This is a genomic window from Acetobacterium bakii, from assembly GCF_001263355.1.
GTDB lineage: Bacteria > Bacillota > Clostridia > Eubacteriales > Eubacteriaceae > Acetobacterium > Acetobacterium bakii.
On the sequence record NZ_LGYO01000008.1, the window covers coordinates 55620 to 113290 of the forward strand.

The following is a 57671-nucleotide window of genomic DNA, read 5'->3' on the forward strand; positions in this document are numbered from 1 at the left end:
TTATATCTGACGACGGGATTGCACACCGAGCCTGGATTATTGATGACGAAGCGGTGATCACAGGATTAATTGAAAATTTTGAAGATGTGAAAAATCTTTATATTGCCGATGGTCATCACCGTTCTGCTTCTGCTGTAAAGGTTGGTCTTATGCGTCGGGAAGCAAACCCGAATTACACCGGGAAGGAAGAATTTAATTATTTTCTTTCTGTTTTATTCCCAGATGAGCAGCTTTATATTATGGACTATAACCGAGTGGTTAAAGATTTAAATGGTATGAGTGCCCAGGAGTTTATCAAAACTTTGTCTGAAAAATTTGAAGTTGAAGAACGTGGTACAGAACCTGTAAAACCACCCCAAAAGGGAAGCTTTGGTCTTTATGTCGAAGGCAAATGGTATTTGCTCACAGTAAAAGACGGGGTTTATGACTGTTCTGACCCTGTGAAGTCACTGGATGTGGCCATCCTCCAGGACAATGTTCTGATTCCCATTTTAGGTATCGGCGACATTCGTACGGATAGCCGTATTGATTTCGTCGGAGGGATTCGTGGGTTAAAAGAGTTGGAACGTCGTGCGAACGATGATATGGCTCTGGCTTTCTCCATGTATCCAACCTCTATTGAAGAGCTGATGAATATTGCGGATGCTGATTTACTTATGCCGCCAAAATCAACCTGGTTTGAACCTAAGTTGAGAAGTGGATTATTTATCCATAAGCTTAAATAGAAAAAAATACACTTAATATAAGAAACGTTAGTTGACTTAATCGTCCTGGGGACAATGGTAAATCGTTGTCGGCTGCATGATCGTACAGGCTGTCGCCTGTTCGTCATGATGCCGACAACTGATGTTACGATTGTCCCCAGGACTTACTTTATTATTTTGGACATAACCTGAAGAGTTTTTGCTTAACTCTGAATTTGTTTAAAAACTCGTCCTATGGACAATGATAAATCGTTGTCTGCCGCATGCTCGTAAAGGCTGTCGCCTGTTCGCCATGATGCCGACAACTGATGTTACGATTGTCCCCAGGACTTACTTTTTGCCATGGTGCAGACACCTGATGTTGCAATTGGCCACAGCCTGAAATGCATCTGATAGATAGAATTTCTTTTTTTTATTTATGCCTGACTATTCAAAGTGTTGAAGTTTTAAACAAAAGTGCTTGCAACAGAAATTACTTTGTGATATCCTTTACACGATCGGTGCGTTAGAAGAGGAGGATTAATCCAAATCTCACAGCAAACCACAAAAATCATTAAAATACAAAGTGTTCGTACTGATATCATGAGGGTTTGTCCCCAGTGGAAAGGCGAGAGAATTATGTGCCATAGACCAAACAAATTATCTTCTGATGATGATTTTGGGTTAAGCGTGTTTTCCCTGTGCCATATCGGTACAGGGATTTTTATTTATTTGAAAAAGATGCTGTGATAATACAAAAGGAGAATGTGGATGGAAAAAAGAATAGGACTCATTGGAATTGTGATTGAGAAGGAGGAGGCTGTTGAAAAGCTGAACAGTATCCTACATGATTATGGAAAATATATTGTGGGACGGATGGGAATTCCTTATCGTGAACGGAATATATCAGTGATTAGCGTGGTCATAGATGCGCCGTCCGACGTGATCAGTTCGCTCTCAGGAAAACTGGGAATGATCAAGGGAATCAGTATTAAAACTGTATATTCCAAGCTTTCAAAATCCTCGGAAAATCAAGAACACAATGAATAAGCTGATCTTAAAGCTTGTTAGGGAGCAAACACTGGAGAATGAAGAGTTGCGATGGTTGTTGGAGAATAATACCGTCGAAATACGCCGGGAGCTATCAGAAAAAGCTAGTGAAGTTGCAAAAAAAACTTTTGGGAATGGTGTCTATACCCGTGGACTTATCGAATTCACTAATTATTGTAAAAACGATTGTTACTATTGCGGAATTCGAAAAAGCAATGAAAAAGTCCATCGGTATCGTCTTGACGAAGAGCAAATTTTAAAGTGCTGTGAAAATGGTTATGAATTAGGATTTAAGACATTTGTATTACAAGGCGGTGAAGATAAGCATTTTAATGATGAACGAATGGTATTTCTGGTTCAGGAGATTAAGCAAAAATATCCTAACTGTGCGATTACGTTATCATTGGGAGAAAAATCAAGAGAAAGCTATCAAAAACTCTTTGACGCCGGCGCAGATCGATATCTTCTTCGACATGAAACGGCCGATAAATGTCACTATAGAAAACTTCATCCCCAAAATTTGATGCTGGCAAATCGGATGACCTGTTTGCAAAACCTCAAGGACATTGGATTTCAGGTAGGCACAGGCTTCATGGTGGGTTCACCACATCAAACTGTGGAAAACATTTTGGCGGATCTGGTATTTATAAAAGCTCTGAACCCCCAAATGGTTGGAATTGGACCCTTTATTCCACACCAGAATACGCCTTTCAAGAATGCCACACCAGGATCAATGGAACAAACCCTTCAACTTATTTCAATCCTCCGTTTAATGTTGCCAAAAGCTTTAATTCCATCTACCACAGCCCTTGGCACCATTGATACTCAGGGTCGGGAGCTTGGAATCCTGGCCGGAGCCAACGTGGTGATGCCTAACCTGTCACCGATTGAGGTTCGTAAGGATTACAGTTTATATGACAATAAAATCTGTACCGGCGAGGAGGCTGCGGAATGTCGGGTTTGTCTTGATAACCGAATAGCGTCAATCGGTTATCAGATTTTAAATCATCGTGGTGATTATCCTGAAACAAAATAATAAAATAGATCGTTAATGAATGACAGTGAGGATTCTATTCGTTTACAAAAGTTGATTTGAAACCGGTATAAGAGAGATGTGCTTAAGTGTGAGTTGCACCATTAAAAAAATAATAACTTTGAAGGAGAAAAAAATGTATAATGTTAAATCGAAAATTGCGGAAGAATTTATTAATGATCAGGAAATTCTAGAAACCATTGCCTATGCTGAAGAAAATAAAATAAATAAACCCTTGATTAAGGATATTATCGCACGCGCCAGGGAATTCAAAGGCATCACACATCGGGAGGCGGCGGTGCTGTTAGCCTGTGAACTCGAAGATCAAAACAAGGCGATGACTTCCCTTGCCCAGGAGATTAAACATAAATTTTATGGTAACCGGATTGTTATGTTTGCACCCTTGTATTTATCGAATTATTGTGTAAATGGCTGTGTCTACTGCCCGTACCATCATAAGAATACCACCATTAAACGAAAGAAGTTGTCTCAGGAGGAAATTGTGAAGGAAGTCATTGCCCTTCAGGATATGGGCCATAAACGTTTGGCACTGGAAACCGGAGAAGACCCAGTCAACTGTCCTTTAGAATATGTACTGGAGAGCATTAAAACCATTTACAGCATCAAACACAAAAATGGCGATATTCGCCGGGTGAACGTGAATATTGCTGCAACTACCATTGAAGACTATCAACGATTAAAAGATGCCGGGATAGGGACATATATTCTTTTTCAGGAAACCTATCATAAAGAAAATTATGAAATGCTGCATCCCACCGGACCTAAACATAATTATGCATGGCATACTGAGGCAATGGATCGCGCCATGGCAGGCGGGATTGATGATGTGGGTATCGGCGTTCTGTTTGGGTTAAATATGTACCGTTATGATTTTGTGGGTATGCTCATGCATGCGGAGCATTTAGAAGCAGCCATGGGTGTTGGGCCACATACCATCAGTGTCCCACGAATTTGTCCTGCTGATGACATTGATACTAATGATTTTTCCAATGCTATTTCCAACGATATCTTTGAAAAAATAATCACAGTGTTAAGAATTGCAGTACCTTATACCGGAATGATCATATCCACAAGGGAATCAAAGGCATCCAGAGAACGTGTTTTGAAACTGGGTATTTCGCAGATCAGTGGCGGCTCCTGTACCAGTGTGGGTGGTTATGATACGCAGGAGCCAGAAGATGAAAATTCAGCCCAATTTGAGCTGAATGATACCCGGAAACTGGATGAAATTGTGAACTGGCTTTTAGGAATGGGTCATATTCCAAGCTTTTGCACCGCCTGTTATCGTGAGGGTCGAACCGGAGATCGTTTTATGAAATTGGTTAAATCCGGACAGATTGTCAATTGCTGTCAACCAAATGCCATTATGACTTTGAAGGAATATTTAGAGGACTACGCATCCCCGGATACAAAAGAAAAGGGCGAGGTAGTGATTCAGCGCGAGTTAAAAGCTATTCCCAGCGATAAGGTCCGTGGCATTGCGACGGCCCATTTAACCGAACTAAATGAAGGAAAACGGGATTTCCGTTTTTAGAGAGATAAAATAATTCAAAGATTGCTGGTTTAATAATTTATTCAAATAAAATGCCCAAGGGATATCTTAAAACAAGATATCCCTTGGGCATTTATTTGAGTTTTATTGACGAATCGATTTGAAACATTATATTCTAATTAAAGCAAAGGGGAGAATAGTCTTGAAATGGATTCCTTAATTTTGATCAGATACCCACGTTGTAAATAAATTTCCTTACTATAATAGGTACAAAGTTTCATATCTTTAACAAAAACATTTTTTAATTCTGTTGAAATGGAACCATCATATATAAAAGCGTTCGTTTCAAAATTCAATCTGAAACTGCGAATGTCGAAATTACAGGAACCCACCGAGCAAACAGCATCGTCGACTACAATGGTCTTTGAATGGAGAAAGCCATTTTCATAGACATATACCTTGGCATCGTATTCGATGAGTTCACCGACATAGGCAAGCGTGGCCCAATGAATAAAGATATGATCAGGTTTATTGGGGATCATAATGCGAACGTCAATACCTGACAACAAAGCGATTTTAAGCGCTTCAAGAATACTCTCATCAGGTACAAAATATGGGGATTGGATGAGGATATAGCTTTCAGCATTATTGATCATCCGCAAAAATCCCTGTTTGATTTGCTGATTGGCTTTATCCGGTCCGCTGGAAACAATTTGAATGCCGGCTCCGGACTTTTGCGGAAGCATCGGGAAATATTTGTTTTGACAGTCCTCGTCAATGATCAGCGTTTCACTGGAGCTGGCCCGCCAGTCCAAAAGAAAACGCAATTGAAGCTCATGAGCTGAAGACCCCTGAATTTTCAAATGGGTATCACGCCAGTAACCCATTTTAGGATCAAGGCCCAGGTATTCATTGCCAACATTAAACCCTCCAACAAAGCCGATTGTTCCGTCAATAACCACAATTTTTCGATGATTACGGTAATTGACTCGGAGATTGATCATTTTTATTTTAGAAGGAAAGAACACACCTATTTTTCCACCGGCGGACTCAAAGCGTTCAAGAATTGATTTTGGAAGGTAGCGTCCGCCCATGGCATCGAAGAGGAGACGGCATTCAATGCCATCCAGAGCTTTTCGGGTAAGAATATCCATCATTCTAAGAGAAAGCGAATCGTATTTGATGATATAGTACTCCACATGGATTGAGGTCGTTGCAGATTCCATAGCATCAAAAAGTGCCTCGAATTTACTTTTACCATCGGTGTAGACGTCAATTATATTGTTATTGGTATAGAGTGCCTGGCTGACATTCAAATGGAATTCAATGGAATGGCGATATTTTTCGAGTGGACTGTGGGGGTCAATGGCTATGATCTGAGATAACGATCGCCGTTGCTGTTTAAGCAGTAAATTATACCGGATATTTTCAGGGGTATTATATTTGAAAATTTTTCTTTTGGTAAGGTTTTGGGAAAAAAACAGATAAAACAAAAATCCCCAGATTGGAAAAATCCACAAAAAAAGCAGCCAGGCATAAGTGCTCTGGGGACTTTTTCGTTCCAGAAAAATAATCGTAATGCTCAGTGAAATATTTAAAATAAAGATAAATGCGGATAAAGTTGCTAAAAGACTCAAAAGCATTGTTGAACCTCCATAAATTCAGTACTCATAGTATAGCATATTATTTAAACAGAAGACCACTGTTTCCTGAGACTATTCAATTTATCTTGACATTATAAGAGGACTAAACCTATAATAGAGGGTGCCTCAGGTTTGTGGTTGAAAGTCGATGCCAGATGCAGGCGAAGCGATCCACGTAAGACAATTTAAAAGCAAATTGTTGATCATGGTGCGTCTTAGAAGTAAGTCCAGCCGGCGAAAGCCGAGAGAAGGAGTTGTGATGCTAACACTGAGCTAAACTTCCTGTTGGCGAGTGTGGGGGAAAAGACCAGGTCAACTGAGGCAAAATCCACATATTACAAGTATTTTAGGAGTAAAATTTTTAGTTGCTTTTTTGTGACAAGAAATTGACAAAAAAATTTTGACTAATTAGGGCATAATTGGTTATAATGGTATCATAACTCGTAGACTCTATATATTATAACGAGTAAGCTTTACCTTTTGAAAGGAGTTGTCGTTATGAAATTCACAATTTACGGAAAAAACATGCATGTATCAGAAGGTTTAAAAGAAGCACTCAAAAAGAAGTTTGCTAAATTTGATCGCTACTTTGGTCAGGAAACCGAAATCTATGCTACATTCAGTAAGGAAAAAAATTATCAAATGTTAGAGGTTACAATTCCTGTTGGGAAAACCATTCTTAGAGCCGAAGAAAAGTCTGAAGACATGGTAACATCCATAGAGGATGTGGTCAACAAACTAGAAGGTCAACTCAGAAAACACAAAACAAAACTTCAAAAGAGAAATCTTGAAGAAGCTAACAAATTCAATTTGGAAGAAATTGAAGCGGGCGATGAATCCGATGAATTTCAGCCAAAGGTTGTGCGGACGAAAAAGTTTGCAGTAAAACCGATGAATGTTGACGAAGCGACGCTTCAGATGGAATTGCTGGGACATGACTTTTTTGTATTCCTTAACGGAGATACAGACGATGTTAATGTTGTCTACATGCGAAAGGATGGAAACTACGGTCTTATCGAACCAACTTTCTAAAGCTTTCTTAAGAAAGACTAAAAATTAATTATGAACACCCCTTAAAAAACAGTTTTGAGGGGTGTTTTTGATGATATTATTTAGAATGAAAAATTTATTTAAAAATTTAGGTATAAAGTTTTGACAGAACTTTTCTTTTGCTTTAAAATGAATATATGCATGCAACAAAATTTGCTTGAATTATTTTATTGAGCAGACGATGCGTCTAATAAAATAAATCGAAAAAAGAATAAGTAGTGGGGTTGAAACAAATATGTTAATACTAGTTGCAATTATTTTAGGCTTTTTAATTGGGAAAATTCGTAGAGGAAGCCTTCATGGTTTCAAGGTGCGAAAAATTTCTTTGCTGCCTCTTGGGATTTTAGGGCTGTTACTACAGCTTGCATTACATTTTTACAATTACACAGGTGGGATTCCTTTGATTGAACCATACCTTGAAATTGTAAATTTTGCCAGTTACATTCTTGTCCTTGTAATGCTTGTGTTTAACCTGGATGATTTTTGGGTTATTCTTATGGCCATCGGTTTTACCTCGAATTTTGTGGTGATCTTTATCAATGGCGGACGCATGCCAGTTGCCCAGGCAGTTATTGATATTCTCCCGACCGGATTTGCACAGCAGATTGTCGAGGGATTAAGTCCGATTTATACGCTGATACAACCGAATACACTTTTGTGGTTTTTAGGAATTAACTTACCCATACCAATTCCATTCCTTCCGACGCTCATGAGCTTCTATGGTACTGTAGCTGGTGTGAGTGTTGGAACGCTTGTGGCCCTGGTTGGTTTTGTTGGTTTCATACAGTATGTTATGAACAAGAAACCATCGATTATGAGTGATGAAAATCAGGATTATATTGAAGATGAAGGTATTTTCGGAGAAGGTGAAAATCAGAGCTTTGATAATGTTTCCATTCAAAGCAATGGTGACACTGGCCAGATCCCCGCTCCCAGAGTTGAAGATTTTTATCAGGACATCGCCAGCGGCGGTGCTATTCGAGGTGAACGTGACGAGAGTATGACTACTGTTATCTCCGAAGAACAACTTGAAACCATGGTTATTCCCGATGTCAGAGAAAAGGACCTTTCAGAAATTGGAACAGAAACAGAAGAAATCATCGTCCAAAAGCAGGCACCCGAAGAAACAATGATTATTGATGCTGCCGATGATGGCAGCACCAAGGTGATCGGCAATATTCAAGAGGTGGGGACCTTTGTTTCGGGGGACGAAAACAAGGGGTTGGAAGCCTCGGAGATGGAAGAAATTCTCAAAAGCGAGGATACCGGGTTCTTTACCAAGAAATATTACGAAGAAAAATTAGCCGTTGAAAAAGAACGCTTAAAGTTACAACTTCGTGAAATGGAATTAAATAAGGTCGCAGAATCAATGCGTGAGCCGGCTCCAAAACCGGAACCAGAATCAGATCTGAGAATTGTTGAAAGTTTTAAATTAACCGAGCTGGACAGACCGTTCGTACTACGCGGCGACAATCCTCATCAAGAGGTAGTTGTGAGTAAAACTGAAGATGATGAAGAAGAATTTTCCGAGGGCGAAATGATGAATGTTTGGCAGCGACTTAACCTTGAAGATGAAAAACGCAAGGCCCAGAGGCGAAAGCAAACCATCAAAGAAAGCAGTATCGAAGCTGACAATCTCTTAAGACCTTCATCAAGAAATGAAGAAATTGCCATTCCGTTAAAAGAAATTGAGGAAGTCACTGAAGATGTAGTCGAAGATTCCAACGGCAACAGGGAAAACATGAGTGATGATCAGCGAAAAACATTTAATGAGACTTTGGAAGAGCGAAAGAAAGCTGGATATGAGTTGGTAGAATTAAAACTTGATGGAAAAGATGTTGCTTTTTGGCGAAAGAAAAAATAACTAGTAATTTAATAGTAATTTTAGGGACTGTATGAAAAAATACAGTCCCTTTTAAATTATATGAAGTAACCTATAAAAGAATATGATATAATAAATGTTAAGATTATTTTTATAAAATGAACAATGAAGGAGTGAATGTTTTGGGATTTTTAGACCAGATGTTTGATAGTAGTAGAAAAGAAATAAAGCGCTTACAGAAAAAGGTGGATCAGATATTGGCACTTGACAGCCAGTATCAGGCCATGAGCGATGATGAGTTACGCGGCCAAACCGTTTTATTTAAAGAAAGACTCGCCCAGGGAGAGAACCTGGATGATTTATTAGTTGAGGCTTTTGCCACTGTACGGGAAGCCAGTGCCAGGGTCCTGGATATGAAGCATTTCCCAGTCCAGCTGCTGGGGGGGATGGTGCTTCATGAAGGCAATATTGCCGAAATGAAAACCGGAGAAGGTAAGACTCTTGTATCCACCCTACCAGCCTATCTCAATGCTCTTGGAGGACAAGGGGTTTATATTGTTACCGTTAATGATTATCTGGCAACGAGGGATAGTCAATGGATGGGACAGTTGCATGAATTTTTGGGTTTAAAAGTAGGTTTAGTTGTCCATGGCTTATCCTTTGACCAAAAAAAAGAAGCCTATGGCAGTGACATAACCTATGGAACGAACAATGAGTTTGGGTTTGATTATCTACGGGATAACATGGCCCCCACAAAAATACAACAGGTTCAACGCGTCCTTAATTATGCCATTATTGATGAAGTTGACAGTGTGCTCGTCGATGAAGCCAGAACCCCTTTAATCATTTCAGGCAGCGGCGACAAGAGTACAAAGCTCTATGAATTAGCCAATGGTTTTGCTAAAACCCTTAAAGAGGATGATTACATAAAGGATGAAAAGGCTAAATCGGTCATGCTTTCCGATGATGGGATTGTAAAAGCAGAAAGCTATTTTGGTTTAACCAATCTGGCTGACATGGAAAACATGGAAATATCACATCATATTAATCAAGCCCTTCATGCTAATACTCTTATGTTTAAAGATCGGGATTATGTCAACAAAGATGGCGAAATAGTCATTGTTGATGAATTCACCGGCCGCTTAATGCCGGGTCGCCGTTACTCGAATGGTCTTCACCAGGCCATTGAGGCCAAGGAAAATGTGAAGGTCAATCGCGAGTCCAAAACCTTGGCCACGGTGACATTCCAAAACTATTTTAGAATGTTTAACAAATTATCAGGGATGACCGGAACAGCAAAGACCGAAGAGGATGAATTTCAGACTATTTATAATCTAAATGTTATTACCATCCCCACCAATCGGCCGTTGATACGTAAGGATCTCAATGACCTGATCTATAAGAGTGAAAAGGGAAAATATACAGCGGTAACAGAGGAAGTAAAACGACGCCATGAAACAGGCCAACCAATCCTCATTGGGACCATTTCCATTGAAAAATCCGAACTTCTCAGTGGATATCTAAAACGCTCAGGCGTGAAACACAATGTTCTGAATGCGAAATTTCTTGAAAAGGAAGCGGAAATCGTTGCCAACGCCGGACAAAAGGACGCAGTAACCATTTCCACCAACATGGCTGGACGTGGGACCGATATCGTTTTAGGAGAAGGCGTTATTGAGGTTGGGGGATTGCATATCCTCGGAACTGAACGCCATGAAAGTCGCCGAATCGATAATCAGCTAAGAGGTCGTTCTGGTCGTCAGGGAGATCCGGGTTCATCGCAATTTTTTGTTTCGCTGGAGGATGATTTGATGCGTGTTTTTGGTTCTGAACGGATCCAGGGGCTTGTTGAAAGCATTGGACTGGATGAGGAAACACCCATCGAAAACAAAATTCTGACCAAAGGCATTGAGAATTCTCAGAAGCGTGTAGAAGGACGTAACTTCGATATCCGTAAAAATGTACTTCAGTATGACAATGTTATGAATCGTCAGCGTGAGCTAATTTATGAACAAAGACAGCAGGTCATTGATGGTAAGGATATGGAAAATGAAATTTGGACCATGACCGAAACGCTGGCTAATGCCTATGTGAATATGTATACTGGAGATGGTCAATACTACGATGACTGGGATTTAGAAGGACTGACAAAACATTTGGAAAGTAACGTGCTGCCAAAGGGAACTGTGGTTTTCCCGGAAAAACCCGAAAGTCGGGAAATTCTGGTAGATACTGTATTGGGTGAATGCCGAAAAATTCTGGAAGAGAAAAAAGAGCGTTTAGGATTAGAACAGCTTCAGAATATTGAAGGAATAATTCTTCTGAGAAGTGTTGACAGCGCATGGATGGACCACATCGATAACATGGATCAGTTAAAACAGGGAATCGGTCTACGGGCTTACGGACAAAATGACCCTGTAAAAGAATATACCAAAGAAGGATTTGATCTCTTCGATGATATGATTCTGAGAATCCAGGAAGATACTGTCAAATATCTCTTTAACCTAAATATCCAGGTGGCACCAAGTGAAGAAAGCAAAGACAAGATAGTGGATTTCAGCCTAATGAAAACCAATGAAAATGAAATTGAAGGAAAACCTGCCGGTCCAGCTACTGCGCAAAATAAGGTTGGCCGAAACGATCCCTGTCCTTGTGGTAGCGGGAAAAAATACAAAAAGTGCTGCGGCGCATAAGAAGCCCAATAGTCCCGGGTGTGAAATTGAAAGGATGTGAATATTTTATGATCGATTTGTATGAAGAAAAGCAAATTGTCAATGAAATGGAAATAAAGTTAAAAGAATTGGGGGATTCACTTTGACCTGCCTAAACTTATTAGCAGATTAGAGACTCTCGAAAAACAAACTGAAAATCCGGAATTCTGGAATGACCAGAAATCTGCCCAGATTGTCTTAAAAGAATTAAAACTGATCAAGCTTAAAGTCGATCATTACAAGGCTTTAACCGAGGAATTGGATGATGTTTTAGTTATGTTTGAGCTGGCCGAAGAAGGCGAAATACTGGAAGGTTTCTCAGAATCCATTAATATACTGAATCAGAAAATAGACTCCTTTCGGGTTGAAACGCTTTTGTCGGGAGAATATGACAGCAATAACGCCATTATTGCTATTCATCCCGGAGCGGGCGGAACAGAATCCCAGGATTGGGCGGAAATGTTGTTGCGCATGTATACCAGATGGGCTGAAAAAAAGGGCTATAAGGTTAAAACCTTAGACCTTCAGCCTGGCGAGGGTGCCGGAATAAAAAGTGCGACGCTGATGATTGAAGGTGTTAACGCCTACGGCTATTTAAAAACCGAGCGAGGGGTGCACCGGCTCGTACGGATATCACCCTTCGATTCAGCCGGCCGCAGGCATACCTCCTTTGCATCACTGGATGTCATGCCTGAGATCGATGATACCGTGGAAATTGAAATTCTTCCCGAAGATATTCGAGTTGATACTTATCGGGCCAGTGGCGCCGGCGGACAGCATGTTAATAAAACTGATTCAGCGGTACGGCTTACCCATCTTGCCACAGGGATTGTGGTGCAATGTCAGAATGAACGTTCTCAGCATCAAAACAAGGATGTGGCCATGGCAATGCTTAAGGGCAAGCTGGTAGAAATTATGGAACAGGAAAAAATGGACCATATTGAGGATATTAAAGGGGACTACAGCCAAATTGCATGGGGCAGCCAGATTCGCTCCTATGTGTTCCACCCCTATAATATGGTTAAGGATCACCGAACCAATGTGGAAGTTGGAAATGTTCAGGGTGTGATGGATGGCGATTTAGATGGCTTTATGAATGCCTATCTTAACACTATGGTATAAACAGGATTAGTTATACAACACTAGTTCAGGTAATTATGAAAATTAATTTTGGAGGATAAAATGGCAAAAACCTATCAGGAAATTAATGAAAAAATCGCCAGAGGCGAAGCAGTCATTGTAACCGCAGAAGAAGTCATTGACATTGTTAAAGAACGCGGAATCAAGGATGCTGCAGAATATGTGGACGTGGTGACTACTGCCACATTCGGCCCAATGTGCTCATCCGGTGCTTTTATTAATTTCGGACATTCCGATCCCCCCATTCGTATGGGCGAGATTCATTTAAATGACGTCGAAGCCTATGGCGGTTTGGCAGCAGTGGATACTTATTTGGGAGCTACTCAACCATCCGGGGACAGAGGCATAGAATATGGGGGTGCTCATGTTATTCACGATCTTATTGCCGGGAAAGAGGTTCATCTGGTGGCTAAATCTCAGGGAACCGACTGCTATCCCCGAAAATCCATTGATACCTGGGTTACACTGGACGATTTGAACGAAGCTTATTTATTCAATCCCCGAAATATTTATCAAAATTATAATGCCGCCATTAATACTTCCAGCCGTCGCTTATATACGTATATGGGTATTTTACAACCCAATATGAGGAACATCACCTACAGCACTTCCGGAGAATTAAGCCCACTCCTCAATGATCCTTTGCTTAAAACCATTGGTATGGGCACAAAAATTTTCATTGGCGGCGCCCAGGGATATGTTTCCTGGATGGGTACTCAGTTTAATACGGCTTGTACTCGGGATGAAAAAGGATACCCGACAGCACCGGGAGCTACCTTGGCTCTGATCGGGAACATGAAGGAAATGAATCCCAAATATATTCGCGGTGCGGTTTATGAAAAGTATGGAACCTCGATGTTTGTGGGTGTGGGGATTCCGATTCCAATCCTGAATGAAGAAATGATGACCTTTGTTTCGGTTGAGAATAAAGACCTGTATACCAATATCATTGATTACAGCGTTCAGAAAAAATCCAAGCCAAGCTTAAAAAAGGTCAGCTATGAAGAGCTCCGAAGCGGCTCAGTTGATATTAACGGAAAAATCATTAAAACATCGCCCATGTCCAGCTTGAAAATGGCCAGAGAAATTGCAGCTGAACTGAATCATTGGATAAAAAAAGGTGAATTTTATCTTCAAGAACCGATTATAAGCTTTCCAATGGGAAATTCTTTAAAGGGTCTTACAATTAATGAAGGAGGATTACGATAATGATAAAAAAAATATTATTATCTTTCCCTCAGTCCGCCACCGGCAAACCCATGGCCGTAGAACTTGTTAAAACCTACAATTTGGATTTCAATATCCTAAAAGCTAATATTGATGATAATGTTAAAGGCATGCTTTTAATCGAAGTTACAGGGGAAGAAGCGGATATAAATGCCGGAATTGTATTTCTCCGGCAAAACCAGATTGGCGTTAAGGCTATCGAGTCAATTGTAGAAGTCAATAAGACTGAATGTGTTGATTGCGGTGCCTGTACTGCGGTTTGTACGGTTAATGCCCTGGAAATGGATGAAAACTGGGAATTGGTTCACCACAAGGATAAATGTCTTGAATGTATGCTTTGTGTAAAGGCCTGCCCAACCCGGGCCATCCATGCACTGATATAAAAATGAACTACGAAGAACGTATTTATCGCAATCGTATGAAAGCCGAGGACCTGGAATATTTCCAGGTCCTCGAGTTGGAAACTGACCTGTTTATTGGAGTTGATTCAATGGTGATGAACTCAGCACTCCCCCAGGTTGCCCTGAAAAGCGTCAAACAGCTACGGCAATCCATTATGGACTACAATAAGACCTGCCCGGGTTTTATCCGATCTTTGGTGCCGTTGACCATGGATACGGGCGCAGTGGCCATTGTTCAAGATCTGTTAAAGTCAGGAATTGCAACCGGTATTGGTCCCATGGGTGCAGTTGCCGGTGCAGTTTCAAAATACATTGGTGCAGTACTTGCCTCTTTTTCAGAAGAAATTATTGTGGAAAATGGCGGTGATCTTTTGATTAAAACCAAAAAAGTCCGACGCATTGCCCTCTATACCGGGAACCCTGAATTTTCAGACATTGGTCTTTTGATCAAACCCCGAAAAAAATCATTAGGGATTTGCACTTCTTCGGGAATTTTGGGCCATTCCCTAAGCTTTGGAAAAGCGGATGCTGTAACGGTGGTCAGTGAAGACATCCCACTGGCAGACGCCGCAGCAACGGCCCTGTGCAATCGGATTAAAACGCCCGGAGATATTGCCGGGGGACTGGATTGGATTAAAACAATCCCGGGAATTTTGGGTGCCCTCATTATTATAGAAGATCAATTGGGTGCCTGGGGCGAGATTGAATTATGTTAAAGGCAGCACTGAATAATTTAAATACTTGACAAACCAGGAAATGATGTGTATTATTCTCAAAAGCAATTGAATAGTTTACCTATCCAGAGAGGTGGAGGGACAGGCCCTATGAAACCCGGCAACCAGCGAAAGCATGGTGCCAATACCGGCGAATATTTTCGCAATGATGGGGTTTAATGCAGATCATTAACCCCGTCAAAAGACGGGGTTTTGTTGTATCGTGATGTTATTAATGAAGGAGAACAAACTAATGAATATACTAGAAATACTTAAGAAGAAGCGACTTTATCTGGATGGCGCCATGGGGAGTTTGATCCAGGAGCGGATTGATACGATCGGAGCCGTACCGGAAGCACTGAATGTAACCCATCCTGAGCTGATTAAAGAAATTCACCAGTTGTACATCGATGCCGGGGCAAATATCATTCTTTCCAATACTTTTGGGGCGAATGGCTACAAACTTAAAGACAGCGAGTTTACCGTAGAGCAGCTGGTAGCGGCTGGTGTCAAAAATGTAAAAACTCTGAAACCGGATTATGTCGCATTGGATGTGGGACCCCTGGGAACAATGATCGGTGCATTGGGTGAGACCTCCTTTGATGAAGCGGTGGACTATTTCAAGGAAGTCATTATGGCCGGAGATAAAGCAGGGGCCGATCTGATTGTCATTGAAACCATGTCTGATATTTGCGAAGCCCGGGCAGCATTGATTGCCGCTAAGGAAGTATCTGATTTGCCAGTCGTGGTATCGATGACCTATCAGGAAAATAAACGCACCTTAACCGGAACGGATGCCCTAACCATTGTCAGTATTCTTGAAGGGCTGGGGGTGGATGCTATCGGAATTAACTGTTCCACCGGTCCCGATGGGATGCTGTCGATTATCGAAGAGCTTGTTCGCTATGCCAGTGTTCCCATTATGGTGGAGCCTAACGCCGGGCTTCCCCACATGGTTGATGGCAAGACTGTATATGATATTGATGTTAATGAATTCACCCAATATATGGTGAAAATCGCGAAAATGGGAGCATTGATACTTGGCGGCTGCTGTGGTACCACTCCGGCTTATATTGAAAAATTAATTGCCGCAACCAAAGATTTATCCCTATATACAGTTGAAAACAAAGACTTGACATTGGTTTCTTCAAATACAAAAACCATCATACTGGGAAATGACATTCATGTAATTGGCGAGTGTATCAATCCCACCACCAATCCAATGCTAAAAGAATCTCTGCGACGGGGTGAACTATCAGTGGTTTCCCAATTGGCCATCAACCAGAAAAATGATGGCGCCCATGTTTTAGACATCAACTTAGGTTTGCCGGATATTGATGAAGTAAGAATGATGAAAGAAGCAGTTGAAACGGTGAGTCGATTGGTCGATTGCCCGCTTCAAGTGGACTCTTCCAACCCGGAAGTCATTGAGGCGGTTTTACGAAGCTACCCAGGGAAAGCTATTATCAATTCAGTCAATGGGAAGAAAAAATCCATGGCAGCAATTTTCCCCATTGCAAAAAAATATGGAGCTATTGTGTTAGGCCTTACCATGGATGAAACCGGAATTCCCAGCAAGGCAGAGGATCGCTTTGCCATTGCAGAGAAAATTGCAGAGGGTGCAAAGGTTCATGGGATTCACAAGAAAAACCTGATGATTGATTGTTTAACCTTGACGGCGTCGGCTCAACAGGCTGAGGTCCGAGAAACCTTAAAGGCTCTTAAAATGGTTCGGGATCAATTAGGCATACCCACGGCTTTAGGGGTATCCAATATTTCCTTTGGCCTGCCAAATCGGGAACTTTTAAACCGCACCTTTTTAGGGCTGGCTTTGGAAGCGGGACTTACCAATCCGATTATGAACCCCAGTGATCGGGATATGATGGATACCATCAGCGCCTTTAGGGCCCTCTGGGGATTGGATCAACAGTGCATCGCCTATGCCAATGCATACAAAGAAGGTGGTGCAACAACAAAGGTTAGTCGGGAGTCCGATAGTTTAAGTCTGCGAGAAATGATTATCGAAGGGCTCAGCGATCAGGCCGGTCCATTAACAAGAGCGCTGTTGAAAACCCAGGAACCGCTGGATATTGTCAATAATGAAATTATTCCCGGGCTCGATGCTGTGGGAGAAGCTTTTGAAACCGGAGAGTGTTTTTTACCCCACTTGATTTTTGCAGCCGAAACAGCCCAAAAGGCCTTTGAAGTCATCAAAGAGATCATGCTTAAAGATGGAAAAGTCCAGGTAAACAAAGGGAAAATTCTGCTTGCCACGGTTGAAGGAGATGTCCATGATATTGGCAAGAACATCCTGAAAGTTATTCTTGAGAACTACGGTTACGAAATTATTGATTTAGGTAAGGATGTAGCAGCAGGTACGATGATAGACACCATTTTAAAAGAAGATATTCATTTGGTAGGTCTCAGTGCTCTGATGACCACCACAGTGAAAAATATGGAAAAAATTATTAGTGAAATAAATAAAAACTGCCCAGACACCATTGTGATGGTAGGCGGAGCAGTTCTTAATCCAGAATATGCCAAAACAATCGGCGCGGATTACTATGGCAAGGATGCCCGGGAAGGATCAAACATTGCCAGAAAAGTTTTTGATTAAAGAGGAAATCACAGCCTAATCAACAAAAGTAAAAGCATTGACGTCAAACAGGCCCAGATCCGTCAGACGAAGCCTCGGAATCACCGGAAGGGCCATGAAAGACAGGGTAATAAAAGGATCAACCCAAGTGGGAACCCCAAGTTCCCGGGCTAAGGCAATAAGTACAGCTAACTTTTTCTGAACTGTTTCACCGGATTCCAGACTCATGATTCCGGCCAATGTCAGGGGAAGATCACCAAGAATTTTTCCCTTAGAAACAATGACATAACCCCCTTGGATTTTTTTCAGGTGTTTCATGGCCAATAAAATATCAGCATCGTTTTGACCGACTGCGATAATGTTATGGGAATCATGGGCAACGGTGGTGGCAACAGCTCCATTTTTTAAGGAAAAACCCTTAATGGCCGCAACGCCAACATTACCGGTGTTTCTGTGCCGTTCGATGACGCAAAGCTTGGCATAGATAGCATTAGGTACAAACAATCCCTCTTTCTGAGGAAGAGCCTCGATTAAATAGTCGGTGTTGATTTGAAAGGGGATAATCCCAATCACTGGGTTCTTCTCCTTTACCGGAATGTTTAGGCTGGCTGGATCAAGATCCTTAATATGAACGGAGTTAATCAGTTCAGGGTCTATGGGACCATATTCCACACTTTCATCGATTCTCTGGTCCATGGGTCGGCCATCTTTATAGACTGCTTCAACCGTCATGGATCTCAGTTCACTTAAAATAACCAGATCGCCACGGTATCCCGGAGCAATAGCGCCTAGTCGTTTTAAACCGTAGGCCTGAGCGGCGTTAAGGGTTCCCATTTTTATGGCCTTAATGGGATCGAGTCCCAGCTCAATGGCTTTTTTAATATTCCAGCGGATGTGCCCTTCCCGATGAATATCCTCCAGATGTTTGTCGTCAGTGCAAAAGAGGAAACGATCCAAAGGAAGATTGTGTTCCAATAAACCGGTAATAATGGCTTCCAGATTTTTTGCGGCAGAACCTTCCCGAATGAGGATTTTGAAACCGGCTCTTGCTTTCTCAAGAACTTCATCAAAACCGGTACATTCATGGTCAGTTTCGATGCCGGCGGCGGCATAAGCCTGGAGGGATTTTCCTGACAATTCCGGGGAGTGTCCATCACAAATTTTATTTCGGCAGAGAAAAATTTTATCCAGAATTTGGGGATTCCCTCTGATAACATCGGAAAAGCACATAACCTCGCCCAAACCTAAAACCCGTGGATGTTCAAGATATTCAATCATATCCATTGCAGAGAATTCACCGGCACCATTGGTTTCATAAACTGTTGCCGGAACTGAAGAGGGGAGCATCACAAAAACGTTGAGAGGTATATTTTCGGTGGCATTTAAAATATAGTTCAGGCCCTTTTTGCCGGCCACATTAACCAGTTCATGGGGATCTGCAATAAGAGTGGTTGTTCCAGAGACGATAACAGCTTTAGCCAATTCTAAAGGTGTTACCATGCTAGACTCGATATGCACATGGGCATCAATGAACCCGGGAGAAATAAATTTTCCGGTACAATCCACTTCAATAATTCCTTCATATTGGCCGATCCCAACAATGGTATCTCTACAGAGTGCCAGATCTGAGATAATAATTTCTTCGGTAAAAACATTGATGATACCAGCATTCTTAAAAACAAGATCTGCTTTTTCAACCCCCTTGGATACTGATATCTTTTTCTTAGAATTCATAGTATGAGTATTCATGGTTTCACCCCATTTATAGACATTTTTTATATTATAGCATGATAATATCATAATTTTAATTAAAAAAAGCATTATAGTTATATAAAAATGCATGAAAAGGGTATATAATAGAAATCAATATTTCCTTTTGAATTGACTTAAAATTTTACAAACGGCAATCATAAAATAATAAATTAATTCTAAGAAAGCGGTGAAGAAAATGAAAAAATGGCGTTGTACGGTTTGTAATTATATACATGAAGGGGATGCTCCTCCGGAAAAATGCCCGGTTTGCGGTGTGGGACCAGATAAATTTGTGCTTGTAGAAGAACCAAAAGCGGCACCACCTAAAAAATGGCGTTGTACGGTTTGCAATTATATCCATGAAGGGGATGCTCCTCCGGATAAATGCCCGGTTTGCGGCGTCGGTCCTGAAAAATTTGTGCTGATAGAAGAAATTCCGGGAGACTTGCCGGAAAAGAAAAGGGAAGATATCCAGAAATTATTATTTAGTGTGAGCTACGGCCTTTATATTGTTTCATCAATTAAAGGTGAAAAGCTTAATGCAATGACATCAAATACATTTATTCAGATCACCAGTAACCCTTTAAGAGCCAGCGTTTGCCTGGGAAAAGGTGCTCTTACAGCCGAGTACATTAAAGAATCTAAGGTTTTTGGAGTTTCAATTCTGGGAAAAAACAATCACGATCTGGTGAAGCATTTTGGTTATAAAAGCGGAAGAGATATTGATAAATTTAAAACCATGAGTTATGTGACCGGCGAAAAAACCGGTTGTCCCGGATTATTGGAAACTCTATGCTTCATTGAATGTGAAGTTGAACAGATTATCGATTTGGATACACATTATCTGTTTATTGCAAAGATCGTTGACGGTGATGGATTTAGTAAGGAAGAACCGATGACTTACGCCTATTACCATGCAACACGATAAAAAAAATTAAAAAAGCACGAAAACCGCAATTTGCGGCTTTCGTGCTTTTTTATGTAAATTAATAATTCTCTATTTTTTCTTCTAAATCCGGAAATGCCTGAAGCACAGCTTTAACAAGTTTGTTGCAGCCATACGTAAGGGCATCGGTTGTGGGGAGATGATACGTATTTTCGTAATCTTTGGTGGTTTCGCGGATCTCATTAATGTCTAAATCTTCATGATTGATGGTAATGGCGATGACTTTTGAATGAGAAAAGGTCTCAATAAGCTCGATTTCGCTTTCCAAGGTAGGCATTTTAAGATAAGGAAAATCCACTCGATTAACTCTTTTAGGTGGGTGTTGAACAATAATGGCATCCGGTTGGCCGCCCCGGATGATTGCACAGGTACTGATAAAACCCTCATGGCTTAGGGCACCTTGGCCTTCCAAAATAATAATATCCGGTTTTTCATGAATATCAGCATCTAAAATCACATTTTCAAGTTCACCGGTCATAAATTCAGAGGGAATGGCATCCATGGCGATGCCATATTTTTCGCCTTGAATGATGGCGGTTTGACCGGTACCGACAAAGCAGGCTTTAATGCCACGCTTCTGAAGAGCTTGAATCAGCAGCATGGCAGTGGTTCGTTTGCCAACAGCGCAATCAGTGCCAAGAATGGCTAGCTTAGGGGTATTAACCTTAATAATATCACCAGTAAAAACATGCAAATAGCGATTTGCCAGGGGTTTACGGATATCATTGAGCTTAACACCATATTTTTGAGCATATTGGATAAATTCATTATCCTCAGAAATAAATTCATGAAGGCCGCTGACAATGTCCATTCCCATAGACATGACCTTGAGAAAAAGTCTTCTTTCACTTGAAGATAAAAAAGCTTCTTTTAGGGCAATGCCGTAAATAAAACATTTGGGTAATTGATCAAGCTTTTCAGAAGCTTCTATAATATCCCGATAGATTGGGATGCCATTTTTGACCCCATCAAGGACTTCGCCGGAATCCATACCGGCTTTTGTGCTGTCAATGATACAGGTAATCTCATATTTTTGGGAACGGCGTATTAAACCATTTGCAGTTTTTCCGTCTAAATCGCCGAAGTGTGCTTCGCAGTAGATTAAAGCTTTTTCTTTCATAAGATAGTAATCCTTTCAATGTGAATAGGAACAAGTAATTTATTAAAAGACTTGTAAATTTGAGTTTTTTTAAAAACATGAAGAATAAAGAGGTGTGGATATGAATCACTCTTAGTGTCATACTTTACAGAAAACTTAGGTACCTAACACAACTATGTTATATAACATACCCGATTAATGAAGACTAAAACAGAATTATAAATGTTTAAGTTTAGAAAAAAATTTTACAAAGATTGAAAAGTCTGATATTAAGAAGAGATTATGGGTAGGAATATTACACATAGAATCTAGTCATGACTGCTTATGATAGGTTTAAAATGCAAATTTTTCAAACATCCCGGGGTTATTTGTAAGAATGTCAGATTTAAGTAGAAAAGACAAAAATATGGTCCTATTTTCTGTTTTGGAAAAAATAATGTAACAAAGGGGAAATTAATGAAGGAAATAAAAAAAATCAGCTGTACCCTCGGTAGCTTGTTGAATGATCACGTGAGTCTTATTAATAATGATATCAGTTATACGAATCGGGTCTTGAACTTTAATTTATCACTTGAACAGTATGATCAATTATCCAAATATGTAAAAACAATTGGTGTGACCCATCGGTTTACAGATGTTATTAACCGGTTTAAGACTCCGGCAAATGAGACACCTCCAGGATTTAGAGTAGAATGTGGATTAGAAGCCAATGGCGTCCTCAAAGCAGATTTAGTCAGGGATATTGCCTACGACAAAAATGGAAAAAGACGACCGACAAATGTATTGTTCTCTGCTGACTCAGCTAATCCCTACGAAATCCTGCCGGTCAGTAAAATAGTCGCTAATCTCACCTGCAACCCCGGTATTATCTATGACTTATTTATTAATAATCCTAAAGCGAACATCGGGAATCAGTATAAAACTCGGGATGAAGTGATGGAAGAAATTGGACGGATTATGGGGCCGGGAACCGATATCAGCGTTGAGCTCAATGATCCTTTCGGAAAGTCGGAAACAGAAATTATTGAAGAAGTGGAAAAATTCAAAGAAATGCTTTCTGAATATCGATTGGTCATCAAGGTTCCGCACACCGGTCCGGTGACTAAGGACAATGTTTCACAGCTTCTGACAGGCAATAAAAAGTTAGCGAGGAGCTATCAGGAGGTAACAACCGAAGGCGCTTTTTGGGGACATAACATGGCATTGATGCTAAAGGAAAAGGGGTATCGGGTAAATTTCACGTTGATGTTTGAACCCTATCAGACTGCTTTGGCAATGCAGGCAAAACCATATTTTATCAACTGCTTTATCAGGCAGCGGGCCATGCAATCAGGCATTATGGACCAATGCTTAAAACAATATCAGGCAACCCATAATCCCAAATATATTGAAAACATCAGGGAAATGTTCCTGGACAAAGATTATCTAACCATGGATCAAGCCCAAACTGATTTATTGACCATAAAAAAAATGGCAGAAGAAATGCTGAGCTATCGACACTATCATGATGTAGAAGGCTCAGATGGACTGGACAGCGTCAGACATACTCTGAGAGTCTTTAAAAATTCAAATTTGGATGAATCAAAACTCATTATTTGCAGTATGGAAGGGGAATTTAACTATCCGGATATTGATAAATTACTGGTGGAAAAAGAATTTGAAGATTTGGTGCATCGGGTTATTGTGACCGCTGAACCAAAATATCTGGCCCGTTTTACTTCATGCAATCATGTTGTTTCCTACCAGCGTCGATTTATGAATGCCGCAAATGGGGAGAAATAAAAATAAAAAATAAAAAAGAGAGGCGATAATTATGAGTTATGTGAATATGGAAGCGATTCTTGAAAATGCCAGAAAAAATCATTATGCGATTGGGGCGTTTAATATTGTGAATTACCTGACAGCCAAAGCCGCAGTCGAAGCGGCAGAGGAACTTGGTCAGTCGATTATCCTGCAAACATCGGTAAAAACGGTGAAAGCCTTTGGTATCAATGAAATGATGGGATTTTTAAAGCCCATTGTTGATCAGGCGAAGGTTAATGTGGCCCTTCATCTTGATCATTCCACCGATGTGGCATTTACAAAGGCCTGTATTGATGGCGGCTGGTCATCGGTAATGTATGATGGTTCCCAATTGCCCCTGGAGGACAACATTAGAAATACAAAAGAAATCGTAGCTTATGCCAAACCTAAAAATGTCACCGTTGAAGGTGAATTAGGTGCCATTGTTGGGGTAGAAGATGATATTTTTGTAAAAGAAGGGGATAAGGCTCATGCCAAACCAGAGGACTGCCGGGTGTATTTAGAAAAAACCGGGATTGACGCTTTTGCACCGGCTATCGGAACGGCCCATGGAGTTTATAAGGGTGAGATTATAATTGATTATGATCTTTTTGATGAAATTAATCAATTTTCAAGCTGTCCATTGGTGCTCCATGGCGGGACCGGGCTAAGTGACGCGATGTTCCACCAATTGATTGCTTTAGGTGCGTCCAAGGTGAATATTTCCACAGCAATAAAGATTGCTTACTGCCAGGGAATGGCTATCTTTACGCAAATGCATCCAGATCAAAATGACCCTTTAAAACTTGATGCTTTTACCAAAGAAGAAGTGAAAAAAGTAGTGACCAACCACATTCGATTTTTCAGTCTGATGGACTAGAGAGGTGATAATATGATAACAAAACCTAATTATCCTGTTGATTTACATAGTCATACCACGGGATCCGATGGCGGTGATACACCTCTGGAATTTATTTCAAATGCAGCAGCCATGGGAATGAAGGTTATAGCGATTACCGATCATGACGTGCTGCCTCCTGACCGAATTGACGTTAATGGAAAGATGGTGGATCCTGTTGTTTATGCCCGGGAAAAAGGAATTAAACTACTGCCGGGGATTGAATTCTCCTGCGAAACCCAGGTGGAGGATGTTCATATTGTGGTGCTGGGATGTGATTATACCAATCCCAAAATATTGGAAATGAATGAAAAAATTGTTAAAAGTAAAGTTTTTTCCTATCAAAAATTACTGGATGTTTTGGCAGCGAATGGATATCCCATTACCTGGGAAGAGGTGCTTAACTACGACGGTATTTCAAGAAAACCGGAAGATGTTCAGAAAAAAATCATCTTTAACCTGATGGCGGAAAAAGGATACACCAAAACATGGAGTGAGGCTAAGCTATTAGTTCGAAACAATCCTGACTTCAGTGTGAAACGCGAAAAACCGGATCCCATTGATATTATTAATCTTGCCCATGAAAGTGGTGGTATTGCCATATTGGCTCATCCTTATCTGATTGATGAGGTGGTGACTATCAAAGACGGAACCATGACCAGAGCTGAATATATTGACAAGCTCATCGAGGCCGGATTGGATGGGATAGAAGCCTCTTACACCTATGATAAAACTACTTACGATGGGCCTCTAACCAAGGATGAAATCATCAGTCAGGTAAAAGCCGATTATGAGGGCCGTGTAAAAATCATCTCAGGAGGTTCTGATTACCATGCGGATTATAAAAAAACCGATAAAAAAGTGAGAAGCATCGGAGAATGCGGGATTACCTGGGAGTATTTTCAAAATAATGAGCTGCTGAAGAGTCTTTAGAATGTTTTGCAAAGGAGAATGCCCATGATCATAAAGAATAAAGAACCGAAAGATTATCAGTACATTATTTTTGATTTGGATGGCACTTTGGTAGATTCAAGTCCGGACATTATCGAAACCATAAAATATATTTCGAAGTTTTATGGTTTTGTGGAGAAAAGTGATGCGTTTATTCGCAGCTGTATTGGGGGCGGGGCCAGAAAAGTTCTGCTTAAAGTCTTTGGGGAGGATAAGGAAACTCTGATTGACTCCGAAATCCTGCCCTTGTTTGTGAAACGCTATACTGAAAATTGTCACAAAAACGCTTTAGCCTATCCTGGTGTTAAAGCGATACTGGAATACTATAAACAGCAGGGCAAGGCTTTGTCAGTGGCAACCTTTAAAATCAGAAGTGCCACTGAAAAAATATTAAAAACCCTGGAGCTTTATGATTATTTTGACATTCTGGTAACCGCCGATGATGTGAAAAATCCAAAACCCGATCCCGAATGTATTTATGCAATCTTGAAGTATTACGGGTGCGAAAAGTTCCAGGTGATTCTGATTGGCGATACTCAGACCGATTACCTGACCGGAACCAATGCCGGAATTGATGTTTGCGGTGTAACTTATGGGTATGGCGCCCCGGAGGCAGTAAGAGCCCTAAATCCAGCCTACGTTATTGACCGGATGGAAGAGCTTAAAGAAGTTGTTTTATAAAAACCAAGGAGGTATTTAAGTAATGGTAGATTTATCGAAATTGGATAAAAAAGCATTGGGAAAATGTTTCGACCATTCGGTGTTGCCTAAAAACACTATTGAAGCGGATATTCGGTCGGGCTGTCGCGAGGCAATCGCTTATAATTGTGCGGCGTTTTATTCCGCCACACCCTACTGGACGCCGGTGGTGGTAGAAGAATTAAAGGGCACCGATATCCATATTGGAACTGGCCTGGACTTTCCCTTTGGGGCATCATCGGCGATTGTAAAAGCATTTGAAACAGAGCAGGCTGTAAAAGCAGGGTGTACAGTATTGGATATTGTGCTGAATATCGGGGCATTGAAAGACAAAAAATACGATGTGGTTAAAGGTGAGCTAGCAGATTTTAAAACCGCCGCCCAGGGACATATTACCAAGTGCATTTTAGAAGTGTGTTATCTAACCGATGAGGAAATTGCCACGGCTTGTAAGTTGATTGCAGAAGTCGGAATTAATTATGCAAAAACATCAACCGGACAATTTGAAGGGCCCAGCATGGAGCAGTTTTTAATCATGAAAAATACACTGGCAGGAACCGACATTAAACTTAAAGTCGCCGGCGTGAAATTCCCCCGGCCTCAAAATGCCTATGTTTTTATTCTGGCAGGAGCCGATCTAATCGGTACCCGGGCCGCCGTTGCCATTATCGATGCTTTCGACCAAATGCGTGAAATTGGCATTGTCCCCGCATATAAAAAATAAAGGAGAAAAATCATTATGGTAGATTTATCAAAAATGACAAAGTGGGATGTCGGTAAACTTTTTGATTATGCGATCCTGCCTAAAAATACCCAGGAAAAAAATATCAGAGAGGGGTGTAAAGAAGCAAGGGCCTATAACTGTGCGGCCTTTTATTCTTCATCACCCTATTGGACGCCGGTGGTGGTCCAGGAATTGGCAGGGTCGGATATTCACATTGCCACCGGCATCGGATTTCCATTTGGGTCTGCACCCAGTCCGGTTAAGGCCTTGGAAACCGAGCTGGCTGTAAAAGCAGGCTGCACCTGTATGGATATGGTCATGAATATCGGCGCTTTAAAAGATAAGAAATATGATATTGTCAAAAAAGAGCTGATTGATTTTAAAACTGCATCTGGGGGAAGATTGACCAAAGTTATTTTAGAAGTCTGTTTTTTAACCGATGACGAAATCAAAGCCGGCTGTGAGCTGATCAAAGAAATCGGTGTGGATTATGCAAAGTCTTCCACCGGCCAATTTGAAGGACCCACCATGGAACAGATTTTGGTTATGAGGGAAGCGGTTAAAGGATCAGAGGTTAAGCTGAAAGTTTCTGGGGTTAAATTTCCCCGACCTCAAAATGCCTATGCATTTATTCTGGCAGGGGCTGAACTCATCGGGACAAGATCGGCTCCGGAAATTATTAATGCATTGGATCAAATGCGTGAAATCGGTTTGGTTCCCAGATATACCGGCTGAATATGAATAGGGGGAGGTATTTATGATTGATTTCAAAAAAATGACAAAGTGGGATATGGGCAAACACTTTGATTATGCAATTTTGCCCAAGGATACCACCGAAGCACATATCCGAGCGGAATGCAAAAAAGCCATTACATACAACTGCAAAGCCTTTTGTTTCTCGTCTTCTTACTGGACAAGGGTTGTGGCCGAAGAATTAGAAGGAACGGACCTTCTGGTGGGAGCCGGTATTGGCTTTCCCTTCGGACAGCAAAGCAGTGCGGTTAAAGCCTTCGAAACCGAGGAGGCGGTGCGCATGGGTGCAACGGTTCTGGACAATTGCATGAATGTCGGGGCGTTAAAGGATAAAAAATACAAAGAAGTTCTCCAGGAATTCAAGGATTATAAAAAAGCGGCGGGTCCGGTGATGACAAAAATGATCCTGGACACCGAATTTTTAACCGGCGAAGAAATAAAAACTGCTTGTAAGCTCATTGCCGAAGCTGAAATCGATTGGGCGAAGTCGGCCACCGGTCAATGGCAGGGACCCAGCATGGAAGACGTGCTGATGATGGTCGACACGTTAAAGGATACAAAGGTAAAAGTGAAAGTTTCCGGAGTGAAATTCCCACGGCCCCAAAATGCCTATGCTTTTTTACTGGCAGGAGCCGAACTCATCGGATCCCGATCGGCACCGGAAATCATTGACGCACTGGACATGATGCGAAGAATCAAAATGATTCCGGAATATGAAGGCTAGGTTTCTAGTGGACAGCAAGGATCAGACGCTGCATATTTAAGGATTTATAAAAAACTAAAGGAGCAACAAATGGTAGATTTATCAATAATGACCCAGTGGGATATGGGCAAACTCTTTGATTATTCGGTGCTACCCAAGGATTCAACCGAAAAAAAAATTCGTCAGGGCTGTCGGGATGCGATTAAATACAATGCCAAGGCCTTTTGTTTTTCATCATCCTATTGGACATCGGTGGTGGTGGAGGAATTAAAGGGATCGGATTTGATGATCGGCGCGGCCATCGCGTTCCCATTCGGACAGCAAAGCAGTGCGGTTAAAGTCTTTGAAACCGAAGAAGCGGTGCGTTTGGGCGCCACGGTTTTGGATAATTGCATGAATGTAGGAGCGTTAAAAGATAAAAAGTATGATGCGGTTTTACAGGAGTTTAAAGACTATGTTAAGGCTGCCAGCGGAGTCATGACGAAAATGATCATCGAAACCTGTATGCTGACAAAGGAAGAAATGGTGACGGCCTGTAAGCTGGTTGCCGAAGCGGGAATCGACTGGGCCAAGACCTCCACCGGTCAATATGCCGGTCCATCGGTTCAGGATGTGATGCTCATGGTTGAGACCTTACAGGGAACTAAAACAAAGGTAAAGGTTGCCGGAGTAAAAGCGCCCCGTCCCCAGAATGCCTTTGCTTTCTTTGCTGCCGGAGCGGAGCTCATCGGAACCCAGGGTGCTGCGGAAATATTGGATGCAGTAGAGGATCTTAGAAAAATCGGTTTGTGCCCGGCCTATACAGGATAATTAAAAAGTCGGATTGAAAAAAAGTTTCCCCTAATCATTATGAAAATACAAAAAATAAAACAGATAAAGGAGAAATAAACATGGGTAAGTATTTGGTTGGTATTGATGGCGGCACCACCGGGTGTAAAACAGTTGTATTTGATTTAGATGGAAACATCATCGGTAGTGATTACCGCGAATATCCTTGTTACTATCCAAAAACAGGCTGGGTTGAACAAACCGCGGAAGACATTACGCCGGCGTTATTTGATTCCTGTAAAGCAGCCATAACCGCATCGGGCGTTGACCCGAAGGAAATACTGGCAGTTGGTTTTTCAAGTCAGGGTTCTGTTATTGGTTTGCTGGATGAAAACGGAAAATGCATCCGACCCTTTGTGGGTTGGCAGGATCTTCGCAGCGGCGAAAAAGAAATCGAGTGGATAACAGATAGGATGCCACGGGAAGACTATTACCAATTAACCGGGGATCCCTTGGGTAATATTTTCAGTATCACAAAATTGGTGTGGTTAAAAGAAAATGAACCGGAAAATTGGGCAAAAACGGCGATGTTTTCTACTCATCAGGATTATTTTCTAAAAGAATTAGGTGCTGACGGCTATTATACCGACCTCTCTTCGGCAAGTCGTGACGGGATGTGTGATGTCAACAATCATGTATGGGCAATGGAAATATTTGACATGCTTGAAATACCCTTGGAAAAACGTCCAAAATTAATAACTGAACCGGGAAAAGTCGTCGGACATATTCCCGCCGATGTTGCCCAAAAAACAGGATTGGCGGAAGGAACACCGCTTTGTATGGGGGCTCACGATCAAAACTGCTGTACCTTTGGGGCCGGGGCGGTTGAAGATGGTACCGCCGTCATGGTTATCGGAACCTTTGGATCGAGCTTTGTTGTGTCGGATAAACCCATTAGAGACCCTAAAAGTCGACTGGTGGTAAAGGGCAATCACGGTGTGGGAAACTGGACTATTGAAGCCTTTTCGAATACCGCTGCATCCAGTTATCGCTGGTATCGCGATACCTTTTGCGACTTGGAAAAAGCAGCAGGTGCCGTATCGGGAATTGACCCCTATGAGCTGATTAATTCACAGATTGCAAGTGTGCCCCCTGGGGCCAATGGCATAACATTTTTATCTTATTTACAGGGCGCATCTGGATCAAGAATCAACAGCAATGCCCGTGGTACCTTTGTGGGGATGTGCCTGGGAACGAAAAAAGCGGATATGGCCCGTTCGGTTATGGAAGGAATATGTTATGAAATGAATGATATCGTTCAGGCCGAACAGGAAGCAGGGATTAAGATTGAGAGTATCCGAATTACCGGCGGGGCAGCGAAATCTCCATTATGGTGTCAAATGCTGGCAGATGTTTTTCAAAAACCAATTCATATTTTGCAAACCAGCGAAACCGGTTGTTTAGGCGCCGCTCTTTACGCTGGGGTTGGTATTGGAGCCTATGAAAGCTGTAAAGCTGCGGCAGAACGTGCGGTTCGCATCTCCGATACGTATTATCCGAATTCTAAAAATTTTAAAGCCTATGAAGCTGCCTACCAACGTTTTGTAAATGTTTATGAAGCCTTGGATAAAAAAGTGTTTTAATAAAATCCGTATTTTCTTATTCTCATAGGATAAATCGTTGATTTTTAAAAGGTGAAAAGGAAATAATACCCTTTAATATTGAGCATATTAGCTAAAATAATTGTAAAATAGGTTGATTATTATAAAAGGAGAATTTTAATCATGGGCAAATATTTAATCGGCGTTGATGTTGGTACCACGGGGACAAAAGCGATGATTCTTAACAAAGAAGGCAAAATTTTTGGAACCGGTTATGGTGAGTATCCCTGTAACTATCCAAATCCCAATTGGGTTGAGCAGAATGTTGATTTACTGGTTGAGGAAACCTATAAAGCATGCAAACAGGCGGTAACATCATCGGGCCTTGACCCAAAAGAAATCGAAGCGGTGGGATTTTCGTGTCAGCGTGCAACTTTTACGCTGGTCGATGAAAACAATGAAGCCATCGAAAATATTTTTTACGGCTGGCAGGACAACCGTGGGGCGGAGGTTCTGGAGGAGGCTATGGCTCTGGTGGATCCGGATACGTTTTTTAAAAGCACGGGAATGCCTATGGCCCCAACTTTTACATTTATTAAACTGTTCTGGTTGATGAAAAAACGGCCTGAGCTTTATCAAAAAACAAAATACGTGGCAATGATGCCTGAATATATCCAATATTGCTTTGGAGCTGATGATTTCTACTGTGAAGTAACCAATGCCTGTACCTCGGGTTATCTTAATCCCAATACAATGGACTGGGCAGACAACATTATTGATGCTTTGGGAATTGATAAAAAAAAGTTGCCAAAGCTGGTTAAACCCGGGGATATCGTGGGAAAGATTACCCCTGCCGTGGCCGAAAAAACAGGTCTGACCGTTGGCACGCTTTTAGTGGCAGGCAGCGGAGACCAGCAATGTGCAGCTATTGGCGCCGGCGTTATTGAAGATGGATTTGCATCACTAACACTGGGAACTGCCGGCTTATTGGTTGTGGGTACCGAAAATTTGGTATTGGAAGATGTTCCGGGCGTTATGGCAACCTCGTCGGCATCTTTGGGATTGTTCAATCTTGAAGGTATCCAGCTCGGGGCGGCCAGCAGCTATCGTTGGGCAAGGGATGAGCTCGCAGAAATTGAAGTGGCATTCTGTAAAAAAATTGGGAAGGATCCTTATGAAGCGATGGATAATCACATTCAGAAAAGCCCGGTTGGGTCAAAAGGAATTATCTTCATGCCCTTTCTGATTGGATCCGGTTATCCTTACTGGAATCCTGATGCAAAAGGTGTTTTTGCCGGCCTTACATTCGCACACACCAAAAGTGACATGATTCGGTCGGTTATGGAGGGTATTACGCTGGAAAGCAAAGACATGTATGAAACCATGAAAAAATCCGGGGTGGTGTTAAAACAGCTGGCCATAACCGGTGGGGCTACAAAATCAGCGGCCTGGCGACAGATTATTGCAGATATGTTCGGAGTCCCCATTCGCAAGCTTGAAATTCCAGATGCAACCATTGTTGGGGCTGGGGTTATTGCAGGTGTCGGTGCAGGCTGGTTTGACAGTGTTGCCCAAGGGGTCACTTCAATGGTTCGATATACGGATACCATTGAGCCCATTCCTGAAAATGTTGAAAAGTATAATGAACTGTATAACATTTACAAAAATATTTACACTGGTTTAAATTCAGTTGGAGTATACACACAATTTGCAAAATTAAAATAAGCGAAAATCAAAAACAATTGATGGGGTATCTCTATTAATCTTCTAGTGTTTATGATAAAATTAATAGAGTATAGCCATATGTGATACTAACTAGAGCATTATGGAAGGAAGTATTGATATGTACAAAATTAACAGAGAAAATCCGAAACCATTGTACATTCAATTGGAAGAGTTAATCCGAAACAACATTGAAAGTGGTATGTGGAAGCCTAATATAGCCATTCCATCCGAAAGTGAAATGAACCGTCTCTACGGTGTCAGTCGTATGACCATTCGGACGGCCTGCTCTCAATTGGTACAAGATGGCATACTCTATCGGGTACCGGGTAAAGGAACATTTGTAGCGGAGCCCAAAATCATCACCGAGTCACTGGCCTATATGGGTTTTCGAGAGCAATTGGAACGAATGGGCTATGAAGAAATAACGACAGAACTATTAAATGTCTCTGAAAAAGAAGCAACCTATGGTGTTGCACAACGTTTGCGATGTCAGCAGGGAACACTCATTTTGGAAATTGAGCGCTTGCGGTTTTTGAAAGGCGAGCCAATTAGTCTGCATTACTCGAGGATTCCATATGCACTCTGTAAGAACTTGAGTGACCACGCATTGGAAGAGGAGCAGCTTTGTACAATTCTTAAAAAAGAATACAATTTAAAACCCAGTCGAGTATCTGAAACACTGGAATCAGTTAGAGCTTCTGAAAAGGAAAGTCAACTTTTCAAAGTGCCCCGGGGTTACCCGCTCCTTGTTTTAGAAGATATACTTTATGATAAGGATGATCAGCCCTATGAATACTCCAAAGTTGTTTTCCGGGGAGATAAAATTAAATTGAAATACGAATACCGAAATTAAACGAGGCGGCGAATGCCGCCTCTGAATTTAATAAAAAAATAAAAAATAAAAAAACAGGAGTACTTATTTTGAACAAAGTTACCAGTATACCATATCGTATTGATCGAGAAGAATTATTTGAACGCATGCATATTTATGAAACCCAATCTCAATATGGAGAATTTATGCGGGCCTATGATGAATTGTTGATACTGCTTCCAGAAGTATTAAATATTCAAGGCATTCATGTTTTAAAAGCGAATGATGAAATTGAAAAAATCCATAAAGGACTTTGTGAAGTTAGTCATATTGTTTACTGTTTGGTGACGTTGGGCCCAAAAATAAGTGAATTATCCACATCCTATTTTATGGAAAAAGATTTTCTAAAGGGACTCATGATTGATAGTATGGGGGATATACTTCTATTTAACGCATCCAATGACTATTATGAGGTTGTTAAAAATGACATCTACATAAAACAGGGATATGCTTTAACGATGAGATATTCCCCGGATGATAGTATCATTCCCATGAAATTTCAAAAATCCATATTGGATTATACGAATGGAGAAAAAAGTATTTCAGTGGGAATATCTGAAGGTTTTATGTATTATCCGGTGAAAACACTGGGATATGTATATGGCGCAGATAAGGATATTGATCTGGCAGCAAAAGATCATGATTGTAAGACCTGTTCCAATCTTTCCTGTGAATTTCGAAACGTCGAAGAATAAAAAAAGGCTATTTTTGTGAAAATGATTAATTTTCACAGAAATAGCCTTTTTTGTAATTAATCATCCAAATTGGATTGGATATTATGAAGCCGCACTTTATACTGCAAATTTTGTCTGGAAATTCCAAGAATCCGGGAACTTTTAGAAATATTGTGATCATTGGCATTTAAAACTTCCAGAATCATTTGGCGTTCAATTTTATGAAGGGTAGCTTTTAAGTTTTTATCATCGGTACTGGCAGATAAGAATTTTTCATAGATTCTTTTATCGGAAATATTTTTCCGTAGATAATCCGGCAGTAGCTCGGGGGTAAGAATGGTATCCTGATATTGGGCAATATAAATGGCATGGGTGATGGCATGTTTGAGTTCCCGAATATTTCCAGGCCAGTCATGGCTGAGCAGAATTTCCTGGGATTCAGCAGAAACCTCGAAAAGTTGTTTCCCCATGGCAGTTCCATCAGTGGATAAAAAGGAAAGGGCCAACTCTTGAATATCCTGTTTTCGATCTTTAAGTGCGGGCAAATGAATGGAAAAAACCGCTAACCGATAATACAAGTCGGATCGGAGATGTTTTTCTTCAATGGCTTTTAAGGGATCCTGATTCAAAGCACTGAGTATCCGGACACTGGTGGTAATTTCTTTGTTTCCGCCAACTTTCCGGTATTTTCCAGTTTCCAGAACGCGTAAGAGCTTGGACTGCAGCACCAGATTCATGGAATTAATTTCATCCAGAAAGACGGTGCCTCCCTCAGCGGTTTCCAATAAGCCGACGGAATCAATGGCCCCGGTAAAAGAACCTTTCATTGTGCCGAAAAGAGTGCTTTCCAAAAGATTTTCGGGAATAGCACTGCAGTTAATAGCAACAAAATGCTTATTTGCCTGGGGACTTGCATTGTGAATGCTCTGTGCAAAAACTTCTTTACCGGTGCCGGTAGGTCCGGCAATGAGAATGGGTGCCGCGGTTTGAGCGGCAATTTGCGCATGTCGAATACACTCTGAAATATTTGGGCTTGTTCCAACGATATCCTTGAAGGTAAACTGGGTACCGTTATTTTTAAGTTGATGAGATTTCAAATCATTTTGCAATTTATTAATCGTACTGGCCATATGAATAAATGCGGAAATATCACGATAAATACAAATGGCAGCTTCAACTTTATGGGGATTATCTCTTGAAAAAACAGGATAGGTGCTGCTGATAACATCTGCAACCTTACCGGAAGGAGAGGTGTACTTCACATGAACATCCTGAACCTTTTTCCCTGTTTTTAAAACCAGGGATTCCATGGATTCATTTTCAAGATAATCGTAAATGTCGGACATGTTTTTTCCAATGACATCATCGTGTTTCATATTCTCGATGGATTCACAGCCCTTGGAATAGCACACAATTTTACCGTTGCAATCCACAACATGAATACATACATCTTCAATGCGTTCCACATCTTCGATGGGAAAAGCATTTTGGCTAAAAGCTTTTAAAATCGATTCATTGGAATCGTTCATTTTGTTTTCTCCATTTCATCGTTTACAAATCTAATGATAGCATAACATGATTTCCAAAAAATTCATATAGACAACCCCTTAATGGGGTTGTCTGTTATTTATAAAAAAGGGACTTGAAAACACTAATATTTCTTATAACAATTTTATTGATATTTTTTTTCGATTTTTTCAATTTTAGCAAGGATTGCAGGATCCAGAGCTGGTACTTCATGGGTATTAAGAATTGTTTCAATTTTGGCAGTGACCATTTCTAAAACGTCTGATTGATCGGGGTTAACCATCCGTCTGTTAAAAAATTCAGGATACCATACACTTCTGAAATTATTCAGTGTATGCATTTCATTAAGATAATGACCGCCGTGGCCAACACCCTTAATGACATCCATGGCTAATGTTTCGTCATTAACTTCAACTCCGCTGGAGTAAGCGGAAAGCTGATCGATCATTTCATTGGCTAAAACAACCATGGCAGGTGCAACCGAGTTGCAGTGATCCAAAACACCAATATCGTGAACGATGTTGGCTTTGCTCAGAATGCTCGAAAAAAGTTCCATTTGTACTTCGGCAACAGATTGAGGATCTACCGTTTTTGCATCGCTGCAGCCTGCAGTTCCATAGAAAGGTAAATTATAATAGTTGGCCAGTTCTGAGGCGGCAGCCACAGATTTGTGAAACTCAGGGGCACCGTAAGAGCCAATGGTGGTTTTCATATCAAAAACCGTAGGCATTGATCCGTAAATCAATGGGGCACCCTCATTAACCGCCTGGGTAATAACCACACCGGCTAAAATTTCGGCATTGTTTTGTGTTAAGGCACCGGCAATGGTAATCGGCGCTGTTCCGCCCATCATGCAGTAAGGCATGTAGACAACCGGTATCTTATTGGTGGCGCTGACAAATAATTTTTCAGTGCTTTCAGCAGGGTGTGTCATCGGTGGAATGGGTTCACAGTAGTTGAAGATAAATGGTTTTTCGGCAAGCTCTTTATGTCCGCCGGCAACAACCGCTGCAATATCAATAATCTCCTGCAGGGATTCAATGTCATTGGTGGAGAAATTAATGGTTTTGTCGAAATTTTTCAGTGTTTCGATAAAGGTAATTTGTGACTGTACTCTTGGATCAACATCGGCACACATACCAACAGAAAGGATAAAGCTGATATTGGATAAGTAACTGCCGATTTTGCACATGTCTTTTACATCTGATTTAAGGAAAGGGCGGGCCGTATTATTTTTGTAATCCAGAATTTCCAATTGATCCGAATGCGTTCCGAAATAAACATTGTTTTTACTGTTGATCACCATATTGGGTTTTCCATCACGGGTGTAAAGGGTCAGTTCCTTGGGGATGGTGTTGAGGGCTTTGTCCACAACAGCTTTAGGGAACTTAACCAGATCTCCGTCAACAGTACAACCATATTTTTTTAACAGTGCAATGGTTCGATCTCCGTTAACACGCATGCCAAAATTCGCAAGAAGGTCCATACTTTTTTCGTGGATGGTTTCAATTTTTGTTTGGTTCAATACATTAAACTCGATGTTTCGTTGTGTTGTTTCCATTAGATTCTCCTAAAATTAATTTTTCAATTGATGGGCTTAAATGCGATCTCGATAACAGGCAGGGATATATTCATTTAATAGAGCAGATTGCTCTTTGGTAATATCAGGTGGGGTATAAGAAGCAAGTCGTTCGCTGACGGCTTCCTGAACGTCTTTAAGAACCGGTTTGCTGCCATTTTCCTGCCATTGGTTGGGATCTTCTTTGTTGAAATATTTAGGGACAAAGAATTCTTCCCGGAACATTTTGGGCGTTCTTCCCTGTAGAAAGTTACCGCGAGGTCCTGTTTTAGCAATCAGATCATGACATAAATATTTTTCTTCAGTATTAATTCCTTTCAAAAGACGTCGATTCATACGGTAGGTATCTTCATCCATTAAGAATTTTTCAAAACTCAGAATGTTAAAGCTGCCCATTATGCCACAGGAGTGGAGCACTAAATCAGGAGCGGCTTCTAAAGTGGAACGAATCATCATGTCTGATTCAATACCGGCTTGCATGTCAAAATCCTTGGCATCACTGAGTCCGCCGCCGGTGCGACAGGGAACCTTGTACAAATCAGCCAGGCCTCGGGTTGCATAGGCAATTAATGCGGTTTCAGGAGCACCAATGCTTAATTGAATGGTACGCAGGTTGGTGGATGCGGAAGTTTGTCCATAGACAACCGGCAGTCCGGGTTTTACAAGCTGGGACAGAACCATCCCGGCGACCACTTCCGCATTGGTCATGGCAATCAGTCCGGCCACGGATGGAGGTCCGGTAAGCACCGGCATGGCACAGGGACTAAACCATACCGGCTGGTTCATTTCTGCAGCAATTAGGAATTTTTCCATCGGATCATGATCAAAACACAGAGGCGACAGGGAATTGACATGAACGATATTGTTGTAAACACCGCTGCGTCCCTCGAATTTTTCGATGAGTTCCAATCCTTTTTTAAAGGACTCCCGCATATTTGATTTTAAGGGAAAGGTATTTGCCTGTAAATGAAGGGCTGTTTTGTTTGAATATTTTAAAATCATGGCGATGGGACTAAAAACGCGTTCATCAAGGCTAAGCTTTTTGTCATCGAGAAAGATATTAAAGTAGTTACAGTTGATAACATCACTGGTATCGGAAAGTTTGAACTGATCAACCGCATCATCATTGGTCATTTTATGAAGATGACCATTGTCCAGTCGGAAAATGTTGCCCACACCCGGCATTAAAATAAGGCTGCCGCCGCCAAGAGTATGATTTCCTTTTGAATTTTCAATGGTAAAAGTTGCCGGTATGGTTGATAGTGCGTTCATGATCATCTTCTCGTCTAAAAAGACGACACTATCTTCAATCCGGGCCCCATGTGTTTTAAAAATTTCCAGAATCTCAGGGTGCTCAAATTTCACGCCGACTTCCGCCAGTATTTTCAAGGATTCTTCATGGATTAATTGGACATCGGATTTTGAAACATATTTTTCATAAGCTTTCATTTATAATCTCTTTTCTTAATTTAATGAAGTTCTCATAACGGACAAATGATAACGAGTCCGCTATGAGAGGTATAGACTAGATACTGCCGTAGTAGTCACGGTGTGTTGTACAGGAATTAGCATAGTCAAGCAGGGTTCCCCAGCTGAATACCGGCAGATCAACCGCACGTTGAATGGCTCTTGCAAAAGGCTGCATACCCGTACATTCTAGCATAATAGCTTTAATATCAGGGTGTTTTATGATAAATTCTTTGGTGATGCGGATCATATCTTTTTCAGATTCATCATAGTAGCTTTCTGGAATTTCAGGACGTTTTTCGTGATCCCAGAGACTGTCAAATTGGGGACAGCCATATTCATCCTGGGCACCGGCAATATAGAAGTTGCTGTTAAGATCGATTCCGACCTTTTCTAAATGTGTGTCAGTTAAGAAGCGTTTTTGGGCACAAATGATGCCGACTGCATTTTTAGGTCCGATGAGTTGTTGGATAAAGGGAACCTGAAGAAGGCTGGACATGAAAACCGGTATATCCACAGCAGCTGCAACATCCTGCTGGAAATAGGCAAAGTAACCACATTCAGCAGCAATCGCACGGCATCCCATGCGTTCCAGATTTTTAGCAGCTTGAACGATGGGCTCACGGCAAGGGGTTTTATCCTGTTCCCATACCAAGGTGTAATTGTCAACGCCTCTGGCAATTTCATACTGAATCGGGAAGCCCCAGGCACTTGCATTTCGAACATCCCCAGGAAAACCGGGATACGCGTCATCTAAAACCATTATACCAATGCCCATACCATAGCAGGTATGGTTTTTTCGGGTGGTCATGTAATTAATTCCTAAATCTCTTTGCATTTTTTCCTCCTAAATTATCAAACAATTTATTTATATTCTGTAATAGTTAACATGCAAGGATTATGCCAAAATACATAGAAATATTTAATTTTAAGAATAAAATGAGTGTATAAGATATATGACAGCTGCGCAAATGAAAACCTTACACAATTTTTTTAAAGCAATATTTAGAATTGAAAATATAAGAATTACTTTCTTCTATATAAAGGATGTTGTATAGTTCATTTGCAGGGATATAAAAGTCTCGTTTTTTTATATTTCGTAAAAAAGTAAGAAGAGTAGCTAATTTATTATTAATTAAGTATTGGGAGTAGTTTCATAAAGGTGTTACTTTATTGAGAGGTCATTTATGGAGTGTCATGCGAATTTTGAAACAAAATTCAGTGTGCAAAAAATGATTGCATGCAAAAATCAGATAAAAACAACTAAAAATCCATTGATGTAGGGATACATGTAATGGATTTCAATAAAAAAGTCTAAATTAATGCATAATATTTTGCAGCACAAAAGGATTTTGAATGAAAAATCCTTTTCAAAAGGCCTGGGTATGCCTATTTTAAAAATAACATTAATTTTACGAATTGGCACAAAGCTTGCATTAAACAGTATTAATAAATAAAAAAACAATAAAATTCAGGAGGTGTTGTCTAAGGTAAAAGATCGAACGGAGGAATAATTGTTAAATAAATAAAACAATTATCCAATTGGGCACAAATAGTGTACAATAAAATTCATACGAGGGAGAAAATTATGTTAAAAAGATTACGTGTTATCCCGGTTTTAATTCCTATAGTCCTTATGGGAATAATTCTTATCATCGGCTTCATTGCGCCGGAACAGTTTACCACCACAATGACAGATTTCTTTATTGCATTGATGACTAATGCTGGCTGGATGGTCTCTTTAGGGGTTCTGTTTTTCGTAGCATTTCTGGTATTTTTGTTTGTTCATCCGTTTGGCAGTATTAAATTTGGCGGGCAAAACGCTAAGCCAAAATATAAAACCTGGATATGGTGGGCCATTTCATTATGTGCCGGCATCGGTACCGGGATTGTATTCTGGGGTGCCACCGAACCACTGATGCACACCTTTGCACCGCCTTTAGCCGCAGGGGTTGAACCCGGGAGTCTGGATGCCATTATCTGGGCGATGAGTAAATCGTTCCTGCATTGGTCCTTTTCACCTTATGCAATTTATGCAGTTGCAGGGATCACCATTGGTTATGCTTATTACAATATGAATTCAAGCTATACCACCAGCGCAGGTCTTGTTTATTTAAATAATGGGAAAGAGTTAAACACTAAGCTTACCAATATTATCGATGGAATCATCTTATTCGCTATTTGTGGCGGTGTTGCCGGTTCCCTGGGATACGGATTACTCCAAATTGGGAGTGGCTTAAATTTTGTTTTCGGGATTGAACCAGGACCGATAGTTTGGACGATCATTGCCATTGTTATTATCGCCTCCTATACGATTTCAAGTGCCACGGGTCTTGATCGTGGCATTACCTGGCTCAGTGATAAAAATGCCTGGATCTTTATCGGTCTGTTAGTTTTTGTCCTGATTGCCGGACCAACCGCTTATATCTTTAATTTAATGACCCAATCCTTTGGGTATTTCATTAATAACTTCATTGATTTAAGCTTGTTTACCCAACCAGGTATTGACACTGATCTTTGGCCGCAATGGTGGGATATGTACTGGATGGTGGATTGGCTGTCATTTGGACCAATTGTTGGATTATTCCTTGTAAAACTGGCCTATGGACGAACCATTCGTGAATTCATTACGGTTAACGTTGTTTTTCCAGCACTTTTTGGAATTATTTGGTTTAGTGTATTTGGAGGATTTGCCCTTAATCTTCAATTAAGCGGTGTTGCCGATATGTCAGGGTTCCTGGCCGCAAACGGTGCCCAGGCCTTTATGATGTACATTTTTGAATTCCTGCCCTTCACAGATTTGGTTCGAATTATTATGTTAGTAGTTATCGGCTTATCTTTTGTAACTCTGGCGGATTCAATGACTTCAACCATTTCAACCATGTCTTTGAAACAATCAAAGGGTGTTAAAGAAGCGCCACTTCCAATTAAAGTGTTTTGGGGCGTTTTCATTGGTGTAATATCTTTAGTATTTGTTATCAGCGGCGGAATTGATGGCATTAAAATCGTAAAGACTATTGCCGGTTTCCCGATTTTATTCATCGAATTGGCAATGATGGTTGGTTTCCTTGTTCATTTATTCAAAGGAAAACACAAACGCGACGATGTCGAGTTTGCTGACTTTATGGAATCAGAAGCAATGGCAGCAGCAGCTGACGCCGCAGCAGAACTGGCTGATCCAAAGATTCATAAAAGCTGGTTTACTTTTGGCAAAAACAATAAAAAGAAATAATCAGTTCAAAAAGGCATTGCAATTTAAATTGCAATGCCTTTTTAATTTTTTGACAAACGCTAAGATGTTCAGAAATCTATTGTCATGGCTCATTTAGGAGGAATGTTTTATGGCCACTAGATGCAGATTTTAGAATAGTTATCCCAGATAAATAATTAGTAAGGAAACAAGATTAGTTAATGGTCAGAGGACTATATGATGTGCAGCTTTTAATTGGGAACAAATTATTAGACTTGAAATTTGGTATATTTTAATGGTATATGGTGTTGGAGTGCAAAAAATAAACAACGTGCAAAAAAATATGGCACCCTGAAGAAATCGCTTACATCCAGACATTTTTTGAAAATATCCGATGAAAGCAGGGATGTGAAACCTTTACATGCATAAAATCTTGCACTTTCATTTTTAGTAAAAAAGAAATACAAAAATAAAAGTTCGTAAAAGCCTATGGAATGCACATTTTTTAAATATTATTGTATTTCCTAGCTTTTGGCACGAACTTTGCTTTAAATAACCCCAAGAAGATTATTAATCAGTTAATTTAAACTGAGAAGAATTAAAAGGAGAAGAAACATGGCAGATATGAGTTATTTAAAAGACATGCCTATTGCAGTTTTAGGCGCAGGTGCAGTTGGTAAAGCGATTGCCGGAGATTGTGCATTAGGAGGTGCAAAGGTTAGAATTTGTGACTTTGCACCCTTTGCAGAAAAAACATTAAAAAACGTTGAAAAAGTTGGGATTAAATTTTACGGAGAACAAGTCAATCTTTATGGATTTGAACGTGAAGGCTTTGCCAAAATGGAAAAAGTCACCACTGATGTTGCCGAAGCTGTAAAAGGTGCAGGAATTATCGTTATTGCAACACCAACCTTTGGACACAAACCCTTTTTTGAAAAATTAATTCCTTGTCTGGAAGACGGACAAGTGATTCATATTTTCCCAGACAACTTTGGTACCTTGATCTTTCGCAAAATGATGCGTGAAGCCGGATGCACCAAGAAAGTCATCATCGGTGGTTGGTCAAGTTCTACCTATGGCAGCCGTGTGGATATGCCAGGCGGCGTGATCACTCACAAAATCAGAGTGTACTACCGGGCCATTACCCTTCGTGGTGCAGCAATGCCTGCTACCGATACTGAAGCGTTTATCGAAAGTTCAAAATATCTACCATCAATGGATGCCGTCACCGAAGGCGAAGGCGCTGTTGCCGGAGACACCGTTCTGGATACCGGATTCTCCAATGTCAATCCAGTACTTCACTGCCCAGGCGCTATTCTTGGGGTATCAACCATGGAAAACTTTGGCACCATCTTTGGCGATGATAAATATCAATTTTCCATCTATTCCCATGCCTATTGTCCTTCAATATCCCAGGTTCAATACACCTTCTATCAGGAAGAATGTTCACTGGCAGATACAATCGGCGTAGGTATCCAACCTTATGAAAAAGAACATTTCTTCTCTCGTGAAAATGTCTTGGGACAAGAATATATGGGACTTGATTATTTAATCCCCTTTGACAAACAAGATCCGATCCAATATGGGACTGGACCATTTACTATGGAAAACCGCTACATCACCGAAGATATTCCGGTGGGATGTTATGTTTACCAACAACTCGGCGATGTTTATGGTGTTAAAACACCTGTTGTTGATTCCATGATCAGCCTGGCATGTGCCATTTTAGGAAGAGACCTGACTGCCAATGGCTATACGCTGGAATACATCGGCATTGACAACATGACAAAAGAAGAACTTAATGAGTATTTAAGAACCGGAAAAACCAAATAAATCATCCCTTTAGATAAAACTTTCAATGGTACACACTCTTAATTTTAAGAGTGTGACCGTGGACGGTTTTCCCAGGAAGACCACCTGAAGTAAAAAACAAAATAGGAAAATTAAAGGAGAATATTATGAAAAAAAGCATTATTAATTTTAGAGAAATGGTAGAAAAGAAGGAAAAAATTGTTTACATTACCGGTTATGATTACTTAACCGCCAAGTATGAAGAACGGGCAGGGGTTGACATGATTCTGGTGGGAGATTCACTGGGCATGGTAACTTTAGGCCACGAAACAACTTATCCCGTTACAATGGAAGATATGATCTCTCATTCTTCAGCAGTCAGACGAGGGGCTCCGAATACCTTTATTATCGGTGATATGCCTTACATGTCTTACCAGATCTCCGATGAAGAAGCAGTGTTTAATGCCGGACGTTTTACAAAGGAGTCACTGGTTGACGCCATTAAATTAGAAGGCGGTACTGATTCCGTCGTTGCCAGAATTAAAGCCATCGCCGATATTGGAATTCTGGTTATGGGTCATATTGGTTTAACACCACAATTTGCAGCACAAATGGGTGGTTACAAAGCCCAGGGAAAAAGTGCCGGAGCTGCTATGGAACTACTAAGACAAGCACTAGCAATTGAAGCTGCCGGCGCTGCATTTATACTCGTTGAAGGTGTACCGGCCGTTGTTGGAAAAGCCATTACTGAAAGACTAAGCATCCCTGTTTTAGGCATTGGCGCAGGATCGTTTACCGATGGTCAATTATTAATTTATGCGGATATGGTTGGATATTATGATGACTTCACTCCTAAATTTGTTAAAAAATACGCCAACGTTGGGGCAGAATTACTAAAAGGATTCACCGGATTTTGCGAAGAAGTGCGAAATGGTTCATTCCCGGATGATGCTGTTCATACCTATGTAATTGCAGATAAAGAAGCAGCTGATCTTGAAAAACTTTTAGCTGAAATTAAATAAATTAACTATCAGAAGGAGAAAAGAAATGATAAAGATTACAGATTTAGGTCAATTTGTTATTGACGGCAACGAATCAAGTATTGTGGAAAACGTCAATCTATTGGTTGCTGCCAAAGCAGATCCCATAGCCATAATCAATGAAGGCTTACTGGGCGGCATGAACGTGGTTGGCGAAAAATTTAAAAATGGTGAAATGTTTGTTCCTGAAGTATTAATGGCAGCGCGGGCCATGAATGCCGGTATGGCCATTGTAAAACCACTTATTGCCGATAAGGATATGCCAAGCCTGGGAACCGTTGTAATTGGCACCGTTAAGGGCGATCTTCATGATATTGGTAAAAACCTTGTGGTTATGATGCTTGAAAGTGCGGGATTCAAAGTTATTGATGTAGGTATCGATGCCAAAATCGAGCAATTCGTTGCAGCGGTTAAAGAAAACAATGCTGATATTGTCGGTATGTCCGCCATGTTAACAACCACAATGACCTATATGCAAGAAGTTATCAAAGCCTGTGAAGCTGAAGGACTTAACGTTCAATATCTTGTTGGCGGAGCACCCCTGACATCGGGGTACTGCGAAAAAATCGGTGCAATTTATGCATCAGATGCTTCCGGGGCGGTTGATGCTGCCAGACAATTAGCGGCTGTAACTGCTGTTGAAAAATAAATAGCCAGACTCTGTTTCCTTTAATAGCCAGTATCACTCGACTGACAATGGGAACCAACTATTATAAGGTTCTTGGTATTCTGGATTGATTGCCAGGGACACCCCCAAAAAAAGTTTTATTTGTTGTATAATTTATAAACATGGCACTCAGCATTAGGAGGTGCCTTTTTTTAGACAATCAAATAAAAAGACAAAGGAGCAGATTATGTCACCAGGAATTATTGCTGCCATTAGCGCTGCATTAGCGGCCGGAACCATTCCAGTTTTGACAAAAGCGCTGATGTTGGATGGCTTCAGCCCAACAACAATTTTATTTTATCGTTACGCTTTTGTTTTCGCTTTTCTGGGCTTATCCTTTATGAGTAAAAAAGAAAGAATCAAACTGACCAAACGACAAATGGTTGAATTGATTATCTTCTCGGTTTTCGGATACGGCGGTGCGACCTTCTTACTAGCTCAGTCGTTTAACTTTATGTCAATGGGCCTGGCAACAATGCTTTACTTTTCCTATCCCTTTTTTGTGGTACTGATTATGGGATTGGTGTTCAAAGAAAAACCCAATAAATTTAAAATTACAGCATTAGTCATTGCAATTTTAGGAATCATCTGTCTTATGAACTTTGATTTTAACCTCATGAATATTGGTAGTATTTTGGCTTTGGGGGCGGGATTAACCTATGGTATCTATCTTGTAAGCCTTCAAAAAAGTAGTCTACAAAAACTGGAAAATTCGGTAACCGTTTTTTATCTTGGTGGAATCAGTGCATTGATCTTTGGACTTCAGGGATTATTGATCAGTGGAAATCTTAATTCTTTTATGATTTCTCCGAAAGCCATTGTAGTAACTGCAGTTTTGGGAGGGATTACAATTTTTGTGCTCCGGATGGTGACCTTTGCCGTTAAAATAATTGGGCCAACACAAACCTCATTAATTATTGCATTTGAAGCAGTGGTAACTCTGATCTTAGGAATTGTTCTGTTTCATGAGCCCTGGAACGGAAATACCGTTGGAGGCGCAATACTGATGCTGATTTCGGTTATTTTGGTTAGCAGGTCCTCCGACTCTGATATTTTTTCTCAGGAAATTCAGTCCATATTCACAAGTAATAAAAGATAAAACGATTTAAAAATATAAGTAAGCATATAATAAAAGGAGAAAAAATGGGTAAAGATTTAATATTGAAAACGCTAAGACATGAAAAAGTAGATGAGGTTGCATGGGTACCCTTTAGCGGTGTTCATGCAGGATTTTTAAAAGGATTCACGGCCAGAGAAGTGCTAACCGATGGGGATAAGCTGTTTGATTCGCTTATGGAAGTTCATAAACTTTATACACCGGATGGGATGCCGGTAATATTTGACCTTCAAATAGAAGCTGAAATTTTAGGTTGTGAACTTTTATGGGCGGAAGATAATCCACCGTCAGTGATGACACACCCCTTTGCCGGGGAATTAAAGGTTCCATGTAAATGTAAGATTCCAAAAATAACCGATGGACGTATTCCCATGGTTGTGGATGTTATGAAACGTTTAAAAGCCGCCGTTGGAGATGATACTGCTCTGTATGGACTAATTTGCGGTCCGGTAACTTTGGCTTCGCATATTCGGGGGAGTGAATTCTTTATGGATATTATTATGTATCCTGAGTATGTCAAGGAATTGGTTGGTTTCTGCGTGGAAGTATGTAATGCCATGTCAGAATATTATATTGATGCAGGTATGGATATTATTGCTTTAGTTGATCCACTTATCAGTCAAATTTCACCTAAATCCATTGAAGCATTATTTCTGGAACCGTTTCAGGCAGCGTTTGATTTCATCAGAAATAAAGGTGCTTTGAGTTCGTTCTTTGTGTGTGGTGATGCTACGGTTCAAATGGACGTCATGTGTCGCACAAATCCAGATGGCATTTCAGTCGATGAAAATGTTAATCTCGTTGATGCTAAAAAAATTACTGACAAGTATAACATTACCATAGAAGGGAATATTCCATTAACTACTACTATGCTCTTTGGTAATCAACAGGATAATATGAAATTTATCGTTGATATGTTGGATAATATTGATCATCATAACTTAATTGTAAGCCCGGGGTGTGATATGCCTTATTATGTGCCCATTGATAATACTGTGGCAACGGTTCAAGCCATCAAACAAACGGACAGTGTTCGTAAGATGATTGAAAATTATGAAGCTGTGGATGAAAACATTCAAATTGATCTTCCGGATTACGAAAATTTGGATAAACCCTTTATTGAAATCTTCACTTTGGATTCTGCAACCTGTGCGGCTTGCACCTATATGGTTAAAGGCATTATGCTGGCAAAAGACGAATTTGGGGATAAGGTGGATATTGAGGAATACAAGTATACCAATAAAAATGATATTGCCCGGGTTAAGAAAATGGGCGTTGAGCATTTGCCGTCCACTTACATTAACGGTAAGCTCCAATGGTCTTCGATAATACCAGGAAAACAGGAATTGCTTGAAGTAGTCGGAAAATATTTATAAATTAAACAATCGTTTTTGTCAAAATATCTGGGAGCACAGAGCGCTCCCGTTTTTTTGTATAAGGAGGCCAGAATATGAAGCTTATCTTACTCACCGGGTTTTTGGGATCAGGAAAAACCACATTGTTAACCAATCTTTTAAAGACCTATGAGGGCACTAAAATAGGGGTTCTGATGAACGAATTCGGGGAAACAAGCATCGATGGAAAACTGATTAAAGGAGGAAACTTCGATCTGATCGAACTTACTAACGGTTCCATATTTTGTGCCTGTCTTAAAGAAAACTTCATTAAAGGGCTGGCCGAGTTTTTAAGCTATGACCTGGAAATTGTTTTTGTGGAATCCTCGGGCGTGGCTGATCCTTCAAATATGGGTACTATTCTTGAAACCGTCACCAAATTAGCCGCAAAAGCCTATGATTATGCCGGTTCCATTTGTATCGTAGACGGTCTTTACTTTCTCAGGCAATTTGATGTAATTTTAGCACTTGAAAAACAGATTTTTTATGCCAGTGCAGTGATTATCAATAAGACTGATCTTCAAACACCGGAAATACTCGGGATAATCGAGAAAAAAATTAGAGCGATCAACCATAATGTTGAAATTTACAGAGCTATTTTTTGTGAAGCTCCCATTCAATTTATGGTCAAAAATATGACGGTTGGAAAAGCCATGAATGAACCAACTGGAAACACATGGGAATCCAGACTGGTAACCAAAATACTAAAAACCCACGAAATAGTTGATTTCCAAAAATTTAGCGGATTTCTCCATGAAATTAAATTTTCAGCCCATCGAATCAAAGGTTTTGTTCGAACCAATTCCGGGAATTATGAGGTAAGCTGTGTGAATGACTTTGCAGTGATGAATCCCTGGTTTGGACCAGTGGAAAAAACAGAGGTGGTTTTTATTTCCTCGGTGGGAATACGAATCATCAGTGATCTGATTAAGTTATGGGGAAAATATCTTGGCCATACCCCTTTCGTGATATAGGAAGATGATAATAAAATTCATAAAGCAATAAAAATAATATTTAATTAAAAAATATAAAAAGACTGTGGTAAGGAGAAGTCCCTTGGCACAGTCTTTATTTATTTTACACATCATTTAAAACGGACTCAAGGCTGGTATCTCGGAAAAAAGTGTTGGCGTTATATAGATAGAGAATATCGGTGATTTCAGATTCTAAAATAAGATTCTCCAGAGAATCAAAATAATAGCGTGGGTCAAGAACGGTGATTTCGCTGAAATAAGGGGTGAGAAACGGAATAAAGGCATTGGCATAGGAATCCTTTATTATCAGTAAATTTCGGTTATTATTTACGTGGTTTTTAATGGTAACCAGGGGATGGTTCCCGTCGAGAAATACTCCATATTTATCCTTTCCGGTAAGCTGCTCGGAATTATAAAGAGAAGGTGATTTTTTTTGATTTTCAACGTAGGTAACTACTGAATAATCATCTTCGCTTTTGGGAAGGTAAACCTCAATTGAATCTTTGTTTTTAAGGGAATAACCGCTTTTGGAGACAAGGGCGCCTGAAAAATCATAGGTCACCGGATAAACTGTGTAGGCATCAAGATTGGGTTTGATCTCCATGGCTTCGGCAACGCCTTGAAAGGCCAGCCAGGCGCCAAGGGTGGTCCAGTGATGATCGGTTTTATAATAAAGAGCGGAAGCCTTATTTACCTCGAGAATTGAGCTGGGATCAAGAATGGTGATGCCGCTGTTTAAACCTGATGTGAAGGCCAAAATACTGCTCTTCTGATTAATGACCGGGGCATTGGCAGGGAGCTTGTCAGAGTAGATGCTGATGGCATTGGGAGCCACCATAAAGTAAGTTTTAAGGTCAGGATGATTTTCGTAAAAAGCATTGATGGCAGCCTGTGTTCTATTGAGATCTTCTGTGGGTAAGGGATTAAAATTCTCGATGAGGGTACCCTCTGTTCCGAGATAAATTCCATTGGAAATGTTTTTTTGCAGTAAGCGATCTATATTGGTTTTTGTTTTAATCCATGAGGTCCGGCCAACAAGCTGATCAGCCGTGTATTTTTCTGCCTTTTTCATATAACGGCCATCGATAAAGTTATCCACCGAAAATTTTGGGAATTGGGTGAGGATCCGATTTTCGTCAGGAGAAAATTGAACATCCGGCAATACCAGAGAAACCAGAGGAATGATCAACAAAATACTCATAAATAGTAAACCTAGAAAGTTTAAATATTTATAATAAAATTGAGAAGAGGTATGTTTTTGATGAGACGATCTTTTTTTTTGATTACGCATAATAATTCACCTTAAAATCTAAAATATAGAAAGGGATTGTAGGTTTCAGTGACGAGGTATGCAATGGATAAAAGAATAATGATGCCATTGAGACTCAGGGCCAAAGGAACAATCCAGCTCTTTTCGGTATGGATCAGTTTTTTGAATGTGATTTTTATAATTGGGGTTGAACAAACGATACATAATAGGAATAATAAGGCATTTGTACCCAGATAATAAATGGCAGTGCTATCGACCAAAGTATGCTGAGCACTAAAAAATAAGATGCGAATATAATCAAGCGCATAACTCATATCCGGACTGGCAAAAAATACCCAGCCAATGATGACTAGAATCATCGTATAAATATGCTGAAGAAAATTTGGAGCCATCTCCAGGTATTTTTGGAAAAAGACCTTTTCAAAGAAAAGGATAAGACCATAGTACCCACCCCAGATCACAAAATTCCAGCTGGCGCCATGCCAAAGCCCGGTAAGCAACCAAACAATACAGAGGTTGATAAAAAGACGGGGAATAGGGACACGATTGCCACCCAAAGGGATATATAAATATTCTTTGAACCATGTGCCCAGGGAAATATGCCACCGCCGCCAGAATTCGGAAACACTTTTGGAAATATAGGGGTAATTGAAGTTTTCCATAAAATCAAAACCAAACATTTTACCCAGGCCAATGGCCATATCGGAATAACCGCTAAAATCAAAATAAATCTGGAAAGTAAAGGCAATAATACCAATCCAGGCGGTCAAAACCGACAATTCACTGGTACCCATTCCCTGTATCATGGTCCAGACGTAGCCAATATTATTTGCCAGCAGGACTTTTTTTCCAAGACCCTGGATGAAACGCTCCACACCGAGTCCGAACTTTTCCTGATCCACGGTTCGGCTGGAGAGCTGAGCATTAATGTCAGAATAACGAACAATGGGTCCCGCAATGAGCTGGGGAAACATGGTGACATATAAACCGAAGGAAATAATATTCTTTTGTGACTGTACCTTTTTAAGATAAAGATCAATGACATAGGAAAGGATTTGAAAGGTATAAAAAGAGATGCCAATGGGTAGAGCTAAGGTCTCATAGGGAATTGCAATTGAAAAAATTTGGTTAATCGTTTCAATAAGAAACCCATAATATTTAAAAAAGAACAGAAAGCCAAGATTTACAATCAGGGTGACAATAAATATTATTTTTCGTTTTCTTCCCCTTTGGGCATCCATGAACAAACCCATGAAATAATCGAAAAGAATGGTGAACAACATTAAAAAAACATACACTGGCTCTCCCCAGGCATAAAAAAATAGGCTTGCCAAAAGAAGCAGTGCATTCCTCAGGGTTTTAGGAGAAACATAATAAAAAACTAAAACGAGAGGGAGAAAAGTGAATAAAAATAAAATACTGCTAAATACCATTGGAGCTCCTTGGTGAGTTAATTTTTCATGCTTTTTTTGAAGGTGTTTTTTAGATTTGCTGCATCCGGAGAGACGCAGTAAAAAAGTGTGTTGCCAATAATTTTGATTTCGTAATTTTCAAGAAGGGCACACTGTTCAGGGCCATAACCGCTGAAACTTTCAAGTTGTTTGGCAACCCGGGTGTCAATAGCAATTTCGATGAGATCCAGTTGTGCAACGTCCTTAGATTTAATGATCAGCATTTCTGATACATCCATATAGTTTGAAGGCGAATAAACAGCAACTTCTTCAAAATCGCTGATATTCAGTCCATAAAAGCGTTTCAGAGCTTTTCCATCAGCTTTGATCATTCCCTGAGTTTCCCCGGAAGCAATAAGATCAGCTTCCACATCCGACAGAGCCGGGGACGTATTCTGGCTGCAGCCAAAAAGAGGAAGAGCCAACAGTATAATAAGTATCATTAATCCAAATTTTTTCATGATCACTTTCCAATTCTATAGTAATTTGACGAGAACGCTTTTATTAACAAGGGTGTCCAACCATATCGGATAAAATCCCGATAACATATGGATGCCATCCTCGGCATAATATTGGGGGTTTGTTTTTAATAAGGTATAGGTATCCAGATAATGAATGTTTTTTCGTTTAGCCAACTCAACTAAGGCAGCATTGTAGGCTTCAATTTGGGCGAATTCCGGTCGATCCAGAAGGACTTCTTCGGTGACGGGGAAAATACTGCAAATATAAACTTGAGTATTGGGCAATTGCAGTTTAATGGCATCGATGAGATTATCGTAGGAAGTGATAAATGAATTAAGATCGTGATTCGGGGCGCTGAGATCATTGAGCCCCAGCTCAATGAAGACATTGCGGGGAGCTAAATCCACAAGTTTTGGAACATCTTCGATGCTGGTGGCAGTGGATTTTCCAAGTAGCCCAATAAGTGAAGACGGCTTTAAATAACCATAAAGGCCAAGGCCCTCAGCAATCGAATCGCCTAGAACAACAGATGATTCAAAAAGCACCGGGTAATTATCTGCATCTACGGCTTTACGCTTCATAAAATCGATTTCCTCTTCCATTGATAAAACATCCCGGGATTGCAATGTATACAAGGCGTTAATCCCGGATGCTATTACTGCATTTTTATCGGAAATTTTTTTAAAGTAAATGAAAAACACGCTTCCAATGATAATTGCCGGAATAAGGATAATGGCAATGATAACCGAAGGTGGGAAGTTTTTATTATTATATTTCATAGAACACCTTTATTCAGTGAATTTTCATGCCACTTAATTATCTCAAATTGCTGGAAAATTACAACATTATTTTTGTAACAAATAAATATTTTTCTATGTATTATTAGTGATTTTTTGGATGTAAATAAAAAAGTCACGGTGCATAGCTTTCGCTATGCACCGTGACTTAAAATCAGGAGTTAGAATTTATTCATGGTTCGTGTGGCAACAACATCAATTCCAAGACCTAAAAGGTTTTTCAAGACAACATCACCTGTTTTAACCGGGGCTTGTACAACAACCTGATTAATAACAGCCATTGCATCAAAAATCTGTCCCTTTGGAATCGGTTGAGCCGTTTTAACCGGCAGTCGCGGAAGCATGGCATTTTTAATAACCACCGTGGTGGGAACAACCCGGGTGGGGTTGGTCATTTCGGCAACCGCATATTTAGGACCGCGTTTGCAGGTATTGCCGGTGACGTCATAGGTACCATCATTTTTTTCCTCTACGGTCATCTGACAACCGACGGGGCAAACGATACAAGTCATATTTTTTTTCATTTCTTTGCCTCCTCTACGACAAAACGGATTTCTCCGCTGGGATATTCTGCTAAAATATCTTTGGTAATTTTAAAATTTACCATTTCAGCAGGCAAAAATTTCTTTTCTTTTTTTGTGGCAATAATGGTATCACCAATATAGGCATTGACAACCTTATCTTTAAATACCTGACGGACACGCATATAGAAGGTAACACTGTCGTCCACATTTTTTATAGCTACTTTTTGGGGAACCACATAACCAATGCCGTCGCCATTAACGGTAGTAAAGTCAACGTCGGCATTCAACTGGCCCTTAAGGTATTTTGCCGCCCCTTTGCCTGCAAGAACTGCTTCCTGACTAACAAAATCCACAAGATCATGGACATGAACGACGTTGCCGCAGGCGAAAACACCAGGCATTGAGGTTTGACGAAGTTCGCCAACCACGGAACCACTGGTTCTAGGATCCATCTCAACCCCGGCATGACGGGTGATTTCATTTTCCGGAATCAATCCCACGGAAAGAAGCAGGGTATCACAGGGAATGAATTCTTCGGTTCCGGGAATGGCTTTAAGCCGTTCATCGACCTTGGCAATGGTGACGCCTTCGACCCGGTCTTTACCATGGATAAAGGTAATGGTTTGGCTTAATTTCAGGGGAATATCATAATCATCCAAACATTGGACAATGTTTCGGACTAAACCATTTGAATAAGGCATGAGTTCACATACGGCCTGAACATGGGCACCTTCCAATGTCATGCGCCGGGCCATTATCAGACCGATATCACCGGATCCCAGTATTACCACTTCTTTGCCGCACATGTAGCCTTCCATATTAATAAATCGCTGGGCAGTACCGGCAGTGAAGACGCCGGAAGGCCGATAACCCGGTATGCCAATGGCTCCAGAAGTCCGTTCCCGACAACCCATGGTAAGAATAACGGCTTTAGACTCAATGGCCATGTAGCCGTCGTTTTCATTGATGACATGGATTACCTTAAGATCGCCGTGTTCGACCATATCTAAAACCATGGTGTTCAAGAGATAGGGAATACCCAATTCAACGATTTCATTAATATGACGCTCGGCGTATTCAGGTCCGGTTAATTCCTCATTAAAGGTATGGAGACCAAAACCATTGTGAATACATTGGTTCAGGATTCCCCCCAGTTCACGGTCACGCTCAAGAATCAAAACGTTCTCTGCGCCTTGTTTCTTTGCTTCAGCAGCGGCAGCCAAACCAGCTGGTCCGCCTCCTAATATAACAACATCATAAATCATGACTATACCTCCTCCTTAGCTGATTTCGTTTTTCCAGAAAGAATGTAGCCAGAATCTTGTTGATCATACATTATTTCATCCAAAGAACAATTAAGTTCACGAGCGAGAATTTCAACCACACGAGGTCCGCAAAAACCACCCTGACAGCGTCCGGTACCCGCACGACAACGTTTTTTAACAGCTTTCACCGTTCGGGCACCCACACTGCGATGGATGACATCCAGAATTTCCCCTTCGGTAATGGTTTCACAGCGACAAATTACCTTGCCATGTTTGGGATTTTTTTTGATGATCGCTATTTTTTCTTCTTCGCTAAGCTCATCAAAACGAATGTGAGGACGAACTTTGGGATTAAAGTCATGATTTTCTTTAATATCAGGAATCATCGGTTTAATGAGCTGTTCAACCACGTAATGAGCCACAGCTGGTATTGAGGTTAAGCCCGGCGATTCATAACCGGCTACATTAATAAAACCTTTAACAGGTGATTCTTCAATAATAAAGTCACCGTCTGTGGTGGTAAAGGTATCCTTTACCGGTGTATTTCTCAGACCAGCATAGGAACGGATGATTTTATTAAATGGCAGGGATGGACAGTTTTTCAAGGCGTTTTGTTTAACATAGTCCAAACGATCAGCGGTGGTTGAGATATCACCTTTTTCAGTAGGTTCCGCATCCGGGCCGATTAACAGGTTACCGTGTACGGTTGGGGCAACCAAAATTCCTTTCCCTTTTTTTGATGGACATGGAAAGATAACACTATTGACTAAATTACCGGCTTCCTTATCGAAAATAAAATAATTTCCTTTTCGGGCAAGCAATTGGAAATAGGGTTCGCCAACCATTTCATAAATATCATCGGCATAGACACCGGCAGCATTGATTACAAATTTTGCTTCAATGATGCCCTTTTGGGTTGTGATTTTAAAGTGATTTCCAACCTTTTCAATATCACTGACCATATGGTTAAGTTTAAGCGTTACCCCATTATCCACGGCATTTTCTACTGCATTGGTACAGAGTTCAAAGGGGGAAACAACTCCGGCAGATGGCGCATAAAGGGCCCCGCAAATATCCTCGTTTAAGTTAGGCTCCATGGCATGGACTTCCTCTTTAAACAATATTTTCATGCCTGGAACGCCATTGATCAGGCCATTTTTATACAACTCATGAATGGTCGCCATTTCGTACTCATCATGGGCCACAACCAGTGAACCGCAACGTTTGAAGGGGACATCCAAATCCTCGCAAATTTTTTCATACATAATGTTTCCGGCAGCATTGAATTTTCCTTTTAATTTATAGGATGGGGCGTCGAAGCCTGCATGAACAATGGCAGAATTGGCCATCGAGATTTGATTGCCAACATCATTTTCCCCGTCTAATAAAACAACATCTAATAAATACCGAGATAATTCTCGGGCAATGTGGGAACCGGCAACGCCTGCTCCGATAATAGCGATATCATACATAATAAATTCCTCCTTGGAACTCGTAAAAATAAAAACCACACAATTTTTTTAAATAATGATTTTATTTAAAAAAACGGTGTGGCTCTCCTTTGCCTTATATTAAATTGTGGCTTATTTTTCAAGCAATGTTTGTTGCTCTTTTTTAATAAGCGGGATACTATCCCACAGTGGTTTGTGAGATGTGCTGACTGATATTGCGCCAGCAGCAAGGCAAGAGCGAACCTCTTCAACAGTTTCAATAAAACCACCGGTGACAATCGGAATATTGATCTCTTTTTTAACGTTTTTAATTAGTTTTGGGACTAAACCTGGAAGAATTTCAATTGCATCGGGTTTTATCTTCCGTGCAGAGTTGATGGAAATATCCATGGCCGAAGAATCCAATAAAAACAAACGTTGAATTGTCAAAAGATTTTCCTGCTTGGCACGCGTAATAATATTATTTTTTGTTGTAATAACCCCGGTAGGATTGATTTCATCTTTAAGATATTTAATAAAATAATTATCCTGAGAATAACCTTTAATAAGATCCAGGTGTGTAAAGACGTATTTGCCTGACTTATTGCAAAGTTCCACCATCTTTTTAAGGTTAAATACGTTCCCGGTAAGCAAAAAAATAATTTGCGATTCGGATTGGATGGCATCGTAAATATCCTTGGGATTACGTACAGCAACAATAATGGGATTATCCTGAAACATGAGAAGACATTTTCTCGTTGACATAAAGCCCCTCCCTAAGATTGTATTTGTTCTGATTTATTATAACACAATCACTTGAATAGGAAAGAGTAAATTCAAAAATTTTTGGGGTGCTGAACAACACCCCAAAAGATTTCCTGTAATAGGTAGAAGTCTTATTCGATGTCTTCCCAGCCTCTAACACAATCCACTGCTTTTAACCAGCCGGCGTATAGTTTAGCGCGAACATCAGCATCCATCATTGGTTCGAATTTTCTGTCAAGTTTCCAGGCTTGTGTAACGGCATCTTTATTATCCCAGAATTTAACAGCCAAACCTGCCAAATATGCGGCACCCATAGCGGTAGTTTCCACGATGGAAGGACGTTCAACTGGCACACCAAGAAGATCAGATTGGAATTGCATTAAGAAGTTATTGGCACAAGCACCGCCATCAACTTTTAATTCGGCCAGTTTAATACCGGAATCTTTTTCCATTGCATCCAAAACGTCTTTTGTCTGATAAGCAAGAGATTCAACGGTGGCCCGGATAATATGGGCTTTGTTGGCACCACGGGTCAAGCCAAGAATGGCACCACGTGCATACATATCCCAATGAGGAGCACCAAGACCAACAAAGGCAGGTACCATGTAAACGCCATTGGTATCAGCAACTTTTCTACAGTAGTATTCAGTATCAGGAGCAGAATCGACAAGTCTCATTTCGTCTCTTAACCACTGAATAGCGGCACCGGCAACAAAGATCGAACCTTCTAAGGCATATTCAACAATACCGTCTAATCCCCAACCAATGGTTGTGATCAGTCCAGAGCTTGATTTCACAGGTTTTTCACCAGTATTCATAAGCATAAAGCAACCGGTTCCATAAGTATTTTTAGCCATACCAGGTTCAAAGCAAGCCTGTCCGAAAAGAGCAGCCTGTTGGTCACCGGCAGCACCGGCAATTGGGATTTCCCCGCCGTATAAGGTAGTTGTTCCATATACATCTGAAGAAGGTCTTACTTCTGGTAGCATGGATGCTGGAATATCCAATTCTTTTAGCATTTTTTCGTCCCATTTAAGGGTTTTGATGTTAAAGGCCATGGTTCTGGAAGCATTTGAATAATCGGTAACATGAACCTTGCCATCGGTAAGTTTCCAAATTAACCAGGTATCAATGGTTCCGAAGGCTAATTCGCCTTTTTCAGCTCTGGCACGTGCGCCTTCAACATTATTAAGAATCCAGTTGATTTTTGTTCCTGAGAAATAAGCATCGATTACCAGACCGGTATTTTCTCTAACATAGTCTTCTAAGCCACGGGCTTTTAGTTCATCACAGAAAGCGGCGGTACGACGGCATTGCCAAACGATTGCATTATAAATAGGTTCGCCAGTTTTTCTGTCCCAAACGACAGTGGTTTCACGTTGATTAGTAATTCCAATGGCGGCAATATCGTCGGCGGTAGCGCCAACCATTGC

48 protein-coding genes and 1 riboswitch (2 of these 49 cut by a window edge) are annotated in these 57671 nt (G+C 40.6%); of the genes, 32 read left to right on the top strand and 16 right to left on the bottom strand.

The window, feature by feature from the left end:
• The 4 genes from AKG39_RS03710 to hydG all read left to right on the top strand — a co-directional run.
• Window positions 1-725, top strand: partial view of a DUF1015 domain-containing protein gene (locus AKG39_RS03710; protein ID WP_050739014.1) — the 3' portion only. Its footprint begins 520 nt before the window's first position; the window shows 725 of its 1245 coding nt (coding positions 521-1245); its start codon lies off the left edge, out of view; it ends in the stop codon at window positions 723-725.
• A gap of 729 nt (window positions 726-1454) precedes the next feature.
• Window positions 1455-1733, top strand: a complete 279-nt coding sequence (locus tag AKG39_RS03715) for a TM1266 family iron-only hydrogenase system putative regulator (RefSeq protein WP_050739015.1) — start codon at window positions 1455-1457, stop codon at window positions 1731-1733.
• Window positions 1726-2769, top strand: a complete 1044-nt coding sequence (gene hydE, locus AKG39_RS03720; protein ID WP_050739016.1) for a [FeFe] hydrogenase H-cluster radical SAM maturase HydE — start codon at window positions 1726-1728, stop codon at window positions 2767-2769. The genes AKG39_RS03715 and hydE overlap by 8 nt, the downstream gene beginning before the upstream one ends.
• A 133-nt stretch (window positions 2770-2902) precedes the next feature.
• Window positions 2903-4321: a [FeFe] hydrogenase H-cluster radical SAM maturase HydG gene (gene hydG / locus AKG39_RS03725; protein WP_050739017.1), complete on the top strand. Its 1419-nt coding sequence runs from the start codon at window positions 2903-2905 to the stop codon at window positions 4319-4321.
• Window positions 4322-4458: 137 nt separating this feature from the next.
• Here the strand turns inward: hydG and cls are convergent, their stop codons facing one another.
• On the bottom strand, window positions 4459-5922 hold the full coding sequence (gene cls, locus AKG39_RS03730) for a cardiolipin synthase (protein WP_050739018.1): 1464 nt from the start codon (window positions 5920-5922) through the stop codon (window positions 4459-4461).
• Between the two features lie 498 nt (window positions 5923-6420).
• Here cls and hpf point away from each other — a divergent pair, with 498 nt between their 5' ends.
• The 8 genes from hpf to AKG39_RS03770 all read left to right on the top strand — a co-directional run bounded on the left by hpf (window position 6421) and on the right by AKG39_RS03770 (window position 17603).
• Window positions 6421-6954 (top strand): ribosome hibernation-promoting factor, HPF/YfiA family, encoded by a 534-nt coding sequence (hpf, locus tag AKG39_RS03735; protein WP_050739019.1) that lies wholly within the window; start codon window positions 6421-6423, stop codon window positions 6952-6954.
• 253 nt (window positions 6955-7207) lie between these two features.
• Window positions 7208-8836, top strand: a complete 1629-nt coding sequence (locus AKG39_RS03740) for a DUF5317 family protein (protein WP_126981278.1) — start codon at window positions 7208-7210, stop codon at window positions 8834-8836.
• 116 nt (window positions 8837-8952) lie between these two features.
• Window positions 8953-11487, top strand: coding sequence for a preprotein translocase subunit SecA (gene secA / locus AKG39_RS03745; protein WP_169782058.1), 2535 nt, complete (start codon window positions 8953-8955; stop codon window positions 11485-11487).
• Window positions 11488-11534: 47 nt separating this feature from the next.
• Window positions 11535-12627 (top strand): peptide chain release factor 2 gene (gene prfB, locus AKG39_RS03750; RefSeq protein ID WP_115028241.1). Its coding sequence is split into 2 segments (ribosomal slippage): window positions 11535-11609 and window positions 11611-12627, totalling 1092 coding nucleotides; the frame shifts between segments, so codons are not numbered across the junction.
• 60 nt (window positions 12628-12687) lie between these two features.
• Window positions 12688-13854, top strand: coding sequence for a homocysteine biosynthesis protein (locus tag AKG39_RS03755; RefSeq protein WP_050739023.1), 1167 nt, complete (start codon window positions 12688-12690; stop codon window positions 13852-13854).
• Window positions 13854-14255, top strand: coding sequence for an NIL domain-containing protein (locus tag AKG39_RS03760; protein WP_050739024.1), 402 nt, complete (start codon window positions 13854-13856; stop codon window positions 14253-14255). The genes AKG39_RS03755 and AKG39_RS03760 overlap by 1 nt, the downstream gene beginning before the upstream one ends.
• Window positions 14256-14257: 2 nt before the next feature.
• Window positions 14258-14989: a UPF0280 family protein gene (locus AKG39_RS03765; RefSeq protein ID WP_050739025.1), complete on the top strand. Its 732-nt coding sequence runs from the start codon at window positions 14258-14260 to the stop codon at window positions 14987-14989.
• A gap of 76 nt (window positions 14990-15065) precedes the next feature.
• A riboswitch (SAM riboswitch) is annotated at window positions 15066-15162 on the top strand.
• Window positions 15163-15239: 77 nt separating this feature from the next.
• Window positions 15240-17603 (top strand): homocysteine S-methyltransferase family protein, encoded by a 2364-nt coding sequence (locus tag AKG39_RS03770; RefSeq protein ID WP_201780243.1) that lies wholly within the window; start codon window positions 15240-15242, stop codon window positions 17601-17603.
• A gap of 15 nt (window positions 17604-17618) precedes the next feature.
• Here the strand turns inward: AKG39_RS03770 and ade are convergent, their stop codons facing one another.
• Entirely contained in the window at window positions 17619-19331 is a 1713-nt protein-coding gene (gene ade / locus AKG39_RS03775; protein WP_083439413.1) for an adenine deaminase, read from the bottom strand.
• Window positions 19332-19530: 199 nt separating this feature from the next.
• On the opposite strand from ade, the gene AKG39_RS20640 reads away from it, so the two are divergent.
• Window positions 19531-20262 (top strand): flavin reductase family protein, encoded by a 732-nt coding sequence (locus tag AKG39_RS20640; RefSeq protein ID WP_050739027.1) that lies wholly within the window; start codon window positions 19531-19533, stop codon window positions 20260-20262.
• A 58-nt stretch (window positions 20263-20320) separates the two neighbouring features.
• On the opposite strand, the gene AKG39_RS03785 is transcribed toward AKG39_RS20640, so the two are convergent.
• Window positions 20321-21400 (bottom strand): N-acetyltransferase DgcN family protein, encoded by a 1080-nt coding sequence (locus AKG39_RS03785; protein ID WP_050739028.1) that lies wholly within the window; start codon window positions 21398-21400, stop codon window positions 20321-20323.
• A 435-nt stretch (window positions 21401-21835) separates the two neighbouring features.
• On the opposite strand from AKG39_RS03785, the gene AKG39_RS03790 reads away from it, so the two are divergent.
• The 12 genes from AKG39_RS03790 to AKG39_RS03845 all read left to right on the top strand — a co-directional run bounded on the left by AKG39_RS03790 (window position 21836) and on the right by AKG39_RS03845 (window position 33549).
• The gene (locus AKG39_RS03790) at window positions 21836-23161 is read left to right on the top strand and encodes a transaldolase family protein (protein ID WP_201780244.1); all 1326 of its coding nucleotides are present in this window, start codon (window positions 21836-21838) and stop codon (window positions 23159-23161) included.
• 31 nt (window positions 23162-23192) lie between these two features.
• Window positions 23193-24041, top strand: a complete 849-nt coding sequence (locus AKG39_RS03795; protein ID WP_050739029.1) for a class II fructose-bisphosphate aldolase — start codon at window positions 23193-23195, stop codon at window positions 24039-24041.
• Between the two features lie 12 nt (window positions 24042-24053).
• Window positions 24054-24992: a PHP domain-containing protein gene (locus AKG39_RS03800; RefSeq protein ID WP_050739030.1), complete on the top strand. Its 939-nt coding sequence runs from the start codon at window positions 24054-24056 to the stop codon at window positions 24990-24992.
• Between the two features lie 24 nt (window positions 24993-25016).
• Window positions 25017-25691, top strand: a complete 675-nt coding sequence (locus AKG39_RS03805; RefSeq protein WP_050739031.1) for an HAD family hydrolase — start codon at window positions 25017-25019, stop codon at window positions 25689-25691.
• Window positions 25692-25713: 22 nt separating this feature from the next.
• Window positions 25714-26433 carry a deoxyribose-phosphate aldolase gene (deoC, locus tag AKG39_RS03810; protein ID WP_050739032.1) on the top strand — a complete coding sequence of 240 codons (720 nt, stop codon included), beginning with the start codon at window positions 25714-25716 and terminating at the stop codon, window positions 26431-26433.
• Window positions 26434-26448: 15 nt separating this feature from the next.
• A complete protein-coding gene (deoC, locus tag AKG39_RS03815) occupies window positions 26449-27168 on the top strand; it encodes a deoxyribose-phosphate aldolase (RefSeq protein WP_050739033.1) in 720 nt (239 codons plus the stop codon).
• A 22-nt stretch (window positions 27169-27190) separates the two neighbouring features.
• Window positions 27191-27910, top strand: a complete 720-nt coding sequence (gene deoC / locus AKG39_RS03820; protein WP_050739034.1) for a deoxyribose-phosphate aldolase — start codon at window positions 27191-27193, stop codon at window positions 27908-27910.
• A 69-nt stretch (window positions 27911-27979) separates the two neighbouring features.
• Complete coding sequence (deoC, locus tag AKG39_RS03825) at window positions 27980-28699, top strand: deoxyribose-phosphate aldolase (RefSeq protein ID WP_050739035.1); 720 nt, start codon at window positions 27980-27982, stop codon at window positions 28697-28699.
• Window positions 28700-28779: 80 nt separating this feature from the next.
• Window positions 28780-30300: a xylulokinase gene (locus AKG39_RS03830; RefSeq protein WP_050739036.1), complete on the top strand. Its 1521-nt coding sequence runs from the start codon at window positions 28780-28782 to the stop codon at window positions 30298-30300.
• Window positions 30301-30441: 141 nt separating this feature from the next.
• Window positions 30442-31983: an FGGY-family carbohydrate kinase gene (locus AKG39_RS03835; protein ID WP_050739037.1), complete on the top strand. Its 1542-nt coding sequence runs from the start codon at window positions 30442-30444 to the stop codon at window positions 31981-31983.
• Window positions 31984-32101: 118 nt separating this feature from the next.
• Window positions 32102-32836 (top strand): GntR family transcriptional regulator, encoded by a 735-nt coding sequence (locus AKG39_RS03840; RefSeq protein ID WP_242852548.1) that lies wholly within the window; start codon window positions 32102-32104, stop codon window positions 32834-32836.
• 68 nt (window positions 32837-32904) lie between these two features.
• Window positions 32905-33549, top strand: a complete 645-nt coding sequence (locus AKG39_RS03845) for a 5-methyltetrahydrofolate--homocysteine methyltransferase (protein WP_050739039.1) — start codon at window positions 32905-32907, stop codon at window positions 33547-33549.
• A 56-nt stretch (window positions 33550-33605) separates the two neighbouring features.
• Here AKG39_RS03845 and AKG39_RS03850 read toward each other — a convergent pair whose 3' ends face one another.
• From AKG39_RS03850 to AKG39_RS03865, 4 genes are all read right to left on the bottom strand, one after another.
• Window positions 33606-35057, bottom strand: a complete 1452-nt coding sequence (locus tag AKG39_RS03850; protein ID WP_050739040.1) for a sigma-54 interaction domain-containing protein — start codon at window positions 35055-35057, stop codon at window positions 33606-33608.
• A 143-nt stretch (window positions 35058-35200) separates the two neighbouring features.
• Window positions 35201-36616 carry a trimethylamine methyltransferase family protein gene (locus AKG39_RS03855; RefSeq protein WP_050739041.1) on the bottom strand — a complete coding sequence of 472 codons (1416 nt, stop codon included), beginning with the start codon at window positions 36614-36616 and terminating at the stop codon, window positions 35201-35203.
• A 36-nt stretch (window positions 36617-36652) separates the two neighbouring features.
• Window positions 36653-38083: a trimethylamine methyltransferase family protein gene (locus AKG39_RS03860; RefSeq protein WP_050739042.1), complete on the bottom strand. Its 1431-nt coding sequence runs from the start codon at window positions 38081-38083 to the stop codon at window positions 36653-36655.
• A 76-nt stretch (window positions 38084-38159) separates the two neighbouring features.
• Window positions 38160-38939 (bottom strand): aspartate/glutamate racemase family protein, encoded by a 780-nt coding sequence (locus AKG39_RS03865; protein WP_050739043.1) that lies wholly within the window; start codon window positions 38937-38939, stop codon window positions 38160-38162.
• Between the two features lie 750 nt (window positions 38940-39689).
• On the opposite strand from AKG39_RS03865, the gene AKG39_RS03870 reads away from it, so the two are divergent.
• From AKG39_RS03870 to AKG39_RS03900, 7 genes are all read left to right on the top strand, one after another.
• On the top strand, window positions 39690-41333 hold the full coding sequence (locus AKG39_RS03870; RefSeq protein WP_050739044.1) for a BCCT family transporter: 1644 nt from the start codon (window positions 39690-39692) through the stop codon (window positions 41331-41333).
• A 573-nt stretch (window positions 41334-41906) separates the two neighbouring features.
• Entirely contained in the window at window positions 41907-43124 is a 1218-nt protein-coding gene (locus AKG39_RS03875) for an NAD/NADP octopine/nopaline dehydrogenase family protein (protein ID WP_050739045.1), read from the top strand.
• A gap of 125 nt (window positions 43125-43249) precedes the next feature.
• The gene (panB, locus tag AKG39_RS03880) at window positions 43250-44104 is read left to right on the top strand and encodes a 3-methyl-2-oxobutanoate hydroxymethyltransferase (protein WP_201780245.1); all 855 of its coding nucleotides are present in this window, start codon (window positions 43250-43252) and stop codon (window positions 44102-44104) included.
• 25 nt (window positions 44105-44129) lie between these two features.
• Window positions 44130-44771 carry a corrinoid protein gene (locus AKG39_RS03885; RefSeq protein ID WP_050739047.1) on the top strand — a complete coding sequence of 214 codons (642 nt, stop codon included), beginning with the start codon at window positions 44130-44132 and terminating at the stop codon, window positions 44769-44771.
• Between the two features lie 205 nt (window positions 44772-44976).
• Window positions 44977-45888 (top strand): DMT family transporter, encoded by a 912-nt coding sequence (locus AKG39_RS03890; RefSeq protein WP_083439402.1) that lies wholly within the window; start codon window positions 44977-44979, stop codon window positions 45886-45888.
• A gap of 44 nt (window positions 45889-45932) precedes the next feature.
• A complete protein-coding gene (locus AKG39_RS03895; RefSeq protein ID WP_050739049.1) occupies window positions 45933-47282 on the top strand; it encodes a uroporphyrinogen decarboxylase family protein in 1350 nt (449 codons plus the stop codon).
• A gap of 74 nt (window positions 47283-47356) precedes the next feature.
• Window positions 47357-48274, top strand: coding sequence for a CobW family GTP-binding protein (locus tag AKG39_RS03900; RefSeq protein WP_050739050.1), 918 nt, complete (start codon window positions 47357-47359; stop codon window positions 48272-48274).
• Window positions 48275-48377: 103 nt separating this feature from the next.
• Here the strand turns inward: AKG39_RS03900 and AKG39_RS03905 are convergent, their stop codons facing one another.
• The 9 genes from AKG39_RS03905 to glpK form a co-directional block, all read right to left on the bottom strand.
• Window positions 48378-49475: a DHHW family protein gene (locus tag AKG39_RS03905; RefSeq protein WP_160316141.1), complete on the bottom strand. Its 1098-nt coding sequence runs from the start codon at window positions 49473-49475 to the stop codon at window positions 48378-48380.
• 101 nt (window positions 49476-49576) lie between these two features.
• Complete coding sequence (locus AKG39_RS03910) at window positions 49577-50977, bottom strand: MBOAT family O-acyltransferase (protein ID WP_050739052.1); 1401 nt, start codon at window positions 50975-50977, stop codon at window positions 49577-49579.
• 17 nt (window positions 50978-50994) lie between these two features.
• Window positions 50995-51456 (bottom strand): DUF4358 domain-containing protein, encoded by a 462-nt coding sequence (locus tag AKG39_RS03915; RefSeq protein WP_050739053.1) that lies wholly within the window; start codon window positions 51454-51456, stop codon window positions 50995-50997.
• A 15-nt stretch (window positions 51457-51471) separates the two neighbouring features.
• A complete protein-coding gene (locus AKG39_RS03920) occupies window positions 51472-52236 on the bottom strand; it encodes a GDSL-type esterase/lipase family protein (RefSeq protein ID WP_050739054.1) in 765 nt (254 codons plus the stop codon).
• Window positions 52237-52415: 179 nt separating this feature from the next.
• Window positions 52416-52778 (bottom strand): DUF1667 domain-containing protein, encoded by a 363-nt coding sequence (locus AKG39_RS03925; RefSeq protein WP_050739055.1) that lies wholly within the window; start codon window positions 52776-52778, stop codon window positions 52416-52418.
• A complete protein-coding gene (locus tag AKG39_RS03930; RefSeq protein WP_083439403.1) occupies window positions 52775-54043 on the bottom strand; it encodes an NAD(P)/FAD-dependent oxidoreductase in 1269 nt (422 codons plus the stop codon). The genes AKG39_RS03925 and AKG39_RS03930 overlap by 4 nt, the downstream gene beginning before the upstream one ends.
• A 2-nt stretch (window positions 54044-54045) precedes the next feature.
• Window positions 54046-55515, bottom strand: coding sequence for an NAD(P)/FAD-dependent oxidoreductase (locus AKG39_RS03935; RefSeq protein ID WP_050739057.1), 1470 nt, complete (start codon window positions 55513-55515; stop codon window positions 54046-54048).
• Window positions 55516-55626: 111 nt separating this feature from the next.
• A complete protein-coding gene (locus tag AKG39_RS03940; RefSeq protein WP_242852549.1) occupies window positions 55627-56214 on the bottom strand; it encodes a glycerol-3-phosphate responsive antiterminator in 588 nt (195 codons plus the stop codon).
• 155 nt (window positions 56215-56369) lie between these two features.
• Window positions 56370-57671: the 3' portion of a glycerol kinase GlpK gene (glpK, locus tag AKG39_RS03945; RefSeq protein WP_050739059.1), read on the bottom strand. 189 nt of this gene lie beyond the right edge of the window; the window shows 1302 of its 1491 coding nt (coding positions 190-1491); its start codon lies off the right edge, out of view — the gene reads right to left on this strand; it ends in the stop codon at window positions 56370-56372.

Bases quoted from the DNA above. Each gene is read 5' to 3' on its own strand.
- AKG39_RS03760 (WP_050739024.1), top strand. From the start codon at position 13,854: ATGATAAAAAAAATATTATTATCTTTCCCTCAGTCCGCCACCGGCAAA.
- panB (WP_201780245.1), top strand. From the start codon at position 43,250: ATGAAAAAAAGCATTATTAATTTTAGAGAAATGGTAGAAAAGAAGGAA.
- AKG39_RS03885 (WP_050739047.1), top strand. From the start codon at position 44,130: ATGATAAAGATTACAGATTTAGGTCAATTTGTTATTGACGGCAACGAA.
- AKG39_RS03715 (WP_050739015.1), top strand. From the start codon at position 1,455: ATGGAAAAAAGAATAGGACTCATTGGAATTGTGATTGAGAAGGAGGAG.
- AKG39_RS20640 (WP_050739027.1), top strand. From the start codon at position 19,531: ATGAAAAAATGGCGTTGTACGGTTTGTAATTATATACATGAAGGGGAT.
- AKG39_RS03925 (WP_050739055.1), bottom strand. From the start codon at position 52,778: ATGAAAAAAAATATGACTTGTATCGTTTGCCCCGTCGGTTGTCAGATG.
- hydE (WP_050739016.1), top strand. From the start codon at position 1,726: ATGAATAAGCTGATCTTAAAGCTTGTTAGGGAGCAAACACTGGAGAAT.
- AKG39_RS03850 (WP_050739040.1), bottom strand. From the start codon at position 35,057: ATGAACGATTCCAATGAATCGATTTTAAAAGCTTTTAGCCAAAATGCT.
- AKG39_RS03770 (WP_201780243.1), top strand. From the start codon at position 15,240: ATGAATATACTAGAAATACTTAAGAAGAAGCGACTTTATCTGGATGGC.
- AKG39_RS03785 (WP_050739028.1), bottom strand. From the start codon at position 21,400: ATGAAAGAAAAAGCTTTAATCTACTGCGAAGCACACTTCGGCGATTTA.
- deoC (WP_050739034.1), top strand. From the start codon at position 27,191: ATGATTGATTTCAAAAAAATGACAAAGTGGGATATGGGCAAACACTTT.
- deoC (WP_050739035.1), top strand. From the start codon at position 27,980: ATGGTAGATTTATCAATAATGACCCAGTGGGATATGGGCAAACTCTTT.
- AKG39_RS03855 (WP_050739041.1), bottom strand. From the start codon at position 36,616: ATGGAAACAACACAACGAAACATCGAGTTTAATGTATTGAACCAAACA.
- AKG39_RS03930 (WP_083439403.1), bottom strand. From the start codon at position 54,043: ATGATTTATGATGTTGTTATATTAGGAGGCGGACCAGCTGGTTTGGCT.
- AKG39_RS03865 (WP_050739043.1), bottom strand. From the start codon at position 38,939: ATGCAAAGAGATTTAGGAATTAATTACATGACCACCCGAAAAAACCAT.
- secA (WP_169782058.1), top strand. From the start codon at position 8,953: ATGAACAATGAAGGAGTGAATGTTTTGGGATTTTTAGACCAGATGTTT.
- AKG39_RS03920 (WP_050739054.1), bottom strand. From the start codon at position 52,236: ATGAAATATAATAATAAAAACTTCCCACCTTCGGTTATCATTGCCATT.
- AKG39_RS03870 (WP_050739044.1), top strand. From the start codon at position 39,690: ATGTTAAAAAGATTACGTGTTATCCCGGTTTTAATTCCTATAGTCCTT.
- AKG39_RS03840 (WP_242852548.1), top strand. From the start codon at position 32,102: ATGTACAAAATTAACAGAGAAAATCCGAAACCATTGTACATTCAATTG.
- AKG39_RS03835 (WP_050739037.1), top strand. From the start codon at position 30,442: ATGGGCAAATATTTAATCGGCGTTGATGTTGGTACCACGGGGACAAAA.
- AKG39_RS03790 (WP_201780244.1), top strand. From the start codon at position 21,836: ATGAAGGAAATAAAAAAAATCAGCTGTACCCTCGGTAGCTTGTTGAAT.
- AKG39_RS03910 (WP_050739052.1), bottom strand. From the start codon at position 50,977: ATGGTATTTAGCAGTATTTTATTTTTATTCACTTTTCTCCCTCTCGTT.
- AKG39_RS03940 (WP_242852549.1), bottom strand. From the start codon at position 56,214: ATGTTTCAGGATAATCCCATTATTGTTGCTGTACGTAATCCCAAGGAT.
- AKG39_RS03830 (WP_050739036.1), top strand. From the start codon at position 28,780: ATGGGTAAGTATTTGGTTGGTATTGATGGCGGCACCACCGGGTGTAAA.
- AKG39_RS03755 (WP_050739023.1), top strand. From the start codon at position 12,688: ATGGCAAAAACCTATCAGGAAATTAATGAAAAAATCGCCAGAGGCGAA.
- AKG39_RS03905 (WP_160316141.1), bottom strand. From the start codon at position 49,475: ATGAGTATTTTGTTGATCATTCCTCTGGTTTCTCTGGTATTGCCGGAT.
- ade (WP_083439413.1), bottom strand. From the start codon at position 19,331: ATGAATACTCATACTATGAATTCTAAGAAAAAGATATCAGTATCCAAG.
- deoC (WP_050739032.1), top strand. From the start codon at position 25,714: ATGGTAGATTTATCGAAATTGGATAAAAAAGCATTGGGAAAATGTTTC.
- hydG (WP_050739017.1), top strand. From the start codon at position 2,903: ATGTATAATGTTAAATCGAAAATTGCGGAAGAATTTATTAATGATCAG.
- AKG39_RS03795 (WP_050739029.1), top strand. From the start codon at position 23,193: ATGAGTTATGTGAATATGGAAGCGATTCTTGAAAATGCCAGAAAAAAT.
- AKG39_RS03800 (WP_050739030.1), top strand. From the start codon at position 24,054: ATGATAACAAAACCTAATTATCCTGTTGATTTACATAGTCATACCACG.
- AKG39_RS03915 (WP_050739053.1), bottom strand. From the start codon at position 51,456: ATGAAAAAATTTGGATTAATGATACTTATTATACTGTTGGCTCTTCCT.
- AKG39_RS03900 (WP_050739050.1), top strand. From the start codon at position 47,357: ATGAAGCTTATCTTACTCACCGGGTTTTTGGGATCAGGAAAAACCACA.
- AKG39_RS03935 (WP_050739057.1), bottom strand. From the start codon at position 55,515: ATGTATGATATCGCTATTATCGGAGCAGGCGTTGCCGGTTCCCACATT.
- AKG39_RS03805 (WP_050739031.1), top strand. From the start codon at position 25,017: ATGATCATAAAGAATAAAGAACCGAAAGATTATCAGTACATTATTTTT.
- AKG39_RS03875 (WP_050739045.1), top strand. From the start codon at position 41,907: ATGGCAGATATGAGTTATTTAAAAGACATGCCTATTGCAGTTTTAGGC.
- AKG39_RS03740 (WP_126981278.1), top strand. From the start codon at position 7,208: ATGTTAATACTAGTTGCAATTATTTTAGGCTTTTTAATTGGGAAAATT.
- AKG39_RS03860 (WP_050739042.1), bottom strand. From the start codon at position 38,083: ATGAAAGCTTATGAAAAATATGTTTCAAAATCCGATGTCCAATTAATC.
- hpf (WP_050739019.1), top strand. From the start codon at position 6,421: ATGAAATTCACAATTTACGGAAAAAACATGCATGTATCAGAAGGTTTA.
- cls (WP_050739018.1), bottom strand. From the start codon at position 5,922: ATGCTTTTGAGTCTTTTAGCAACTTTATCCGCATTTATCTTTATTTTA.
- deoC (WP_050739033.1), top strand. From the start codon at position 26,449: ATGGTAGATTTATCAAAAATGACAAAGTGGGATGTCGGTAAACTTTTT.
- AKG39_RS03765 (WP_050739025.1), top strand. From the start codon at position 14,258: ATGAACTACGAAGAACGTATTTATCGCAATCGTATGAAAGCCGAGGAC.
- AKG39_RS03895 (WP_050739049.1), top strand. From the start codon at position 45,933: ATGGGTAAAGATTTAATATTGAAAACGCTAAGACATGAAAAAGTAGAT.
- AKG39_RS03890 (WP_083439402.1), top strand. From the start codon at position 44,977: ATGTCACCAGGAATTATTGCTGCCATTAGCGCTGCATTAGCGGCCGGA.